General features: G+C 70.9%; 46 protein-coding genes, 1 tRNA gene, 2 pseudogenes and 1 riboswitch. Of the genes and pseudogenes, 21 read left to right on the plus strand and 28 right to left on the minus strand.

The genetic code is table 11. From position 1 onward, the window contains the following. From VF612_RS12750 to VF612_RS12760, 3 genes and pseudogenes are all read left to right on the plus strand, one after another. The coding region (locus tag VF612_RS12750; protein WP_408660229.1) for an FAD-binding dehydrogenase at positions 1 to 1,136 on the plus strand (1,136 nt) is incomplete at its 5' end. Beyond that, positions 1,136 to 1,909, plus strand: coding sequence for a DUF433 domain-containing protein (locus VF612_RS12755; protein WP_408660230.1), 774 nt, complete (start codon positions 1,136 to 1,138; stop codon positions 1,907 to 1,909). The genes VF612_RS12750 and VF612_RS12755, both read left to right, overlap by 1 nt. A gap of 1 nt (position 1,910) precedes the next feature. Continuing rightward, a pseudogene (locus tag VF612_RS12760) lies at positions 1,911 to 2,141 on the plus strand (hypothetical protein); the annotation flags it as partial. Here the strand turns inward: VF612_RS12760 and VF612_RS12765 are convergent. Both VF612_RS12765 and VF612_RS12770 read right to left on the minus strand, forming a co-directional pair. Continuing rightward, complete coding sequence (locus VF612_RS12765; RefSeq protein ID WP_408660274.1) at positions 2,045 to 2,350, minus strand: hypothetical protein; 306 nt, start codon at positions 2,348 to 2,350, stop codon at positions 2,045 to 2,047. The pseudogene VF612_RS12760 and the gene VF612_RS12765 overlap by 97 nt on opposite strands. Then, complete coding sequence (locus VF612_RS12770) at positions 2,347 to 3,801, minus strand: MFS transporter (protein WP_408660231.1); 1,455 nt, start codon at positions 3,799 to 3,801, stop codon at positions 2,347 to 2,349. The genes VF612_RS12765 and VF612_RS12770 overlap by 4 nt, the downstream gene beginning before the upstream one ends. Before the next feature lie 279 nt (positions 3,802 to 4,080). Between VF612_RS12770 and VF612_RS12775 the strand changes: the two genes are divergently transcribed. After that, the gene (locus VF612_RS12775) at positions 4,081 to 4,299 is read left to right on the plus strand and encodes a hypothetical protein (protein WP_408660232.1); all 219 of its coding nucleotides are present in this window, start codon (positions 4,081 to 4,083) and stop codon (positions 4,297 to 4,299) included. A gap of 207 nt (positions 4,300 to 4,506) precedes the next feature. Continuing rightward, on the plus strand, positions 4,507 to 4,875 hold the full coding sequence (locus VF612_RS12780) for a hypothetical protein (RefSeq protein ID WP_408660233.1): 369 nt from the start codon (positions 4,507 to 4,509) through the stop codon (positions 4,873 to 4,875). Between the two features lie 12 nt (positions 4,876 to 4,887). Here the strand turns inward: VF612_RS12780 and VF612_RS12785 are convergent, their stop codons facing one another. Further along, entirely contained in the window at positions 4,888 to 5,589 is a 702-nt protein-coding gene (locus VF612_RS12785; protein ID WP_408660271.1) for an IS1595 family transposase, read from the minus strand. 284 nt (positions 5,590 to 5,873) lie between these two features. Between VF612_RS12785 and VF612_RS12790 the strand changes: the two genes are divergently transcribed. Together VF612_RS12790 and VF612_RS12795 are read left to right on the plus strand one after the other, a co-directional pair. Then, positions 5,874 to 6,641: an RNase A-like domain-containing protein gene (locus VF612_RS12790; RefSeq protein ID WP_408660234.1), complete on the plus strand. Its 768-nt coding sequence runs from the start codon at positions 5,874 to 5,876 to the stop codon at positions 6,639 to 6,641. Further along, positions 6,638 to 6,949, plus strand: coding sequence for a contact-dependent growth inhibition system immunity protein (locus tag VF612_RS12795; protein WP_408660235.1), 312 nt, complete (start codon positions 6,638 to 6,640; stop codon positions 6,947 to 6,949). The genes VF612_RS12790 and VF612_RS12795 overlap by 4 nt, the downstream gene beginning before the upstream one ends. Before the next feature lie 61 nt (positions 6,950 to 7,010). Here VF612_RS12795 and VF612_RS12800 read toward each other — a convergent pair whose 3' ends face one another. From VF612_RS12800 to VF612_RS12830, 7 genes are read right to left on the minus strand one after another with little or no spacing between them, the layout of a single operon-like run. Then, entirely contained in the window at positions 7,011 to 7,376 is a 366-nt protein-coding gene (locus VF612_RS12800) for a VOC family protein (RefSeq protein WP_408660236.1), read from the minus strand. A gap of 56 nt (positions 7,377 to 7,432) precedes the next feature. Then, positions 7,433 to 8,092: a TrmH family RNA methyltransferase gene (locus VF612_RS12805; RefSeq protein ID WP_408660237.1), complete on the minus strand. Its 660-nt coding sequence runs from the start codon at positions 8,090 to 8,092 to the stop codon at positions 7,433 to 7,435. Positions 8,093 to 8,095: 3 nt separating this feature from the next. After that, positions 8,096 to 8,623 carry an orotate phosphoribosyltransferase gene (locus VF612_RS12810; RefSeq protein ID WP_408660272.1) on the minus strand — a complete coding sequence of 176 codons (528 nt, stop codon included), beginning with the start codon at positions 8,621 to 8,623 and terminating at the stop codon, positions 8,096 to 8,098. A 58-nt stretch (positions 8,624 to 8,681) separates the two neighbouring features. Continuing rightward, the gene (locus tag VF612_RS12815; protein ID WP_408660238.1) at positions 8,682 to 9,467 is read right to left on the minus strand and encodes an SDR family NAD(P)-dependent oxidoreductase; all 786 of its coding nucleotides are present in this window, start codon (positions 9,465 to 9,467) and stop codon (positions 8,682 to 8,684) included. After that, positions 9,464 to 10,162, minus strand: a complete 699-nt coding sequence (locus tag VF612_RS12820; RefSeq protein ID WP_408660239.1) for a hypothetical protein — start codon at positions 10,160 to 10,162, stop codon at positions 9,464 to 9,466. The genes VF612_RS12815 and VF612_RS12820 overlap by 4 nt, the downstream gene beginning before the upstream one ends. Before the next feature lie 21 nt (positions 10,163 to 10,183). Continuing rightward, positions 10,184 to 10,663, minus strand: coding sequence for a DUF2752 domain-containing protein (locus VF612_RS12825; RefSeq protein ID WP_408660240.1), 480 nt, complete (start codon positions 10,661 to 10,663; stop codon positions 10,184 to 10,186). A gap of 12 nt (positions 10,664 to 10,675) precedes the next feature. Continuing rightward, positions 10,676 to 11,467 (minus strand): RDD family protein, encoded by a 792-nt coding sequence (locus VF612_RS12830; RefSeq protein WP_408660241.1) that lies wholly within the window; start codon positions 11,465 to 11,467, stop codon positions 10,676 to 10,678. 136 nt (positions 11,468 to 11,603) lie between these two features. Between VF612_RS12830 and VF612_RS12835 the strand changes: the two genes are divergently transcribed. After that, positions 11,604 to 12,263, plus strand: coding sequence for a hypothetical protein (locus tag VF612_RS12835; protein ID WP_408660242.1), 660 nt, complete (start codon positions 11,604 to 11,606; stop codon positions 12,261 to 12,263). Positions 12,264 to 12,377: 114 nt separating this feature from the next. On the opposite strand, the gene clpB is transcribed toward VF612_RS12835, so the two are convergent. The 5 genes from clpB to dnaK all read right to left on the minus strand — a co-directional run bounded on the left by clpB (position 12,378) and on the right by dnaK (position 19,256). Further along, a complete protein-coding gene (gene clpB, locus VF612_RS12840; protein ID WP_408660243.1) occupies positions 12,378 to 14,978 on the minus strand; it encodes an ATP-dependent chaperone ClpB in 2,601 nt (866 codons plus the stop codon). A 175-nt stretch (positions 14,979 to 15,153) separates the two neighbouring features. Then, positions 15,154 to 15,600 (minus strand): heat shock protein transcriptional repressor HspR, encoded by a 447-nt coding sequence (locus VF612_RS12845; protein ID WP_408660244.1) that lies wholly within the window; start codon positions 15,598 to 15,600, stop codon positions 15,154 to 15,156. Beyond that, positions 15,597 to 16,580: a DnaJ C-terminal domain-containing protein gene (locus VF612_RS12850; RefSeq protein ID WP_408660245.1), complete on the minus strand. Its 984-nt coding sequence runs from the start codon at positions 16,578 to 16,580 to the stop codon at positions 15,597 to 15,599. Before VF612_RS12850 ends, VF612_RS12845 begins: the two co-directional genes overlap by 4 nt. Before the next feature lie 97 nt (positions 16,581 to 16,677). Then, positions 16,678 to 17,349, minus strand: a complete 672-nt coding sequence (gene grpE / locus VF612_RS12855) for a nucleotide exchange factor GrpE (protein ID WP_408660246.1) — start codon at positions 17,347 to 17,349, stop codon at positions 16,678 to 16,680. Between the two features lie 47 nt (positions 17,350 to 17,396). Next, complete coding sequence (gene dnaK, locus VF612_RS12860) at positions 17,397 to 19,256, minus strand: molecular chaperone DnaK (RefSeq protein ID WP_408660247.1); 1,860 nt, start codon at positions 19,254 to 19,256, stop codon at positions 17,397 to 17,399. Between the two features lie 379 nt (positions 19,257 to 19,635). On the opposite strand from dnaK, the gene VF612_RS12865 reads away from it, so the two are divergent. Then, complete coding sequence (locus tag VF612_RS12865) at positions 19,636 to 22,047, plus strand: SCO7613 C-terminal domain-containing membrane protein (RefSeq protein ID WP_408660248.1); 2,412 nt, start codon at positions 19,636 to 19,638, stop codon at positions 22,045 to 22,047. A gap of 117 nt (positions 22,048 to 22,164) precedes the next feature. Further along, entirely contained in the window at positions 22,165 to 24,399 is a 2,235-nt protein-coding gene (locus tag VF612_RS12870; protein ID WP_408660273.1) for a heterodisulfide reductase-related iron-sulfur binding cluster, read from the plus strand. 56 nt (positions 24,400 to 24,455) lie between these two features. Here the strand turns inward: VF612_RS12870 and VF612_RS12875 are convergent, their stop codons facing one another. Continuing rightward, positions 24,456 to 25,223 carry a sulfite exporter TauE/SafE family protein gene (locus tag VF612_RS12875; RefSeq protein ID WP_408660249.1) on the minus strand — a complete coding sequence of 256 codons (768 nt, stop codon included), beginning with the start codon at positions 25,221 to 25,223 and terminating at the stop codon, positions 24,456 to 24,458. A gap of 142 nt (positions 25,224 to 25,365) precedes the next feature. Here VF612_RS12875 and VF612_RS12880 point away from each other — a divergent pair, with 142 nt between their 5' ends. From VF612_RS12880 to VF612_RS12895, 4 genes are all read left to right on the plus strand, one after another. Then, positions 25,366 to 27,276 (plus strand): penicillin-binding transpeptidase domain-containing protein, encoded by a 1,911-nt coding sequence (locus tag VF612_RS12880; protein WP_408660250.1) that lies wholly within the window; start codon positions 25,366 to 25,368, stop codon positions 27,274 to 27,276. 17 nt (positions 27,277 to 27,293) lie between these two features. After that, positions 27,294 to 27,734: a nitroreductase family deazaflavin-dependent oxidoreductase gene (locus tag VF612_RS12885; RefSeq protein WP_408660251.1), complete on the plus strand. Its 441-nt coding sequence runs from the start codon at positions 27,294 to 27,296 to the stop codon at positions 27,732 to 27,734. 90 nt (positions 27,735 to 27,824) lie between these two features. Next, on the plus strand, positions 27,825 to 28,532 hold the full coding sequence (locus VF612_RS12890; protein ID WP_408660252.1) for a response regulator: 708 nt from the start codon (positions 27,825 to 27,827) through the stop codon (positions 28,530 to 28,532). Next, a complete protein-coding gene (locus VF612_RS12895) occupies positions 28,532 to 29,923 on the plus strand; it encodes a sensor histidine kinase (RefSeq protein ID WP_408660253.1) in 1,392 nt (463 codons plus the stop codon). The genes VF612_RS12890 and VF612_RS12895 overlap by 1 nt, the downstream gene beginning before the upstream one ends. A gap of 36 nt (positions 29,924 to 29,959) precedes the next feature. Here the strand turns inward: VF612_RS12895 and VF612_RS12900 are convergent, their stop codons facing one another. Continuing rightward, positions 29,960 to 30,535, minus strand: a complete 576-nt coding sequence (locus VF612_RS12900) for a hypothetical protein (RefSeq protein WP_408660254.1) — start codon at positions 30,533 to 30,535, stop codon at positions 29,960 to 29,962. A gap of 144 nt (positions 30,536 to 30,679) precedes the next feature. Between VF612_RS12900 and VF612_RS12905 the strand changes: the two genes are divergently transcribed. Then, positions 30,680 to 31,162: a GNAT family N-acetyltransferase gene (locus tag VF612_RS12905; protein WP_408660255.1), complete on the plus strand. Its 483-nt coding sequence runs from the start codon at positions 30,680 to 30,682 to the stop codon at positions 31,160 to 31,162. On the opposite strand, the pseudogene VF612_RS12910 reads toward VF612_RS12905, so the two are convergent. Both VF612_RS12910 and VF612_RS12915 read right to left on the minus strand, forming a co-directional pair. Next, a pseudogene (locus tag VF612_RS12910) lies at positions 31,159 to 32,051 on the minus strand (SDR family NAD(P)-dependent oxidoreductase). The gene VF612_RS12905 and the pseudogene VF612_RS12910 sit on opposite strands and share 4 nt — an antisense overlap. Beyond that, a complete protein-coding gene (locus VF612_RS12915) occupies positions 32,048 to 33,556 on the minus strand; it encodes a flavin-containing monooxygenase (protein ID WP_408660256.1) in 1,509 nt (502 codons plus the stop codon). Before VF612_RS12915 ends, VF612_RS12910 begins: the two are co-directional and overlap by 4 nt. A gap of 137 nt (positions 33,557 to 33,693) precedes the next feature. On the opposite strand from VF612_RS12915, the gene VF612_RS12920 reads away from it, so the two are divergent. The 3 genes from VF612_RS12920 to VF612_RS12930 all read left to right on the plus strand — a co-directional run bounded on the left by VF612_RS12920 (position 33,694) and on the right by VF612_RS12930 (position 36,185). Continuing rightward, positions 33,694 to 34,281, plus strand: a complete 588-nt coding sequence (locus VF612_RS12920) for a TetR/AcrR family transcriptional regulator (RefSeq protein WP_408660257.1) — start codon at positions 33,694 to 33,696, stop codon at positions 34,279 to 34,281. 73 nt (positions 34,282 to 34,354) lie between these two features. Further along, positions 34,355 to 35,443, plus strand: coding sequence for a branched-chain amino acid aminotransferase (locus VF612_RS12925; RefSeq protein ID WP_408660258.1), 1,089 nt, complete (start codon positions 34,355 to 34,357; stop codon positions 35,441 to 35,443). Between the two features lies 1 nt (position 35,444). After that, positions 35,445 to 36,185, plus strand: coding sequence for a maleylpyruvate isomerase family mycothiol-dependent enzyme (locus VF612_RS12930; RefSeq protein ID WP_408660259.1), 741 nt, complete (start codon positions 35,445 to 35,447; stop codon positions 36,183 to 36,185). Between the two features lie 11 nt (positions 36,186 to 36,196). Here VF612_RS12930 and VF612_RS12935 read toward each other — a convergent pair whose 3' ends face one another. Next, the gene (locus VF612_RS12935) at positions 36,197 to 36,742 is read right to left on the minus strand and encodes a hypothetical protein (RefSeq protein ID WP_408660260.1); all 546 of its coding nucleotides are present in this window, start codon (positions 36,740 to 36,742) and stop codon (positions 36,197 to 36,199) included. A 328-nt stretch (positions 36,743 to 37,070) separates the two neighbouring features. Here VF612_RS12935 and VF612_RS12940 point away from each other — a divergent pair, with 328 nt between their 5' ends. Both VF612_RS12940 and VF612_RS12945 read left to right on the plus strand, forming a co-directional pair. Then, on the plus strand, positions 37,071 to 37,313 hold the full coding sequence (locus tag VF612_RS12940; protein WP_408660261.1) for a helix-turn-helix transcriptional regulator: 243 nt from the start codon (positions 37,071 to 37,073) through the stop codon (positions 37,311 to 37,313). Positions 37,314 to 37,372: 59 nt separating this feature from the next. Further along, positions 37,373 to 37,446, plus strand: a tRNA-Gly gene (locus tag VF612_RS12945). A gap of 5 nt (positions 37,447 to 37,451) precedes the next feature. On the opposite strand, the gene VF612_RS12950 is transcribed toward VF612_RS12945, so the two are convergent. The 8 genes from VF612_RS12950 to VF612_RS12985 form a co-directional block, all read right to left on the minus strand. Beyond that, positions 37,452 to 38,411: a pentapeptide repeat-containing protein gene (locus VF612_RS12950; RefSeq protein WP_408660262.1), complete on the minus strand. Its 960-nt coding sequence runs from the start codon at positions 38,409 to 38,411 to the stop codon at positions 37,452 to 37,454. 10 nt (positions 38,412 to 38,421) lie between these two features. After that, on the minus strand, positions 38,422 to 39,261 hold the full coding sequence (locus VF612_RS12955; protein WP_408660263.1) for a CbtA family protein: 840 nt from the start codon (positions 39,259 to 39,261) through the stop codon (positions 38,422 to 38,424). Positions 39,262 to 39,296: 35 nt separating this feature from the next. Continuing rightward, entirely contained in the window at positions 39,297 to 39,515 is a 219-nt protein-coding gene (locus VF612_RS12960; protein WP_408660264.1) for a CbtB domain-containing protein, read from the minus strand. A gap of 46 nt (positions 39,516 to 39,561) precedes the next feature. Beyond that, positions 39,562 to 39,658: riboswitch (adenosylcobalamin (AdoCbl) riboswitch) on the minus strand. A gap of 57 nt (positions 39,659 to 39,715) precedes the next feature. Next, positions 39,716 to 40,492: an LLM class F420-dependent oxidoreductase gene (locus VF612_RS12965; RefSeq protein ID WP_408660265.1), complete on the minus strand. Its 777-nt coding sequence runs from the start codon at positions 40,490 to 40,492 to the stop codon at positions 39,716 to 39,718. A gap of 18 nt (positions 40,493 to 40,510) precedes the next feature. Beyond that, complete coding sequence (locus tag VF612_RS12970; RefSeq protein ID WP_408660266.1) at positions 40,511 to 41,482, minus strand: hypothetical protein; 972 nt, start codon at positions 41,480 to 41,482, stop codon at positions 40,511 to 40,513. 102 nt (positions 41,483 to 41,584) lie between these two features. Further along, positions 41,585 to 41,758 (minus strand): hypothetical protein, encoded by a 174-nt coding sequence (locus VF612_RS12975; RefSeq protein WP_408660267.1) that lies wholly within the window; start codon positions 41,756 to 41,758, stop codon positions 41,585 to 41,587. A gap of 279 nt (positions 41,759 to 42,037) precedes the next feature. Then, the gene (locus VF612_RS12980; RefSeq protein ID WP_408660268.1) at positions 42,038 to 43,240 is read right to left on the minus strand and encodes an ATP-binding protein; all 1,203 of its coding nucleotides are present in this window, start codon (positions 43,238 to 43,240) and stop codon (positions 42,038 to 42,040) included. 164 nt (positions 43,241 to 43,404) lie between these two features. Further along, complete coding sequence (locus VF612_RS12985) at positions 43,405 to 43,884, minus strand: MarR family winged helix-turn-helix transcriptional regulator (RefSeq protein WP_408660269.1); 480 nt, start codon at positions 43,882 to 43,884, stop codon at positions 43,405 to 43,407. A gap of 328 nt (positions 43,885 to 44,212) precedes the next feature. Between VF612_RS12985 and serA the strand changes: the two genes are divergently transcribed. Continuing rightward, on the plus strand, positions 44,213 to 45,424 hold the full coding sequence (gene serA, locus VF612_RS12990; RefSeq protein WP_408660270.1) for a phosphoglycerate dehydrogenase: 1,212 nt from the start codon (positions 44,213 to 44,215) through the stop codon (positions 45,422 to 45,424). Positions 45,425 to 45,513: the final 89 nt, after the last annotated feature.

Raw genomic sequence — 45,513 nt, forward strand, 5'->3', positions numbered from 1 at the left:
TCGACGAGCTCGTCGTCCACGACGGCGCCGTGACCGGCGTACGCGGTGCGGTGCTGGAGCCCAGCGATGTCGACCGTGGCCGGCCGAGCTCGCGTACCAGGATCGACGACTTCGAGCTGCGTGCCCAGGCGGTGATCGTGACCTCCGGCGGCATCGGTGGCGACCATGACCTGGTGCGCCGCAACTGGCCGTCCCGGCTGGGACCGGCGCCGGACCGGATGGTGGCCGGAGTGCCCGCCCACGTCGACGGCCGGCTGCTCGGCATCACCCAGGCCGCCGGCGGCAGCGTCATCAACCCCGACCGGATGTGGCACTACACCGAGGGCCTGCAGAACTGGGACCCGATCTGGCCCAACCACGGGATCCGGATCCTGCCCGGGCCGTCCTCGCTCTGGCTGGATGCCCTCGGCCGGCGACTGCCCGTCCCGCTGTTCCCCGGCTTCGACACCCTCGGCACGCTGACCCACCTGATGCATACCGGTCACGACTACAGCTGGTTCGTGCTCAACCAGCGGATCCTCTCCAAGGAGTTCACCCTGTCCGGCTCGGAGCAGAACCCGGACCTGACCGGCAAGTCGATCCGCGGGGTGCTGAACCGCGGACGGGGCGGCGCGCCGGCGCCGGTGGCGGCCTTCCAGGAGCGCGGCGCGGATTTCGTCACCGCCGTGACCCTGCGGGAACTGGTCGCCGGCATGAACACGCTGACCGGCGAGGACCTGCTCGAGCTGGCCGACGTGCAGCGGGAGATCGAGGCCCGGGACCGCGAGGTCGGCAACCGGTACACCAAGGACCTGCAGGTGACCGCCATCCGGGGCGCGCGCGGCTACGTCGGGGACCGGCTGATCCGGGTGGTCAAACCGCACCGGCTGCTCGATCCGGACGCGGGGCCGCTGGTCGCCATCCGGTTGAACGTGCTCACCCGCAAGACCCTCGGCGGGCTGGAGACCGATCTGGACGGCCGGGTGCTCCAGCCCGGGGGGCAGCCGATGGCCGGTGTCTACGCAGCCGGCGAGGCGAGCGGCTTCGGCGGGGGTGGCATGCACGGCTACCGGTCGCTGGAGGGCACCTTCCTCGGCGGCTGCCTGTTCTCCGGGCGGGTCGCGGGACGGGCCGCCGCCGCGGCGGTGGCGGGCTGATGACGGCCCTGCTCGAGGACGGCGGCGCGCTCGACCGGTTCCGGGCTCCGCTGTACACGATCGCCGAGGCGGCGCGGTACCTCGGTGTTCCGGAGTCCACCTTCGGCGGCTGGGCAACGGGCTACCGCAGCCGGTCGGCGGGCTTGGCGCTCGGCCGGTCAGCGGGCTTGGCGCTCGGCCGGTCAGCGGGCTCGGCGCTCGGCCGGCCGCTCCTGACCACGGTCGCCCGGCGCGACAGCCGGCGGGACGCCGTCGTCCCGTTCATCGGGCTGGCGGAGGGGTTGGTGCTCACCGCGATGCGGCGCGGCGGCGTCCCCCTCCAGCGGGTGCGGCCGGCGCTGGCTCGGCTGGAGGATCGGCTCGGGGTCCGGCATCCGCTGGCCAGCAGGTGGCTGCACACCGATGGCGTCGAGGTGCTCTTCGACTACGCCGAAGTCGAGGACGCTGCCGCCGGCGAGGCGCCTGACGTGGTCGTGGTGCGCAGCGACCAGCGGGTGCTCGACATGACCGTCGAGTCCTGGCGCCGTATCGAGTTCGCCGAGGACGGCTACGCCCGCCTTCTCCGGCTGCCTGCCTACCGGACGGCCGAGGTCGTCGTCGATCCGGCTCGTGGCTTCGGGCAGCCGGTCTTCGTCCGCGGCGGCGCCCGCGTGGAGGATGCCCTGTCGATGGTGCGCGCGGGGGTGGAGCTGGAAACCGTCGCGGCCGAATACCGGGTGCCCGCCGAGCACCTCTTGGACGCCGTCGGTGTGGCGACGCCCGTGGCCGCCTGAGATGACGACCGGGCAGCACTCCGGCGCGCTGCCCGACCTGCTGCCTGACCTGCTGCTGGACCGCAGCCTGGGCAGCATCGCGGTGCCGGCGCTGTTGCGCGCGGCTGGCCTGCGGGTCCACACGCTCGTCGACGTCTACGGGCCCGCCGCCGAGGCCGTCGAGGATGCCGAGTGGCTCGGGTACGCCGGGCAGCGGGGCTGGCCGGTTCTGCTGAGGGACCCCCACATCCGGCGCCGGACGGTCGAGCGGGCGGTGATCACCCCGCAGGGCGTCCACGCGTTCTGCCTGGGTGGCGCGCAGCTGGAACCGGCCGTCCTGGCCGACCGCTTCCTGTCGGTGCTCGACGCGGTCGCGCTGGCCTGCGCCCGGCCCGGGCCGGCGCTGTACCTGATCACGGCCTCCGGGATGCGCAGCGTGTCCGGAGCGCTAGCTGCCCTCATGGCGCGCCGATCACCGCGGGTCCGGTGGTGGGTGTCTCGGCGGAGAACAACCGCGCCGTCCGGTCTGCGCTGCGCTGGGCACGCCGGCTGGTGCTGGCCGCGCCGAGCAGCAGGACGCACACCCCCGCGGCGACGATCATCCACCAGCCCGGCCGGCTCGCCGACACCAGATCGCTGGCCATCGCGCCGGATGATCCGGTGTTGATCACCGAGCCGATGATGGCCACGCCCAGCGCCGCGCCGACCTGCCGGCTGGTGGAGGCCACCGCCGCCGCCACGCCGGCCTGGGACCGCGGCATGCCGGAGACGGCGGTGTTGGTGACCGGGGCATTGACCATGCCGAAGCCGATCGCGAACATCGCGTAGCTGGCCATCAGCCAGCCGTAGCTGGTCGTGCGGTCCAGCCCGGTGAGCGCCAGGCCCCCGGCGCACATGGCGACCCCGGCGAGGACCAGCGGCAGCCTCGGCCCGCGCGAGCCGACGATCCGTCCTGACACCGGCGCGAACAGCGCGGTGACCAGCGCCATCGGCAGCAGGAACAGTCCCGCGTGCAGCGCCGACAGCTGGCGGACGTCCTGCAGGTACAGGGTGTTCAGGAACAGGAAGCCGCTGAAGGCGCCGAACGCGCAGACGGCGATGACGGTGGCGGCCGAGAACGGCACGCTGCGGAAGAAGCGGAGCTCGAGAAGCGGATCGGCGCGGCGCGGTTCGTAGGCCAGCAGCGCCAGCGCAGCCAGGACGGCGACCCCGAACAGCGCCCAGGTCTCCAGCGAGCCCCACCCGGCCTGCGGGGCGTTGATGATGGCGTAGGTGACCGAGGCCAGCACCACCAGCACCAGCAGCTGGCCTATCGGGTCTACCCGTCGCGCCCGTGGGGCACGCGATTCCGGCACGTAGAGCGCCGCCAGCACCACGGCGGCAAGCCCGATCGGCACGTTGATCCAGAAGATCGAGCGCCAGCCGACGGTTTCGGTGAGCAGGCCGCCGACGACCGGCCCGACACCCAGGCTGATGCCGATCACGCCGCCCCAGATCCCGATGGCGCGGGCCCGCTCCTGCGGCTCGGTGAAGACGTTGGTGATGATCGACATCGCCACCGGGTTGAGCATCGAGCCGCCGACGGCTTGCACCATCCGGAAGACGATCAGCCAGCCGAGGCCAGGGGCGATGCTGCACAGCAGCGAGCCGAGGGTGAACAGCACCAGACCGCTCTGGAACGTCCGCCGACGACCGAACCGGTCAGCCGACGAACCGGCCAGGATCAGCAGGCTGGCGAGCACCAGCGTGTAGCTGTCGATCGTCCACTGCAGCCCCTCGACCGAGGCGTTCAGGTCGGTCCGGATGGAGGGCAGCGCGACGTTGACGATGGTGTTGTCCATGCCGACGATCAGCAGGCTCATGCAGCAGATCGCCAGCACCAGCATCCGGCGCTGCTTCGTCAGTTCGGCCACAGCCGCTCCAGTCCGTGTGTGCCTGACCTACTCTAGGGACACACCTAGGGCCGTTTTCAGCGCTTTCAGAGCTTGTGGAGGACCGGGCGCTATGCGGGCTGACGGACCCAAGGTCCCCAGAAAGTCGGCGAAAGGTCCCGATTTGAGGGGCAGGAGCGGCCAGGACCCGGTAACGTCTATCACAGGGTGGGCAGGACTGTCAGACCCTGCACGTAGCTTCGAGGTACAGGCGCACTAGGCCGGAACGGCCGAAAGCCCGATCGAAGGGAGGGTCCAGCGATGGCAGTCACGTTGGAGGAGCTAGCTGAACGCAACACTGGGGTTGTAGCTGTGGAAGCTGACCGTGATGAGGTTCTAGCGATCCTTGACTCCCGGGCTCGTGCCGAGGTTGGCATGACCGGAGCGGAGTTTTTGGGGCAGTTACGCGCGGGTGTGTTCGATGGATGCGATGACGTCGCCATTCAGCGGCTCATCGGCATTACTGTATTGCTCGGCTAAGTGGCCGGACGTACGCCGGCTGAGGCGGTTACTCGATTTCTGGGGCCGCTTCAGCAGGCGGCGTCATGTTTGGGCACCTGCAAACTGACAACAAGTGCTGGCGCTAAGCACCCTCGCCTAGGGGAGAGGCACAGCTGGGCGCTCAATTCTGGGGCGGGGTTAGAACTCAAAACTGCCAACGGCCCCGAACTGCTTTTCGATCCGTCGATGGAATGGGAACTGATCGAGGATGAGCGTCCAGACTACGGCCCTTACCGTGTCAAGACACGGGCCTACAGATACTCCGTCAGCGGTCCCGGCCACGTTGAGTACGTTTCTTTTCACTGGCATCCGGATGGCAGTTCGCCGATCCGCGATCCGCATATCCACCTCGGCGCAGCATTGTTGAACGATTCCAGCCCAGTGACGCCCAAGGCTCACCTACCAACCCCTCGCCACACATTCGAGATGGTCGTTCGGTGGGTGTTCGAGTTTGGAGTCAAGCCAGCTTGCGATGATTGGCGAGACAAATTAGACCTTGCAGAAACGCCACACCTCCTCTACCGCAGCTGGGCCGAACGAATGCCCGATGCGTGAGGAAGGGGCTAGTCAGAAGTCCACTTCGGCAATGAGTGGCTTATAGGTCAAGCGTCGTCCGCCGACGTTGCCGATCACCAGCCGCATTCGCTCGGAATCGGTGCGCTTGCAATGCGTGTATAGAAAGTCAAACTGATTCAGATACCGCTGCAGATGCTCCACCGAAACATGATGGTGCGTACCGTCGAGGGACCGCTTCAACTGCGAAAAGTAGCCCTCATTGAGGTTGGTCAACACGTTGCCGCGCGCGTACTCACCGGCCGAGTGGTTGACGAATTCGTGGGCGGCGAACTCGGCCGCTATCTGCCGGTAAGCCCGCGCTGAGTCAGTGTGCAGGTGCGTCCGCTCCGGGTCCATGACCTCCCGGATGGCAGGCAGCAGGCTCTTAGCGGTCACGTCGGCCACCACACGGGTATGCGCCGAACGGGTCTCGTAATGGACCAGGGAAACCACCGGCTGCTTGTCCGTGGTGCCGTAGGCCCGTGGCTGCTCGCGCGGGTCGTTGCGGTGCCGGTTCTTGGGGTCCCCGCCGATCCAGCTCTCATCCACCTGGACCGCGCCGCCGAACAACGCGGCCAGTGGCTCGAACTGCATGGCCTCACGGATTCGGTGCAGCATATGCCAGGCGGTTTCGTTGGTGACCTCGTACTTGCGGCTGATCTCCCACGCGCTGATCGAGTTCTTCGAGGCGTTCGCCGCCGAGCTGCGCCACATCACCGGCGTGCTGCTGTCCCGGGTCGAGTCCGGCCTCTGGCGCGGGCCGGCGCACCAGGCCCTGGTCCTGCAGCTTCGGTCGCACGCGCCGCAGCTGTCAGCCACCGCCGACCGGTACGACGGCTACGCCACGGCGCTGAACGGGTACGCCGGCGTCGGCAGCGCAGTCCACCGTGCCCGCACCCGACGCGAGCACCGAGCTGGTGCCCCTGGCACGCGCTTTCAAGGCCGGCTACGACCGGTGGGCCGACGGGCTGGACCGCTGCGTCCGGGCGTTGCAATGGGTGGACGAGCACGACCCGACCCGGGACCTGCATGACTTCCGTGCCTTCACCCACCAGCTGGGCCACGTCGCGGTGGATGCGGTGCGGCCGTTCGAGCAGGCGGTGCTGCATCCGTCCCTGCGCACCGTCTCTGCCTGCCTCGGCGAGCTGAACGTCGGGCTGTCGGTGCTGGGGCTGGGCCTGCTGTTCATCTGCCCGCCGGTCGGCGCGGCCTGCCTGGCCGCCGCCACCGTCCTTGCCGTCGCGCAGTTCGCGGTGGACAGCACCCGTCGCGCTCACGGTGAATCGGTCAGCACCGCCAGCCTGGGTTGGGAGCTGGCTGCCGCGGTCCCGCTCGGCGGCAACGCCTTGCGTGCGGCACGGGCGGCTGACAACGTGGTCCACCTCGTCCCCGGTGGCGGCCTGATGGCTCACGAAGCGGCGGGAGGGCACACCCTCGCCAAGCACGTCGGAAAGTCGGAGCAGTTCCTGCGGAACCGGCTCGCCACCGAACCGCAGATCAGGGGCGCCTCCACCTTCTACGACCGGCAGACGGCAGAGAACGCGATCGCAGCCGTGCTCAAGCAGAATCAGCGGCAGGTGGACCCTTGGCTAGCCGGTCGATTGAAGAGGCTTGTGCTTACAGGCAGATCTTCGACCCATGTCGGTGTCCTGATTCCCCGCGGATCGACGGAGTCTGCGGCTTCTGATGGGATTAAGATCTTTCTTGAGCGCAGCGCGAAGATGGAGAACGGCTACCTACTAGTTACTGCGATGGTGATCGAATGAAGTCTTGGGAATCATTGGAGACCCTGCTGGGGGGTTACCTCCACGAGGACTTCGCCGACCTTCATGGCAGTGCTTGGGGTGCTGTGGACACATTCGCTCGAGATGAGCCAGAGTACGCGCCGCATCTTCATCGCGAGATCACTGACCTAATTGATGCTTACCGATCAGAATCAGATCTGGAAGGCGCGCTTGTCGATCTAGGCCTCAACTACTTACCAACAGCGGACGGATGGGACAACCACCGAACCTGGCTGCTGGCCGTGGCAGACCGCGTCGACGAGATTCTGCACAGCTCACCGGCCGCCTGAACCGCTGCCTTTACGGTCGCCGCCCAGCCGCCCAGCCGCCCAGCGGTCAGCCGGGCAGCGGTCAGCCGGGCAGCGCGAAGTGCGGGTTGCGGATGAAGCCCACCACGTTGCCGGTCGCGGTCAGCACCGAGCCGGTCACGATGCCGTCGCCGACCGCGCTGGCGGCCGTGTGCTCGACCGCGCCGAGGGCGATGGCGGCGTCCATGGCGTCCTGCACCGACTCCACACCCCAGTAGGTCAGCGCGCCGTCGCCCGGGCTGGCCTCGGGCAGCAGCCCGAGCTCGTATCCGGCGACGTTGAAACCGACGTAGAACGGCTGGTCGAAGTACGGCTCGCGGCCGAGCAGGGTGCTCCACCACAGCGTGGCGGCGGCCAGGTCGGCCACGGGATAGATCACGGTGCGCAGGCCTTGCAACTCGATAGCCATGGTGACAACCCTCCCATGAAGCCGGATCGGTACGTCAGAGAGTCCCGGCTGCCCTGTCAACCGCTGTCGAGGACGGCGTGCTGACGGATCCAGCAGTGCATCGCTATCCCGGCCGCCACCCCGGCATTGATCGAGCGGGTGGAGCCGAACTGGGCGATCGAGAGCGTCATGGCCGCGCTGGCCTGAGCCTCGGCGGTGAGCCCGGGTCCCTCCTGGCCGAACAGGAACAGGGCGTTGCGCGGCAGCTCGGCCGTCTCGATCGGACGGGCGCCTGGGGTGTTGTCGATCGCCACGATCGGACGGCCGGCGCCGGCCGCCCAGTCCGTCAGGTCAGCGATGCTGCGCAGGTGGCGCAGGTGCTGGTAGCGGTCGGTGACCATCGCGCCGCGCCGGTTCCAGCGCTTGCGTCCGATGATCAGCACCTCGCGGGCTCCGAAGGCGTTGGCCGTCCTCACCACGGTGCCGATGTTCGCGTCGTGCTGCCAGTTCTCGATGGCCACCACGAACTCGTGCCGGCGGGTGTCGAGGTCGGCGACGATCGCGTCGACGCTCCAGTACCGGTAGCAGTCACGGACGTTGCGCTGGTCACCGTGCGCCAGCAACTGCGGGTCGTACTGCGCGCCGTCCGGCCACGGACGCGGATGCGGCCCGACGCCGACAGCCAGATCCGGGGTCGCGTCGGACGGCCCCGCCGGCGGGGCACCCTCACCCAGCACGTCCTAGGCCAGTCCCAGGTCGGCCAGCGAGTACGCCGCACGGCACGGCAAGCCGGCCGCCTCGATCGTGCGGCGAGCGCCCCGGTCCACGATCAACGCCACCCCGACCACATCGGCGCCGGCCTCGCGCAACGCCTCGACGGCGGTCAGCGGGCTGGATCCGGTGGTGGACACGTCCTCCACCGCCAGCACCCGGCGCCCGGCCACCGACGGCCCTTCGATCCGTTGCTGCATGCCATGCCGCTTCTCCGCCTTGCGCACCACGAAGGCGTCCACGGCGCCCCCGCTGGCGTGCAGGATCGCGGTTCCGACGGGGTCGGCGCCCAGCGTCAGCCCCCCGGCCGCCTCATAGGACCAGTCCGCGGTCAGGTCCCGCAGCACCCGCCCGACCAGCGGCGCGGCCCGCCGGTGCAGGGTGATCCGGCGCAGGTCGATGTAGTAGTCGGCCTGCTGCCCCGATGACAGCGTCACCTGGCCGTGCACTACGGCCAGCTCCTTGATCAAGCTCAGCAGCTCGTCGCGATCACTCATGCCGGTTCCCTCTTCGCTTGAGAACTCATCGCTCCGCTGCTCGCTCATGCCGCACACCCTATCGACGGCTCACCACCCAACGAACGACCGAGCGCGGCAGCACCTTGACCAGGATCAGCAGCGCCTTGTACCGCCTGCTCGGCACGCTGATCACCACGCCGGCCCGCGCGTCGGCCAGCCCCTCGGCGACCACCCGGTCGGCGTCGAGCCACATCCAGGACGGCGTGCCGCTCATGTCCGCCTTGGCCCGGTCGTGGAACTCGGTGTGGGTGAAGCCGGGGCAGACCGCGGTGATCCGGACGCCGGTGCCCGCCAGCAGCAGCGAGAGCCCCTCGCTGAACGAGGTGACCCAGGCCTTGCCGGCGGCATAGGTGGTCGACGGCCCGCGCGGGACGAAGCCGGCGACCGAGGAGATGTTGATGATCTCGCCGCGTCCACGGGTGGTCATCGCGCCGACCGCCGCATGGGTCAGCGTCAGGACGGAGCCGACATTGAGGTCCAGCAACCGCTGCTCATCGGCCAGCGGAGCGTCGCCGAACCGGCGGTAGAGCCCGATGCCGGCATTGTTGATCAGGGTGTCGACCGGGCGTTCGGACTGGCCGATCCGGGCGGCCACCGCGGCGCAGCCGTCCGGAGTGCTCAGGTCCGCGGGCAGCACCTCGACCTGCACCGCGAACCGGTCCCGGACCTCGGCGGCCATGCTCTCGAGCCGATCCAGCGTCCGTGCGACCAGTACCAGGTCGCGGCCCTCGGCCGCCAGCCGGCGGGTGAAGGACGCGCCCAACCCGGCGGTGGCGCCGGTGACCAGGGCGTAACCCGGCAACGGCGGCGCCGCTTGGGTCACTGCGGCGCCTGCTTGCGGGACTTCGCCCGCGGCGCCCGCTTGGTCCCGGCAGGGGGCGCGGCGGCGGCGGCTCGCTCGCTCGCCGGCTTGGTCAGCGACACCGGCGCGGCTGTCGGCTCAGCGGCTGGTTCGGCAGCGCTGCCAGCCCTGCGGTTGGCGGCATCCCGGGCCGCCGTCGCTGCCCGGCCACCGAACAGCGCGCCGAGCGGCGAGCCGGACTCTCCGGCGGGCCGGAAGTACGCGGTGCTGGGCGGCAGCACCAGCAGCACGATCGCCGCCAGCGAAGCCAGCCCGGTGAAACCGGACAGCAGCCGGAACAGGAGGTTGTCGCTGCTGAAGAATCCGGTCAGCCGGAACACGTCCCCGGCCACCAGGAACGCGACGAAGATGTAGAGCCAGCGGGCCCAGTTGCGGCCGTCCCGGATGTACTTGGCGATCAGCAGCACCAGCCCGACGTAGGCAAGGGTCAGCACCACGTTGGAGCGCAGTTGGCTGTCGACCTTCTCCGCCAAGGTGGCCGCGGACCATTCCGGATGCAGCGTCGCGCCGGTGCGGCGAAGCTCGTCCTTGGAGCCGTACAGGGCGAACGCGGCGGCCAGCGCCAGCAGGCACCGCAGCAGGATCGCACCCAGCGCCAACTCGACGGTGCGCGGCCGGACGGGTCGTCGTACACCGGGTGCGGTAGGGGTTCCCATCTGAGCGAGCGTACCGGCGGCTCAGACCGGGGGCGCCAGCCAGCTACCCGACGGCAGGTTGCGCACGACGCCGAACGCCAGGACCAGGACGATCCCGGCCCAGATCACCGGCCGGGGCAGCGGCCGGACAGCAGCGCGCGGCCGGACCGCGGCGCGCGACCCGGCAGAGAAGCGCGGCCGGACAGCGGCGCGCGGCCGGGCAGCGGGGGGCGGCGCCCCGGCGGAGAAGAGCCATCGCCCCCAGAGCAGCGCCAGCACCGGCAGCGCCAGCACGAACAGCGCGTTGTCGTGCAGGGCGGTGGCCGGCTGGGCGTGCAGCAGCGCGTACGCGGCCCGGGTGGAGCCGCAGAACGGGCACCAGAGCCCGGTGAGCTCATGCAGCGGGCACAGCGGCAGCCGGTGGGTGTTCGGGTCGACGAACCACAGCACGGCGGCAGCAGCGAGGGCTGCCCCCGTCCCGAGGACGGGGGCAGCCCTGAGCCTGGACTGCGCGGCGGTCACGACCGGAAGGAGCTACTTGGCGTTGACGACGAAGTCGCCGGCCGCCTTGTCGTGCCAGCCCTGGTACCGCTTGGTGCCGTCGAAGAACGGCGAGAAGTACCCGATCAGGCACAGCAGGCCGGTGAGGCTCTGGACCAGGTAGCGCAACAGCCCCCGGCCGACGCCGATCGGCCCGCCGTTGGTGGCATCGACGACCCGGATGTTGAGCACTCGCATGCCCAGCGTCTGCTGCTTGACCCCGATCAGGTAGCCGAAGTAGGCGAAGCCGATGATGAGGTTCAGCAGGCCGCTGAGGTTCGCGCCGAACAGGACCCGCATGATGAAGCCGACCACGGCCAGGATGATGATGTCGATCAGGAACGCGCCGAAGCGGGCGCCCATGCCTGCGATCGAGCCAGCTCCGCCGGGCATCACGCCGCCGGTGTAGCCCGGGGCCGGCGGGTAGTAGCCCGGCTGCTGGCCGTACCCCTGGGGCTGCCCGTACGCCTGCTGCGGCTGGCCGTACGCCTGCTGCTGCTGGTCATAGCCGGGTGGCTGGCCGTAGCCGGGCGGCTGGCCGTAGCCCGGCTGCTGACCGGGCTGCTGGCCCTGCTGTTGGCCCTGCTGTTGAGCCCACGGGTCAGGCTGGCCGGGCTGCTGGCCATAGCCGGGCTGCTGGCCCTGCTGCTGATCGGGCTGCTGCTGCTGCGCCCACGGATCGGGCTGGCCCTGCTGCTGGCCTGCCTGCGGCTTGGCCCACGGATCCGGCTGAGCCGGTTGCCCGTCGCCTGGTTCACCACTTGGGCTGTTGCCCCACTGTGTCATCGCTATCCCCTTGCTTGAAGTTGGCACGCGAGAAACCGGCTGGGTCGCCCCGGTGTCCTGCTGCCGCAGAACCTATCGCCAAAAGGGCCTGCCGGGCAGCTGCATCGCCTAGGAACGGCGACTACCGTTGGCGGCCATGGGGACGGCCGAGGGGAAGAAGGCGCGTAGCGCCGCCCGCGAGCTTGCCCTGACCCAGCCGGCGGACCCGTACCGCGCCGCGCTGACCGACCCGTACTCCGGGCGGCCGGCAGCGGCCCCGCCGCCAGCTGGTCCGGGGTCTGCCGGCCGGCCCGACGGTGGCCTTGACGGGCCGGCCAACGGGCCAGGGCCGATCCCGGTGGCTGGATACGGCCAGCTGCCGGCCGGCAACCGCACTCCCGGGCCGGCGGTGATGGCCGGCATCCTCGCGCTCGGCCTGGCTGCCCTGCTGGGGCTGTTCGGGCTGCTGCTGCTGGCGATCATCAGCCTGCAGGACGAGTACGGCGCCCCGGATCGCTCGTTCTACCGGGGCAGCGACTCCAGCTACCTGCTGCTGGCGCTGCTGGACTTCGCACTCGGCGCCTGCCTGGCGATCGGGGGCATCTCGTTCCTGACCGGGCGGGTGATCGGCCGGCTGGTGATCACCATCTCGGGGTGGACGGTGCTCACCGTGTGCGGGTTCTGGTGGTTGCAGGCCGCGGTGAACGGCATGGTGCCGCTGCTGATGGCGGCGGCCAGCCTCGGCATGCTGGCCCTGAGCTACCAGGCCAGCGTCACCCGTTGGCTGGGCGTGCTGCCCGCCGCCCAGCCCGAGTGAGCCCGGGCCGGTCGCAGCACCTGCGGTCGCGGGCGGTTCCAGCACCGCGGTTCCAGCGCTAGCGGTTCCAGCACTGATCCAGCACCGCGGTTCCCGCACCGCATGCCGCGCAGCTCAGCGAACGGCCGTCACCGGCAACGCCGACCGATCAGGCATCACCGTCAGCGCTGACCGGTCCTCGGTGACGTCGATGACCACCTGGTCGCCGTCGGTGATCTCGCCGGCGATGAGCGCCTTGGCCAGCCGGTCGCCGATCGCGGTCTGGATCAGCCGGCGCAGCGGCCGGGCGCCGTACAGCGGGTCGAAGCCGTTGATCGCCAGCCACTCCCGGGCCGCGTCGGAGACCTGCAGCACCAGCCGCCGCCCGGCCAGCCGGTTCTGCAGCAGGCCCAGCTGGACGTCGACGATGCCGGCCAGCTCCACGGTGGTCAACGGGTCGAACACCACGATGTCGTCGAGACGGTTCAGGAACTCCGGCTTGAAGTGGGTCCGGACCGCATCCATCACGGCCTCCTTCTTCAAGGTGTCGTCCAGCTCCGAGACCAGGATGTGCGAGCCGAGGTTCGAGGTCAGCACCAGGATCACGTTGCGGAAGTCCACCGTCCGGCCCTGGCCGTCGGTCAGCCGGCCGTCGTCGAGCACCTGCAGCAGGATGTCGAAGACGTCCGAATGCGCCTTCTCGACCTCGTCGAACAGCACCACCGAGTACGGCCGGCGACGCACCGCCTCGGTCAACTGGCCGCCCTCGTCGTAGCCGACATAGCCGGGCGGGGCGCCGACCAGGCGGGCCACCGAGTGCTTCTCGGAGTACTCGCTCATGTCGATGCGGACCATCGCCCGCTCGTCATCGAACAGGAACGCGGCCAGCGCCTTGGCCAGCTCGGTCTTGCCGACACCGGTCGGGCCGAGGAACAGGAACGAGCCGGTCGGGCGGTTGGGGTCGCTGATGCCGGCCCGGGCCCGGCGCACCGCGTCGGAGACGGCCTGGACGGCCTGCTTCTGGCCCTTCACCCGCAGGCCGAGCGCATCTTCCATCCGCAGCAGCTTCGCGGTCTCGCCCTCCATCAACCGGCCCGCCGGAATGCCGGTCCAGGCCGCGACCACCTCGGCGATGTCGTCGGCGGTGACCTCTTCCTTGACCATCACGTCGGCCGGCTGCTCGGCGGCAGCCGCTTCGGTCAGCTCCTTCTCCGTCTGCGGGATCTCGCCGTACATCAGCCGGGACGCGGTCTCGAAGTCGCCCTCCCGCTGCGCCCGGTCGGCCTGGGTGCGCAGCTCGTCCAGCTTCTCCTTCAGCTCACCGAGCCGGTTCAGGCCGGACTTCTCCCGCTCCCAGCGGGCGTTCAGCGCCTCCAGCGCCTCGGTCCGGTCGGCGAGCTCGGCGCGCAGCACCTCGAGCCTGGCGACCGAGGCCGGGTCGGATTCCTTCGACAGCGCGAGCTCCTCCATCTTCAGCCGGTCGACCGAGCGCTGCAGCTCGTCGATCTCGACGGGACGGGAGTCGATCTCCATCCGCAGCCGCGACGCCGCCTCGTCGATCAGGTCGATGGCCTTGTCGGGCAGGAACCGCGAGGTGATGTACCGGTCGGACAGGGTGGCGGCGGCCACCAGCGCGCCGTCGGAGATCTGCACCTTGTGGTGCGCCTCGTACCGGCCGGCCAGGCCGCGCAGGATGCCGATGGTGTCTTCCACGGACGGCTCGCCGACCAGCACCTGCTGGAACCGGCGCTCCAGGGCCGGGTCCTTCTCGATGTGCTCGCGGAACTCGTCCAGCGTGGTGGCGCCGACCATGTGCAGCTCGCCACGGGCCAGCATCGGCTTGAGCATGTTGCCGGCGTCCATCGCGCCCTCGCCGGTCGCGCCGGCGCCGACCACGGTGTGCAGCTCGTCGATGAAGGTGAGGATCTGGCCGGCGGAGTCCTTGATCTCGGTCAGGACGGCCTTCAACCGCTCCTCGAACTCGCCGCGATACTTGGCGCCGGCCACCATCGCGCCCAGGTCCAGCGACACCAGCCGCTTGCCCTGCAGGGACTCCGGGACGTCGCCGGCCACGATGCGCTGGGCGAGCCCCTCGACGACGGCGGTCTTGCCGACGCCGGGCTCGCCGATCAGCACCGGGTTGTTCTTGGTGCGCCGGGACAGCACCTGGATGACCCGGCGGATCTCGGCGTCCCGTCCGATCACCGGGTCGAGCTTGCCCTCGCGGGCGGCGGCGGTCAGGTCGACGCCGTACTTCTCCAGCGCCTGGTAGGTGCCTTCGGGATCGGGGCTGGTGACCCGGGTCGAGCCGCGCACCTGGGTCAGGGCGGCGCGCAGCGCGGTCGGGTTCGCGCCCAGCCGGGTGAGCGTGCTCGCCACCTCGGAGGGCACCTCGGCCAGCGCGAGCAGCAGGTGCTCGCCCGAGACGTACTCGTCTCCCGCGTCCTTGGCGATCCGCTCGGCGGCGGCCAGGACATTGAGCAGGTTCCGGGACGTGTGCGGAGCGGACACCGTGGAGCCGGCCGCGGCCGGGAGGGCGCTCACCAGGGCGCCGATCTCGCGGCTGAGCTTGGCCGGGTCCACGCCGACTGCCTGCACCATCGGACGCGCCAGGCCCTGCTCGTCGCTGAGCAGGGCGGCTGCGAGATGGGCAGGCTCCACGGCGGGGTTGCCCTTGTCGGCAGCTGTCCGGACGGCCGTGGATACGGCCTGCTGGCTACGGGTGGTCAGGTCCATGGCCTCTGTCTACCCCTTTATTCGGTGTGGTCGATCGGTCAGTGCGTTCAGTCGATGGCCGGTGTTCTCGACCGGCCTCCTGTTCAACGATCCAGAAGTTGAGTCTGTTCCGCTCAACTTTGATGACCGTTTGCTGGCCGAGCGCGAGAGCTTGACGGCCACCGGCTCGCCGGGGCTAGCTGCGGACCTGGGTGGGTCGCCAGACCACCAGCTCGCTGGACGGGTTGCTGAACGGGCGGCCCATCGGGACCGAGACGATGTCCCCGGCCGGGCCGGCCGCAAACAGCCGGCGGCGCATGGTGGCCTCGGCGCGGCTGGAGCGGCGGCGGTCCTCCTCCACCTCGGCCAGCCGGGCCCGGAGCTCGTGCACCTCGTTCTCCAGCTCGAGGATGCGCTTGATGCCGGCGAGGTTCACCCCCTCCTCCTGGGAGAGCCGCTGGACCTCGCGCAGCTGCTCGATGTCGCGGGCCGAGTACCGGCGGCCCCGGCCAGGGGTCCGGTGCGGTGACACCAGGCCCAGCCGGTCGTACTGCCGCAGCGTCTGGGGATGCATGCCGGCCAGCTCCGCCGCCACCGAGATGACGAAGACCGCGGCCGATTCTGCGAAGCGGGGGACGCTCATGCCGACCTCGCCTGCGCCAGCAGCCCGGCTCGCGGGTCATCGCCTGCGGTGGCCGCGGCATAGGCCTCGACGGCCTCGCGGGCGGCTCCGTCGAGCTTCTGCGGCACCGCGACGGAGACCGTGACCAGCAGATCGCCGGACGAGCCGTCCTTGCGGGACACGCCCTTGCCCTTGACCCGCAGCACCCGGCCGGACGGGGTGCCGGGAGCGAGCTTGAGGGTGACGGTCGAGCCGTCGAAGGTGGGCACCGCGATCTGGGCGCCCAGGGCAGCCTCGGCGAAGGTCACCGGAACCGTCACGGTGAGGTCGTCACCGGAGCGGCCGAACAGCGGGTGCGGCTGCACCGCCACGGTCAGGATCAGGTCACCGTTGCCTGCTGGGCCCGGATTGCCCTTGCCGCGCAGCCGGATCTTCTGGCCGTCCTTCACCCCGGCGGGCACCCGGGTGGTCACGGACGAGCCGTCCTCGCGGCGCAGGGTGACGGTGTCACCCTCCACGGCCTGCCGGAAGCTCAGCGTGGCGGTGGCCTCGACGTCGCTTCCGGTACGCGGGGGCGCCTGGCCGAAACCGCTGGCGCCGCCGCCGGAGAACATCCCCGAGAGCAGGTCCTCGACGCTGATGTTCGCGCCCGAACCGCCGAAGCCACCCGTCTGGCGACCGGACTGCCTGCTGAAGAAGCCGGAGAACACGTCGTCGGAGAAGCCCCCGCTGGGTCCGCTGCCTGCGGTGAACCGGGCGCGGCCGTGGCTCATCGCGCGCACCGCGTCGTACTCCCGGCGCTGGTCGGCGTCGGAGAGCACCGAGTAGGCCTCGCTGACCTCCTTGAACCGCTGCTCGGCCTTGGCGTCGCCGGGGTTCTTGTCCGGGTGCAGGTCCTTGGCCAGCTTGCGGTAGGCCTTCTTGATCTCGGAGTCCCCCGCGTCAGAGGCGACGCCCAGGGACTTGTAGAAGTCCTTGTCGAACCAGTCCTGGTTGGCCATGACGTCATGCCTCCTTCACTGCGGTGCCTGTGATCTGTCCATCGGTTCTGAGCTGGTGGTGCTGAGTGCTGGCCGGGCCGTGCGCCCGGCCAGCTCCTCAGGTGGGGTCCGCGACCGACACCCGGGCGGGCCGTACCACCCGGTCGCCGATCCGGTATCCGGGCTGCAGCACGCCGACCACGGTGGTCACCTCGGTGCCCTCGGCCAGCTCCTCGTCGACGTGCATCAGCGCGTCGTGCACCGCCGGGTCGAAGGCGGCGCCGGGCTCGCCGTAGCGCTCGACCCCGTACTTGGCCAGGGTGGTCTCGAGCTTGTCGGCGATGCTTGCCAGCGGACCGGCCTCGAGATCTCCGTGCTGGCGGGCCAGGTGGATGTCGTCGAGCACCGGGAGCAGGGACTCGATGACCGCGGCCACCGCCAGATCCCGGATCATCGCCCGGTCCCGGTCGACCCGCTTGCGGTAGTTGGCGTACTCGGCCTGCAGGCGTTGCAGGTCTGCCAGCCGCTCGGCTGCCAGCAGCTCGTTCGGGTCCGGCCGGGCGGGCGCCTCTTCGGTGCTCCCGGCGGGGTCGGCCTGCTCCGGAGCCGCCGGGTCGGCGGGCTGCGGCGAGGCCGTCCCGTCGGCCGGCGGCACGGGTGAGCCGTCCGGGCTGATCTTGCGCTTGTCCGCGAAGGTGAAGCCGGGCGCCGGTTGCTCGGGGCCGGCGCCGGGCGCCGGTTGCTCAGGGCCGGCGCCGGACTCCTGCGGGGCCGGATTCGGCGGCGTCATGTCGGACTCCTCCTCTGCGGCAGCTGCGTCGAACTGGTTCATCGCGGTTACCGCTGCTCGTCGATGACCTCGGCGTCGACCACGTCATCGGCGTCGTCGGCAGCCGGGCCGGAGCCGTTGGGGCTGGCGCCGTCGGCCGAGGAGGCCGACTGCGATGACTGCTCAGCGGCGTAGACCGCGGTCGCCGCCTTGCCGCTGACCTCGTTGAGGGCCGTGGTCTTGGCCTGGATCGTCTCGTTGCTGGCGTTGGCGTCGGCCAGGGTGGTCTTCAGCTCAGCCAGCGCGGCTTCGAGCTCGGTCTTGGACTCGGCCGGGATCTTCTCGCCGGAGTCGGCGATGAACTTCTCGGTCTGGTAGACCAGCTGCTCGCCGGTGTTGCGGATCTCGGCCGCCTCCCGGCGCGCCTTGTCCTCGGCGGCGTGCACCTCGGCGTCCTTCATCATCCGGTCGATCTCTTCCTTGGACAGGCCCGAGCCACCGGTGATGGTCATGCCCTGCTGGTTGCCCGAAGCCAGGTCCTTGGCAGAGACGTGCACGATGCCGTTGGCGTCGATGTCGAAGGTGACCTCGACCTGCGGAACGCCCCGGGGCGCCGGCGGGATGCCGGTCAGCTCGAAGACGCCCAGCTTCTTGTTGTAGGCCGCGATCTCCCGCTCACCCTGGTAGACCTGGATCTGCACGCTGGACTGGTTGTCGTCGGCGGTGGTGAAGATCTCCGAACGCTTGGTCGGGATGGTGGTGTTGCGCTCGATCAGCTTGGTCATGATGCCGCCCTTGACCTCGATGCCCAGCGACAGCGGGGTGACGTCGAGCAGCAGGACGTCCTTGACCTCGCCCTTGAGGACACCGGCCTGCAGCGCGGCGCCGACGGCGACGACCTCGTCCGGGTTCACGCCCTTGTTGGGCTCCTTGCCACCGGTCAGCTCCTTGACCAGGTCCACCACGGCGGGCATCCGGGTCGAGCCGCCGACCAGGACCACGTGGTCGATCTGGTTCAGCGGGATGCCGGCGTCGCGCAGGACGTTCTGGAACGGCACCTTGGTGCGCTCGAGCAGGTCGGCGGTGATCCGCTGGAACTCCGCCCGGCTCAGCTGCTCGTCCAGGAACAGCGGGTTCTTCTCCGCGTCCACGGTGATGTAGGGCAGGTTGATCGAGGTCTGCTGGCTGGAGGAGAGCTCGATCTTGGCCTTCTCAGCCGCCTCGCGCAGCCGCTGCAGCGCCATCTTGTCCTTGGTCAGGTCGATGCCGTGCGCGGCCTTGAACTTGTCGACCAGCCAGTTGATGACCTTCTGGTCCCAGTCGTCGCCACCGAGGTGGTTGTCGCCGTTGGTGGCCTTGACTTCGATGACCCCGTCGCCGATCTCCAGCAGCGAGACGTCGAAGGTGCCGCCACCGAGGTCGAACACCAGGATGGTCTGCTCCTTCTCGCCCTTGTCCAGGCCGTAGGCCAGCGCGGCGGCGGTCGGCTCGTTGACGATCCGCAGCACGTTCATGCCGGCGATCTGACCGGCCTCCTTGGTGGCCTGCCGCTCGGCGTCGTTGAAGTACGCCGGGACGGTGATGACCGCGTCGGTGATGGTCTCGCCCAGGTAGGCCTCGGCGTCGCGCTTGAGCTTCTGCAGGACGCGGGCGCTGATCTCCTGCGCGGTGTACTTCTTGGCGTCGATGTCCACCGACCAGTCGGTGCCCATGTGGCGCTTGACCGACCGGATCGTCCGGTCGACGTTGGTGACGGCCTGGCGCTTGGCGACCTCGCCGACCAGGACCTCGCCGTTCTTGGCGAAGGCGACGACGGACGGGGTGGTCCGGGAGCCTTCCGCGTTTGCGATGACCTCCGGCTCGCCACCGGTCAGGACGGCGACAACGGAGTTGGTGGTGCCGAGATCGATTCCGACCGCGCGTGCCATGGTGAACTCCTCAGTGCTTCGTGGATCTGCTTCTGGTTGTCTAGCGGGTGGGTCTGTCAGTTGTGCTCTGTCGGTCTCTGGCCTGTGGATAGACCAGCCGTTAGCCCTGATGGTGCTATCTGGACTGGCCGCCTGTCAAAAGAACTGAGTGGGATACGCTCAAGTTCCCCCCAGGGCAGTGGTCTACGCCACACCCGGTGGCGAGGCACCCTTGGGCTCTCCCTGGAAAGTGCACCGCGATGACGGGATTGGGCTAGCTTCGCCCGTACAGGATCTGTCCTGCGGCATCTTCGGCAATGAGCCGAAGGCAGGTTCTCGGTGTGGCTGGTGCTGGTCCCCGCGGCCGGACCGGGTCCGGACTTTCAGCGATCGGAGAGCCGTGACCTATCCCGCCGCCGACCGCCGCCGGTTCTTCACGCCCCACCGCTGCCCGAATTGCGACGCGCCGATCACCGCCGCCGCACCGAGGTGCGCCGGATGCGGGCTGCTGCTGACCAGCCCAACCGCCAGCCGACTCGCGGAGCAACTGGTCGCCGCTGACCAGACGATGGCGCAACTGCGATTGGAGTCGCAGGCCGCCACCCAGCAGGCCGCTGTCCAGCAGGCCGCCAGCCAGCAGGAGGGTGGGCAGGAGCCGGTTGCAACCGCCGGGCCGGGGCAGGTCGGCGGTGCCAGCGCGTTGCCCCGCCACCCGGCGCCGACCGCCGTCGCCGGCAGGAGGTGGCCGGCGGCAAGCGGGGCGGCCATCGTGCTCGGCCTCGGGGGGCTGTGCCTGCTGGTCGCGGCGATCATCTTCCTGTCGGTGTCCTGGGGAACGCTGTCGCTCGGCGCGAAGGCCGCGGCGCTGGCCGCGGTGACCGCGCTCTTCGCCATCGCGGCCGCGGCGGTGACCCGCAGAAGTCTGCGGGGCTCCGCCGAAACACTGTGGGCCAGCACCCTGCTGAATCTCACGCTGGACGTCTGGGCGATCCGCCGAGTCGACCTGGCCGGGTGGGGGTCGGTGGACGCGCGCATCTTCGCCGCCGCGGGCGCCGTGGCGGTGGGGGCGGTGGCGCTGGGCAGCACGGTGGCCACCCGACGCTCGGCGCTAGGACGCCCGCTGGTCAGCACCCAGCTCATTCTCGGTGGCGCGGCCTACGTCGGGCTGCTGTGCGCGATTGCCAGAACCGGGGCGCCCGCATGGCTGCAGTTCGGCGTCGCGGTGATCGGCATGACAGCGCTGGCGATCTCAGCCCGGACGGCAGGACTGCGTGTCACCACCTGGGTGTGCGGCCTGGCCGCCCTCCTATCCTGGCTCGCCCTGGTGGGGCTGGGCGTCCTCGACGAGGTCACCTCGGGGCCCTTCGTGCCACGGCTGTGGGACGGCCAGGCCAACGAGTTGCCAGCCGCGATCGTCCTGGCACTCTGCGCCGCGGGCGTCCCGGCGGTGCTGCGAGTGCGCCTGATGCGGCTGGCCGCCGCGGTGGCCGGCCTCGGGTTGGCTGCCTGGGCGGCGTGGCTCATCGGCGCGCACTACATCTCGGCAGTCTCGGCACTGGCCGGTGTGCTACTCGGTCTGGCCCTGCTCGGCCTGGTACGGCGCCCGCTCTGGAGCCAGACCGTTCTGCTGGTGCTGGGCGGCGCTGGCGGGGTGAGCGTGCTGGTGTTGCTGCGGGCGGCACTGGCCGGCATCTCGGCCTCGACCGACTCGGGTGGCCCGATCTGGCAGCGACGCCCCCTGGACGCGCTGCCGGACGCGGGCCAACCGGTGATCGCGGTGCTGCCGTCGCTGGCCCTGTTGGCGGCGGCTACGGCGGCAGGGCTGCTGATCAGGCCGCTACTGAAGGACTGGACGCAGCGTTGGAGCGCCTCGGACGGGCGGTGGATCGCCGCGGTGGCTGGTCCTGCCGCGTTCGCGACCTGGCTGAACGTCCACCCGCCGCTGCTGGTGGCCACGCTTGGATGGCTGCTGCTGGCGGTCGGGGGCGTCCTGCTGGCCCGGCGTGACGTCTGGCTGCTGGCGATACCAGGGCTGCTGCTGGCGCTCGCGCTGATCACAGCACTGGCCTCGGAGCCGACCACGATCCTCGCCTTCGCGGCCGGGGCCGGCGCGGCGCTGGCCGCCGGCCGGTCGATCGCTCGCGACGTCCCGGCTCTGAGGCAGGCCTGCGAGCTGGCCGCCGTCGCCCAGCTCTTCGTTCTCATCGCCGCTGGGTTCTCCCTGAGCACGCCGGGCCGGTGGACGCCGACCGTAGCCGGCCTGCTCGGTTGCGCCGCGGTGCTGGGCGTGGTCGCGGCGAGGTCCCCGGCCCGCCGCTGGTGGTTCTGGCCAGCGGTGTCGGCCGTGGTCGTCGCGGGTTGGATCGAGGCAGGCGTGCATTCGGTGCACACGCCCGAGCTCTACTACGGACCGGTCGGAGTGCTGGTGCTGGTCTTCGGCGCGCAGCTCATCCGGCGCGAGCCGACACCGCCGTCCTGGCTTGCCCTCGGTCCGGGATTGCTCATCCTCACCGTCCCCTTGGTGGCGCCGGCGCTGCGCGAACCGCTGTCGTGGCGGGCCCTCGCGCTCGGCGTGATCGCGCTGCTGAGCCTGCTGGTCGGCTCGTGGCTGAAGCTGCAGGCGCCGCTGGTGATCGGCGCTGTGGAGCTGGCTCTGCTGGTGGTCAGTGAGCTCTCGCCGTTCGCGCTCGCGCTGCCCCGTTGGGTGATGATCGGCACGGTGGGGGTGCTGCTGCTGACGCTCGGCGTCACCTGGGAGAGCCGGCTGGCAGACCTGCGCAGCGCGCGCCGGGTGATCGGCGACATGCTCTGAGCCGTTGTGACCCATTCGGCTTCCGGCTGACGTGGTTACCCGCCGGTAACCCTGGGTATCCTTGCCCAGTCACGCCTGATGAGACGAAGCCGACCGACGCTGGAGGCCGCAGTGGCACTGCGCATCATCCTGACCCTGCTCATGACCGCCGCCACCGCGGCGATCGCGGGGTGGCGGATCCTGTGGCTGGTACGGCTGATCCGTTCCGGCACGGCCGCTCCGGGGCGTGGCAAGAACGCCGTCGGCCGCGCCGCCAACGACGCCGGGGAGGTGCTCGGCCAGACCCGGCTGCTCAAGTGGTCGGTCCCGGGCCTGGCGCACTTCCTCACGTTCTGGGGCTTCGTGATCCTCAACCTGACCATCCTCGAGGCCTACGGCGCGCTGCTGATCAGCCGCGACTTCCACATCCCGCTGATCGGCAAGTGGCAGGCGCTGGGCTTCCTGGAGGACCTGATGGGGGTCGCCGTCCTCGTCGGGCTGGCCACCTTCGCGGTGCTGCGGATCCGCAACGCGCCCCAGCGCAAGCAGCGCGACTCCCGCTTCTACGGCTCGCACACCGGTCCGGCCTGGGTGATCCTGGGCATGATCACGCTGGTCATCCTGACCCTGTTCCTGCTCCGCGGCGCCCAGATGAACGCCGGGGAGTTCCCCTTCGGGGAGTCCAAGTGGACCTTCGCCTCGTACCTGACCGCGAAGCTGCTGGGCCAGGGCGCCTACAACACCGGCCTGGCCACCTTCTTCCTGCTGGCGCAGGTGGCGGTCGTCCTGGTGTTCCTGATCATCGTCACCTACTCCAAGCACCTGCATATCGCCACCGCTCCGATCAACGTCTACTTCAAGCGGCTGCCCAAGGCGCTCGGAGCGCTGCCGCCGGCCACCGACGCCCAGGGCAAGACCATCGACTTCATGGACGTGGAGAACCTGTCCGAGGACACCGTCTTCGGCAAGGGCAAGGTCGAGGACTTCAGCTGGAAGGCCTACCTGGACTTCGCCACCTGCACCGAATGCGGCCGGTGCCAGTCCCAGTGCCCGGCCTGGAACACCGGCAAGCCCCTGTCACCCAAGCTGGTGATCATGGACCTGCGCGACCACCTGTTCGCCAAGGCCCCGTACCTGATCGGCGGCAAGACGGTCCCCGACGACGCGGTGCCGAACTTCAGCACCCCTGCGGCCGAGGGCGGCTCGCACGGCACCCACGTGCCCGAGGCCGGCTACCCCCGGGTGGAAGGCTCCGGCATCGAGCAGGTCACCCGGCCGCTGGTCGGAGACCTCGCCTCGCACGGCGTCATCGATCCGGACGTGTTGTGGTCCTGCACCACCTGCGGCGCGTGCGTCGAGCAGTGCCCGGTCGACATCGAGCACATCGACCACATCGTCGACATGCGCCGCTACCAGGTGCTGATCGAGTCCTCGTTCCCGTCCGAGGCCGGCTCCATGCTGCGCAACCTGGAGAACAAGGGCAACCCCTGGGGGTTGCCTGCCAAGAACCGCGAGGAATGGACCGAGGGCCTGGGCTTCGAGGTCCGCCGGGTCTCGCCCGGCCAGCCGCTGCCCGCCGAGGTCGAGTACCTGTTCTGGGTGGGATGCGCCGGCGCCCTGGAGGACCGGTCCAAGAAGGTCACCAAGGCCTTCGCCGAACTGCTCGACGTGGCCGGGGTCCAGTTCGCCATCCTCGGCTCGAACGAGACCTGCACCGGTGACTCGGCGCGCCGGCTCGGCAACGAGTTCGTGTTCCAGATGCTGGGCGCGGAGAACGTCGAGAAGCTCAACTCGATCAAGCCCGAGGGCCGGCCGTTGAAGATCGTGGCCACCTGTCCGCACTGCTTCAACACCATCGCCAACGAGTACCCGCAGATCGGTGGCGAGTACGAGGTGGTGCACCACACCCAACTGCTCGGCAAGCTGGTCGCCGACGGCCGGCTCACCCCGGTCGAGCCGGTCGACAAGCTGGTCACCTACCACGATCCGTGCTACCTGGGCCGGCACAACAAGGTCTACACCCCGCCCCGTGAGGTGCTGGGCGCCATTCCACAGCTGCGCTCGCAGGAGATGCACCGCTGCAAGGACCGCGGCTTCTGCTGCGGCGCCGGCGGGGCCAGGTTCTGGATGGAGGAGAAGATCGGCAAGCGGATCAACGTCGAGCGCACCGACGAGGCGCTGGGCCTGAACCCGGACCTGATCTCGACCGCCTGCCCGTTCTGCATGGTGATGCTTTCCGACGCCGTCACCGGCAAGAAGGCAGACGGCACCGCCGCCGACCACGTCCAGGTGCTCGACGTCGCCCAGATCCTGCAGCAGTCGATGGGCCGCCCGGCGCTGGCCTCGGCGCCGGAGACCTCGCCGGCGGACTGAGCCAAGGCCCAGCGGCTCGGCGGCTCAGCGGCTCAGCGGCTCAGCGGCTCAGCGGCTCAGGAGAAGAACAGGAACTTGGTGAGCGCGGCCAGGCCCACCACCACGATCACCGCGCGCAGCACGGCCGGTGACAGCCGCCGGCCCACCACCGCCCCGAGCTGCCCGCCGACCGTCGAGCCGACCGCGATCAGGGCGACGTAGAGCCAGTTCGGGTGTGCCAGCAGGATGAACAGCAGCCCGGCGACCGCGTTGACCACGCCGGACAGGACGTTCTTCAGGCCATTGACCCGCTGCAGGTTCGAATCGAGCAGAGCGCCCATCGTCGCGACCAGCAACACCCCCTGGGCGGCTCCGAAGTACCCGCCGTACACCCCGGCCAGCAGCACCAGCACCCACAGCAGCACCGGATGCCGCCCCTGCGAGCCGTGCTGCTGCGCGTGCCCCACGAACCGCCGGGACAGCCGGGGCTGGGCGATCACCAGCGCGATCGCCAGCACGATCAGGATGGGCACGACCGCCCGGAACACCCCGGCCGGCAGCACCAGCAGCAGCAGCGCCCCGGCGATCCCGCCGATCAGGGACGCCGAGCCCAGCCGCAGCAGCCGGTCCCGCTGGCCGGTCAGCTCCCGGCGATACCCGTACGCGCCGCTGAACGTGCCCGGCACCAGCCCGATGGTGTTGCTGACGTTGGCGGTCACCGGCGGCACCCCGAGGGAGAGCAGCACCGGAAAGGTGATCAGCGTGCCGGACCCAACGACGGTGTTGATCGTCCCGGCGCCCACCCCGGCGAGCGCTACGGCCGCGGCTGCCCCGATCCCTGTCACCTGGCTACGGTAACCGCCACCCTCCGCACCCTGGCCAGCACCGGCTCCCAGCTGCCTTTGGTTGAATCGAGCCATGGTCACCACCGCTCCCCCTCGGCGACGACCCCACGGACGGCGATCCCGGCCGCGATGGCTGGCAGCGGTGATCGCGCTGATTCTCGCCGCGCTGACGGTCACCGGCTGCGACCGGGCCAAGAAGATCCCGCCGGAGCAGCAGGCGGCGCAGGCGTACCTGACCGCGCTGGGCGCTGCCGACGCCGCGACCGCCGCCCAGCACACCACCGACGCCGGCGTCGCCACCGCTGCGATCAGCAAGAGCCTGGCCGGGCTCGGCAACAGCAACAGCAACAGCGACAGCAAGAGCGACAGCAGTGGCCTCAGCGGCGAGCTGCGGGTCACCGGCCTGGCCGACCGGCAGCCGAACTCCGCGACCGCGAACTACGAGGCCAGCTGGCGCCTGCCCGGGCTGAGCACCCCGTGGAAGTACACCGGCTCGCTGCCGATGGTGAAGCAGGCGGAGAGCTGGCGGGTCAGCTGGGCTGCCAGCGCCATCCACCCGGACCTGAAGAACGGCTCCCACCTGACGCTCAAGCGCAGCCAGCCGGCCCGGGCCGCGCTGCAGGACGCCGCCGGCGCCCCGCTGTTCGCACCGACCCCGGTGGTGACCGTAGGCATCAACCCCGCCAACGTCCGGGACCTGTCCGGCCTGGCCGTCCGGCTGGCCGCGGTGCCGGCCCTGCAGACCACCGCCGGCGAGATCACCAGCGCGGTCAACGCGGCGGCCAAGGGCCAGTTCGTTCCCATCATCACGTTGCGCCGGCCGGCCTACGAGCAGATCAAGGCCAGGATCTTCAACCTGCCCGGCACCCAGTTCCAGTCCGAGACCCGGCTGCTGCCACCCAGCTCGAACTTCGCCAAGCCGCTGCTGGGCAGCGTCGGCCCCGCCACCGCCGAGATCGTCGAGGCCTCCCAGGGACAGATCAAGGCCGGCGACGTCGTCGGGGTGTCCGGCCTGCAGCGGGCGCTGGACGCGCAACTGCGCGGCACGCCCGGCGTCGAGGTCTACGCGGCCGACGACACCGACGCGACCCTGGGCGCCAAGCTCGGCACGGTCACCCCGCCGACACCCGGCAAGCCGGTCCGACTGACCCTGGATCGCGCCATCCAGGCGGCCGCCGACGCCACCCTCGCGCGGGAGTCCCAACCCGCCGCGATCGTGGCGCTGCAACCGTCCACCGGCAAGATCCTGGCGGTGGCCAACAGCGCCAGCGCACCGGGCGACATCGCTCTGACCGGCCAGTACCCGGCCGGCTCGACGTTCAAGATCGCCACCTACACCGCCGCGTTCCAGGCCGACCCGGCGCTGACCGCCCGGACCACCGCGGACTGCCCGCCCACCATCACGGTCAACGGGCGGACCTTCGAGAACGAGGACAGGTTCTCCCACGGCCGGATCCCGCTGACCGCGGCATTCGGCTACTCCTGCAACACCACGGCGATCGACTTCGGCATGAAGCTGCCGGCCGGCGCCCTGGCCAAGGCGGCCCGCGACCTGGGGCTGGGCGGCGACTGGCAGCTGCCGACCCCGGCGTTCTCCGGGTCCATCCCGGCCACCGCCACCGGCACCGAGCAGGCCGCCGAGGCGATCGGGCAGGGCAAGGTGCTGGTCAGCCCGCTGCTGATGGCGTCGATGGCCGGCGCCGCCGCCTCGGGCGTCCCGATCGCCCCGTCCCTGGTCGCCGGCCAGCAGGCCAAGCCCGGCCCGGCGCTGGACAGCAGGCTGACCGCGAACATGAACGCGCTGATGCGGGCCACCGTGGCCATGCCCGGCGCCACCGGCTACCCCCTGCTGCACGACCTGCCCGGCGAGATCCGGGGCAAGACCGGCACCGCGGAGTTCGGAACCGACACCCCGCCCAAGAGCCACTCCTGGTTCGCCGGCGTCCGCGGCGACAGTTCCGATATGGCCATCGCGGTGTTCGTCTACGGCGGCGAGGACTCGACCACCGGCGCGGTTCCGTTGGCCAGGCAGTTCTTCACCAGGGCGGGGTGAGTTTGTACGGTGGATTCATGACCACCAACGATGCGCACGTCTACGACAGTCCCGAGGGATGGGTCGCCGACCACATCCAGCGGTACGTGGAGACCAACGGCGAGGAGGGCCACAACTGGAACGGGGTGCCGACCCTGCTGCTCACCACCAAGGGCCGCAAGAGCGGCAAGCTGCGCCGCACCGCCCTGATCTACGGCACCTCGGGCTCGTCCTACGTCGTGGTCGCCTCCAAGGGCGGCGACGACAGCCACCCCGCCTGGTACCTGAACCTGACCGAGAACCCGGAGGTCGCGGTCCAGGTCGGCGCGGAGGACTTCGTCGCCATGGCCCGGACGGCTGAGGACTCGGAGAAGCCGGAGCTCTGGCAGCTGATGTGCCAGATCTGGCCGGCGTACGAGGAGTACCAGACCAAGACCGACCGGCCGATCCCGGTGGTCGTGCTCGATCCGGTCCGCTGACCCCGGCTGGCCCGCGGGGGGCCGGGAATTCGTACCTGATCCTGATCTTCAGGTGACCTGCGGGTAGCTCCCGGCTCGTACAGTTCCGCTGTGCCGACCGACATGCCCAGCCGCGGGCTGATCCTGGTGATCGAGGACGAGCCGGCCATCGCCGAGCTGATCCGGCTGAACCTGGCCGGAGCGGGTTTCGGGGTCCGGCTGGAACGTGACGGCGAGGCCGGCCTGGCGGCGGTCGGCCGGCTGCGTCCGGCCGCGGTGATCCTGGACGTCGGGCTGCCGGGCATCGACGGGATCGAGGTGTGCCGGCGGCTGCGGGCGGCCCAGGACTGGACGCCGGTGCTGTTCGTGACCGCCCGCGACGACGAGGTGGACCGGATCGTCGGCCTGGAGCTCGGCGCCGACGACTACGTGACCAAGCCGTTCTCGCCGCGCGAGCTGGTGGCCCGGGTGGCCTCGGTGCTGCGCCGCAGCCAGGGGCTGGCCGACGGCGGGGCGCCGCTGCGGGTCGGGTCGATCCGGCTGGATCCGGCTGAGCGGCGGGTGCACGCCGGTGACCGGGAGATCACCCTGACGGCCACCGAGTTCGACCTGCTGGCCTACCTGATGCGCCGGCCCGGGCGGGTGTTCGGCCGGGAGCAGCTGCTGAGCGCGGTCTGGGGCTACTCGGCCATCGCGGGAGCCCGCACCGTGGACGTGCACATCGCCCAGGTCCGCGCCAAGCTGCGGGACGACAGCCCGATCCGGACCGTCCGCGGGGTCGGGTACGCCGTCGAGCCGCGATCACCGGATCAGGCCTGATGAGGCTGCCGCCCACGACGCTCGCGCAGCGCATCTCCGCCCTGGCCATCGGGGTCGCGGCGATCACCGCGCTGCTGGCCGGCGTGCTGGCGATCAACCTGGTGCACCGCTCGGACACCGCCGCCGCCCGGAGCATCCTGGGCAACCTCGCCGACGTCGCCCGGGTGACCGCCGACCAGGGCCCGAACGCCCGGGGCAGCCAGGCCAGGGCGCGGGCCAGCCTGCGCAACCTGGGCATCCAGTCGGCATCGATCGACAGCTCCGGCGCCGTGGCCACCAACAGCCCGCTGCTGCGGGTGGCGCTGACCGCCGAGGACGTCCGCACCGTGTTGGCCAGCGGCTCGCTGTCAGTACAGCGGCGGATCCAGGGCCAGCAGGTGCTGATCGAGGCGCGGGGCACCCGGGCCGGTGGCATCGCGCTGGCGCAGCGGCGGTCGGAGGCCACCGCCGCCGCCGACCGGACCGTCCGCCAGATCGTCCGGGCGCTGCTGATCGCGGTGGGCATCGCCGCCGTGCTGGGCCTGCTGGTGGCGCTGCGGATCTCCCGGCCGCTGCGCCGGACCGCCGAGGCGGCCCATGCGCTGGCCGGCGGACGCCGCGATGTGGCGGTGCAGGCCGAAGGACCCGCCGAGGTGGCCGAGGTCGCCGAGGCGGTGAACACCCTGGCCGCCGCGCTGTCGCACTCCGAAGCCCGGCAGCGGGAGTTCCTGCTGTCGGTGTCGCACGAGCTGCGCACCCCGCTCACCGCGATCACCGGGTACGCCGAATCGCTGGCCGACGGGGTGGTGGCGCCGGAACAGGCCGCCGAGGTCGGCTCGATCCTGCTCACCGAGTCGCGCCGGCTGGACCGGCTGGTAGCCGACCTGCTGGACCTGGCGCGCCTGGACGCCCAGCAGTTCCGCATCGACCTCGCCGACGTCGATGTCGCCGAGCTGTGCCGGGCCGCCGGGCAGGTCTGGTCGCGACGGTGCGCGGCCGTGGGGGTCCGGTTCGAGCTGCAGCTGGACGAGGCCGGCCTACCCGGACGGTTCGCCGTCCGGACCGACCCGGCGCGGCTGCGGCAGGTGCTCGACGGGTTGCTGGAGAACGCGCTGCGGGTCACCCCGGCCGGCGCGCCGGTCGTGCTGGCGGTCCGCGCGGAGCAGGCCGGTGGCCGCCGGCTGGTGGTGGCGGAGGTGCGCGACGGCGGTCCCGGCCTGACCGAGGACGACCTGACGGTGGCCTTCGAGCGCTCGGCGCTGTACGAGCGCTACCGGGGACTGCGGCAGGTCGGCACGGGGCTGGGCCTGGCCATCGTGGCCGGGCTGGTCAGCCGGCTCGGCGCTGCCATCGAAGCGGGCCGCGCCCCGGAGGGCGGGGCCCGCTTCACGGTGCGGCTGCCGGCGGGGTGAGCCGGTTGGGTCCGGTGGGGTGAGCCGTGCTGTCGGCTACTCGGTCACGGCGACGATGTGCTGCGCGGTCAGGCTGGTGGCGCCGGTTCCGATCACGGCGACCTTGTCGCCGGTGTGCACATCGCTGATCGTCCCGGGCGCGCCACCCTTGCCGTTGCCGTTGCCGTTGCCGTTGCCGTTGCTGTTGCCATTGCCCGGCTGGCCCTTGCGCAGCCGCACCTTGGTGGCGTCGGTGACGGCGTAGGTCTGGCTGAAGCCGTCCTGGGCCTTGACCGTGATCGAGCCGGCCGACACCGCGGTGACCTCGCCCCGGATCGCGTTGTGGGTGACGAAGGCACTGGCGTTGTCGCGATCACGCGTCACCCACTGGGCGTGCAGCGCGCGTCCCAGCGCCCGCAATTGCGGCCGGTGGCCCTTGCCCTTGCCCTTCGCACCCGGCTCGCCCTGCAGACCCGGCGCGGTGGAAGTGCCCGGCGCGCTCGGCGCAGTCGAGGCGGCGGCCGGCTTAGCGGAGGGCCCGGGCGAGCTGTGCCCGACGGTGGCCAGCGCGGCGGTACCGGCTCCGAGCACCACGGCCGCAGCCGAGGCCGCGAGCACGATCTTCTTCAACATGATGGTCTCCCTGTCGCAAGCTGCCAGAAGTGGACCCTGTTGACGGTGCCGCGTCAAGGTTGGCCTTCAGGCAGGGAATTGTCAGGGTTGTGTTCGGGTTCGCCGGCGGGGGCGGCGACGGGCCCGGCAACTAGGCTGGCGGGCGTGAGCCTCGAGCTGCGACTGGCCGCGCCGGCCGATCTCGACGCCGGCACCCTCTACCGAATCCTCCAGCTCCGGGTGGACGTCTTCGTGGTGGAGCAGCAGTGCCCGTACCGCGAGCTGGACGGCCGGGATCTGGACCCAGGGACCCGCTGGCTGTGGGCCATCGACGCCGGCTCGGTGCTGGCCACCCTGCGCATCCTGCGCGAGGATCACGGCACTGCCCGGATCGGCCGGGTCGCCACCGCTCCGGCCGCCCGGGCCGGCGGGATCGGCTCCGCCCTGATGCGCCAGGCCCTGGCCGCCGTGGACTCCGACGCCGAGTCCCCGGCAGCCGGCATCGAGGTGGTGCTCGACGCGCAGACGCCGCTGGTGGGCTGGTATCAGCGATTCGGCTTCGAGCCCGACGGCGCGGAGTTCGTCGAGGACGGCATCAGCCACCTGCCGATGCGCCGCCCCGGCCAGCTGTCCCGCCAGCCCAGCTAGTCCCGCTTGCCCCGCCAGCCCAGCCAGCCCAGCCAGCCCAGCCAGCGCCGCCGGTCCTGACGGCGGCCGGTGCCGGGCGCCGCACCCGCGGCCACCGCGGCGGCCAGCCGCTGGTAGCGGGCCCCCAGCACCGTGATCAGCACGTGCAGCGCCTTGGCGTCCGCGCCGACCAGGATCCGCGGCTTGCCGGCCAGCATGCCGGCCAGGATGACCTCCGCCGCCCGGTCGGCGCTGGTCCTGGCCAGCCGGCGGTCGAAGAAGTCGACGAGCGCGGCATGGTCCTCCCCTGGCGCCACCCGGGAGTTCCGGACGATCGAGGTCTTCACCCCGCCGGGATGCACGCAGCTGACCCGCACCGGGTGCCGGGCGGCCAGCATCTCCTGGCGCACCGATTCGGTGAAGCCGCGGACGGCGAACTTCGCGGCGTTGTAGGCGCTCTGCCGGGGCACGCCCATCAGGCCGAACAGGCTCGACATGTTCACCAGGTGGCCGTCGCCGCTGGCGATCAGGTACGGCAGGAACTCCTTGGTCCCGTTCACCACGCCCCAGAAGTTCACGTCCAGACCCACTCGATGTCCGGGTAGCCGACCTCGAGCAGGTTTCCGGTCACGCTCACGCCGGCGTTGTTGATCACGACGTCGACACCCCCGAGCTCCGCAGCCACCGATGCCGCGTAGGCCGCCATCGCCACCCGGTCCCGGACGTCGAGCTGGTCCGTGCGCACCAGAGCAGCCGGGCCCAGCAGCCGGACGGTCTCAGCCAGCCCGGCCGCATCGATGTCGGACAGGGCAAGCCGGGCGCCGTGGTTGGCGGCTGCCCGCGCCAGCGCGCGTCCGATGCCCGACCCGGCGCCGGTGATGACCACGACCTTGCCGGCCAGGACGGTCATGCCGCGCCGTCCGACGGGGTGCTGGCGTAGGCGTCCAGGTCGAAGGACGCGGTGAGCCGGCGGAACGTGTAGGTGGGCCGGGGCCACAGCGCCACGTTGCGGCCGTGCGCGTCGAGGTACCAGCTCCGGCAGCCGCCGGTGCTCCACACCGTCCGCCGCATCCGTCGCTGCACGTCGGCGTTCCAGGCCGCCTCGGCGGCTGCCGTCGGTTCCACGCTGGCCAGGCGAAAGCGGCGCAGCTGGCGCCAGGCATCGACCAGATAGGCCACCTGCGACTCGATCATGTAGACCATGGACGAGTGGCCGAGGCCGGTGTTGGGCCCGATCACCAGGAACAGGTTGGGAAAGCCGTGCACGGTGGCGCCCTTGTAGCCCTGGACGCCGCGTTCTGACCATGCCTGGGCCAGCGTCTGCCCGGTCCGGCCCTTGATCCGCTCGGCGATCGGCTGCTCGGTGGCCTGGAACCCGGTGGCCACGATCAGCACGTCGATCTGGCGCGCCGTCCCGTCCGCGGTCACGATCGCGTCCGGGGTGAGGTGGGAGATCGGCTCGGTGATCAGCTCGACGTTGTCGCGGGCCAGCGCGGGATACCAGTCGCTGGAGACCAGCACCCGCTTGCAGCCCAGCGCGAAATGCGGCTGCGCCTTCGCCCGCAGCACCGGGTCGCAGATCGCGCGGTCGATGTTGCGGGTGGCCGAGCGGCTGACCAGCGAGCCGATCCACGGCGTGGCGATGAACATCGGCACGGTCGCCTCCCGGGCCAGGTAGACCAGGCTGCGCAGCACCCGCTGGTACCCCGGGATGCGACGCATCGCCAGCTTCTCCAGCCGCCGGTAGGCCCGGTCGTGCCGCGGCAGCACCCAGGGCGCGGTGCGCTGGTAGACGTCCAACCGGGCCACCCGGCCGGCGATCGCCGGGACGATCTGGATCGCCGAGGCGCCGGTGCCGATCACCGCCACCCGCTTTCCGGTCAGGTCCTGGCCGTGATCCCACTGCGCCGAATGGAACACCGCGCCCTCGAAGGCCGCCAGGCCGGCGACGTCGGGCAGCTTCGGCTCGGACAGCGCTCCGGCGGCCGACACCAGCAGCCGGGCCGTGACCGGGCCCGCGGAGGTCTCGACCCGCCACAGCTCGGCGTCGGCGTCCCAGCTGGCGCCTTCGAACTCGACGCCGAACCGGAACCGGTCCAGCACGCCGGAGTCGCGGGCGACCCTGCGCAGGTAGCCCTGGATCTCCGGCTGCGTCGAGAACGACCGGGACCAGTCCGGGTTGAGCGCGAAGGAGAAGGAGTACAGCTGGGACGGCACGTCGCAGGCCGCGCCCGGATAGGTGTTGTCCCGCCAGGTGCCACCGACCTCGGCGCCCCGGTCGATGCACAGGAAGTCCTGCTCACCGCTGCCGGCCAGCTTGATGGCGGCGGCCAGGCCGCCGAAGCCGGCCCCGACGATGAGCACCGCCACCCGCTCCGGAAGCGCCGCGCCGGCCGGAGGCTGCTGGGCGATCATGCCCACAGCCTAGAACCTGGGCAACCGCTATCGACAGCAGCATTGAACAGCGACCAGTAGCGCGGCTGCGCCCGCCCGTCGGGGATGGACAGCCGCCCTAGGATGAGACGCATGGGGATCGTGGGGCTGGGGAGCCGGTGACGGCCACCCCCAAGCGGGTCCGGCTGACCCCGGACGCCCGACGGGAGCAATTGCTCGACCTCGGGGTGCGCATGCTGGCGACCCGCACCCTGGACGAGCTGTCCGTCGACGCCCTCGCCGAGGAGGCGGGCATCTCCCGCGGCCTGCTCTTCCACTACTTCAAGAACAAGCAGGACTTCCACCGAGCGGTGGTGCAACGGGCGGCCGAGGACCTGCTGGCCCGGACCAAACCCGATATGTCGCAGGATCCCACGTCCCGGCTGCAGCTGTCGCTGGCCAGCTACGTCGACTACGTGGAGGCCAACCATCAGGCCTACATCTCCCTCGTCCGGGGCGCGGCCGGCAGCGACGAGGCGTTGCTGGAGATCTTCGACCGCACCCGGGCCGCGATGACCGCCCGGATCACCGACAACCTCGAGGTCTTCGGCGCCCAGGACACCCCCACCGTCCGGCTGATGGCCCGCGGCTGGTCCGCGCTGGCCGAGGAGGCGGTGCTCGGCTGGGCGGCGGACCCGCAGCTGTCGAAGAAGGAACTGCTGCGAGTGCTCACCGCCACGCTGCCGGCGGTGCTGACCGCCGGCTAGCTCGGCGTCGATGCTGCCCGGTCGGCGACTTTCGGCCCGTCCGAGCCGCCGTTAGTTACTAGGATGTCCAACTATGGCCTTCATCGTGCAGCGCAACCCCAACCCGCACTCGGATGCCGACCGTGCTGCCGCGCTCGCGAACCCCGGGTTCGGACGGTTCTTCACCGACCACATGGTCCGCATCGACTGGACGCAGAGCGACGGCTGGGGACCCGGCGCGGTGCTGCCCTACGGGCCGCTGACCCTCGATCCGGCCGTCAGCGCGCTGCACTACGGCCAGCTGATCTTCGAGGGCCTGAAGGCCTACCGCCAGCCGGACGGCTCGATCGCCACCTTCCGGCCGGATGCCAACGCCGCCCGGATGGCCCGGTCGGCGTACCGGCTCGCCATGCCGGCGCTGCCCACCGAGCTGTTCCTGGAGTCCGTCCAGGCGCTGGTGGAGCTCGACCAGGCCTGGGTCGACGACGGCCCGGAGGCCTCGCTCTATCTGCGGCCGCTGATGATCGCCACCGAGGTCGGGTTGGGTGTCCGGCCCTCCAACGCCTACTCCTACCTGCTGATCGCGTCCCCGGTCGGGCCGTACTTCGCCAGCGGTGTGAAGCCGGTGACCGTGTGGCTGTCCACCGAGTTCAGCCGGGCGGCGCCCGGCGGCACCGGCGATGCCAAGTGCGCCGGCAACTACGCCGCCTCCATGGTCGCCCAGGCGCAGGCCCAGCAGCAGGGCTGCGACCAGGTCGTCTGGCTCGACGCCGTCGAGCACCGCTACGTCGAAGAGATGGGCGGGATGAACCTGTACTTCGTCTTCGGCAGCGGCTCCACCGCCCGGATCGTGACCCCGAAGCTGACCGGCACCCTGCTGCCGGGCATCACCCGGGAGTCGTTGCTGATCCTCGCCGAGGACCTCGGCTACAGCTCCGACGAGGCCGAGATCTCCACCGAGGACTGGCAGGCCGGCTGCGCCAGCGGCGAGCTGACGGAGGTCTTCGCCTGCGGCACCGGCGCGGTGATCACCCCGGTCGGTCAGGTCAAGAGCGCCGAGACCGAGTGGACGATCGGCGACGGCGGTCCCGGCCCGGTGAGCATGCGGCTGCGCAAGGCGCTGCTGGACCTGCAGACCGGAAGGGCTCCGGACCCGCACCGCTGGCTGCACCGGTTGACCTGAGGTGTTGACGTTCCAGCACTACCTCGACGAGCTGGGGCGCCAGGGCCGGCTGCTCCGGGAGTCGGCGCGCCAGGCGGCGCTGCAGGCGCCGGTTCCGTCCTGCCCCGGCTGGACCGTGTCGCGGCTGGTGGGGCACACCGCCAAGGTGCACCACTGGGCGGCCTGGATCCTGCGCGGGCGCGACCGTGACGAGTTCGAGTTCCCGACGCCCGCCGACGACCGGCTGTTCGAGGTCTACGACGCCGGGCTCCAGGACGTGCTCAACCGGCTGCGGACCGCGCCGGACACCCTGGCGGTATGGACCATGACGCCGGCCTCGTCGGCCAAGCTGTTCTGGGCTCGCCGGCTGGCCCACGAGACCGCCATCCACCGGGTGGACGCCGACCTCGCCAGCGGCTACGGCGTCGCCGGCTTCGAGCCGGAGTTCGCCGCCGACGGGGTCGACGAGCTGCTCACCGGCTCGGCCGCCCGGTTCGACCGCAGCGGCCTGACCAGCGACCGGACGATCTCACTGACCCCGCTGGACTCCAACGCGTCCTGGACGCTGTGCATCGGCCCGGACCAGCTCAGCTGCCGTCCGGTGGCCCTGGACCATGCCGACCTGGCCGTCTTCGGCCTGGCCGATGATCTCTACCGTTGGGTGTGGAACCGGGCCGGCGACGACGACGTGGCGCTGCGCGGCGACCTGAGCCTGGCTGACCGGTGGCGGCGGGACTTCACGGTGCGGGCTCGGGGCCGCTAGGCTCGCGGCCTTCAGGACGGCGCCTGCTTGGTGGCCGCCTTGACGGCCGGGCGGTTATCCAGGGAGGCCGCCAGCCGGTCGGCCAGGTCCTTGCGGCCCGAGGCGTACAGCCGGCGGATGTAGCTCTCGACCTCTCCCCGTTCCTGTTCGGTCAGCGCCGGGGCGGCGGGCTGGGCCAGGTCAGGGTGCTCGTCGAGGTCCGGTGGCTCGGGCGCCGGCTCTTCGACGTCGTCCACCGGGCCTACCGTCGCCTTGATGAACGATTCCAGCGCTCGCCGCTGCGCGTAGTTGAGCCGGTTCGCCTCGACCGGCGGCACCCACGGCTCCTCGACGCCGGCCGACAGGTTGGCCGCTGCTCGCAGCTCCACGACCGTCACGCCGGGAAGGACCCTGGCGAACGCCTCCAACACCGATTCGGCCGGGCTTCTCGGGTGGGTTCCGGCCAGGTAGCGGTAGACCGTCGCGCGATCGAGCGTGCCGCTGAGCGCCTCTACCAGCTGCGGCTTCTGCCAGCCAGCGGGTAGGTGCGCGTTCAGGTAATCGGACAGCGAGCTCACTAGCGGCGGTTCCTTCGGTGGTAGCCGAACAGCAAGCGACAGCGTAGAGCGCGCGCTTAACAAAGAACAGCTCTTGCTTGTACTGAGTTGTCCTGATTACGATCACGTCGCTGGTCGCTAGCGACTATAGACAGTATAGACGACACTAGACGAACTGCCTAGTCCCGTTCGTTGACCTGTCAGACCGGCGCGTCTACTCACGAACGGTTTCGAAACCACCTGGGCAGCCCGCGTGGCGGGCCTTATCGCTCTGAGCTACTACACGAGGGGGAACACATGAGGACCGGCCTGGTATCAGCGCTCTGGATCTTGCCCGAGGGGACGAACGATGCAACTTCGTAGCCGCCAGACGCTGATCGACTTCCTGGACGCCGCGGGGCTGTCCGAGCGCCAGCTGGCCCGCGCCGCCGGCCTGGGGCACGCCACCGTGAACCACCTGTTCACCGGCCGCCGCACCACCTGCTCGCTGAGCACGGCCCGCGCGATCGAGCGGGTCTTCGACTGTGGCCCCGGGGTGCTGTTCGCTCCCGACACCGAGGCCGACTTCCTGCAGCTGAGCCGCACGGGCTGACGCGCGGGCGGCTGCGCCCGGTTCGCTAGGATGATTGAGCGGTCGCACCGGTAGCGCACGCGGGTGTAGCTCAATGGCAGAGTTTCTGCTTCCCAAGCAGACGGCGCGGGTTCGATTCCCGTCACCCGCTCCATCCCATCACCGGCTCAGCGCCCTGCCTTCGCCGCCATTACGGCCCCGGCGGGCAGGCGCTGGCGCCCGGTCCAGCACGCAGTCACCGCAGACCGGCGCGGCTGAGTCGGTCAACCGGTACACCAGGCAGCAACTGCGCCGGCGAAAGCCGCGCTGCTTGCCGTCCTGATCGCTGCCGTCCGGATCGCTGCCGTCCGGATCGCTGCCTTCCGGATCGCTGCCGTGGTGCCGGTCCCGCAGCGGTGGTTGGCTCAGCAGCCCGGCCACGATCGCCTTAGCGCGGCCGGCCAAGTCGGCTCTGGCCGAGTCGGCGCCGGCCAAGTCAGCTCTGGCCAAGTCAGCTCTGGCCAAGTCGGCGCCGGCCAGATCCGCGCCGGCCAGATCCGCGGCGCCGAACAGGGCCACCGACCCGTGCACGACCGAGGCGACATTGCCCCAGAGCACCTGCTCGGACACCCCGAACGCCCGGGTGGCCTCCACCAGCGCGCGTACCGGCCCGGCCAGCAGGTGGGCCGCCAGCAGGTCAGCGAGGGTTGCCGGGTCCCGCACGCACCCGGTGGCCGCCGCGAGGGCGTCGTCCCGGATCGACAGCGCGACGGCGCCACTCGCGCCCGGCTGCCAGCGCATCCCGGCCGCGTCCACGTCCAGCAGGCCGCCGGTGAGCGCGGCCACGCCGAGCGCCGGGCAGATCAGCCGGGCAGCCAGGCCAAGCTGGGCCATCGAGGCGGCCACCCGCAGCTCCACGGCCTCCGCCGGCCGCCCGCTGGCCCGGGCCAGGGCCTCCCGCACCACCGCGACCTGCGCCTCGAGCGCGCCGGGTACGTCGAACAGCCCCGCGAGCGGACGCCACGGCGGGACCGGCGAGGAGTGCGCCGGATGCGCGTCGAGGACGAAGAACGGCCCCAGCCCGGCCAGGCCGGCCAGCACGCCCGCCTGATCCGCCCGCGAGGAACCGGTCAGCGACACCAGCGGCCGGTCATGCCTGGGCCGGCGTCCGATCGGCCCGGTAGCCGGCCGCCCGGCCCAGCAGCCGGTCGGCCATCGGCGCGAACAGCAGCCCGATCGCCGTCCACAGCACCAGCTGGCCGGCGAGGGAGTAGAGCCGGAAGTAGAAGAGCACGTCGGCGGGGAAGCCGGGGTACCTGATCACGCCCTGGTCGTCCACCAGCGGCAGCGGGGTCTCGGTGGCCGTGGCGCCGGCCTGGCCGTTGCCCGGCAGCCCGAAGGACGGCAGCGCTGCCATCACGATGCCGATCGCGACGACGAACGCCGCCGCGGCCAGCAGGCTGGCGTTCCAGTTGCCGAACCGGGCGCTCAGCCGCTGTCCGAGCCAGACCGCCAACGCCAGGAAGACCACCGAGCACAGCACCATCAGCAGGTACATGCTGGTGCGCTCGGAGATGGTCTCGGCCTCGCCGACCGCGGGCGGGTTGGCGGGGTAGCGCAGGAACGGCGCCAGATACAGCCCGACGAAGCCGGCCGCGGCGACCAGCAGCGCCAGCGAGCGCGGACCCAGCCGGCCGACCCGGCCGAGGCACACCGTGTAGACGAGGGCGAACAGCACGCCCATCCCGAGGCCGAAGGCGATCATGCCGACCCCCATGCCGATATTGGCCTGGACGGTGCGGCTGAACAGCTCCGCGTGCTCGTGCTCGCCGGCGGCGTGGTGGAGCAGCTCCTGGGCGGCGTGCCGGCCGGTCTCGTAGTCGATGGCCTTCTGGATGTACGGCTCGGCGAAGATCCGGCCGAACAGGAACGTCAGCAGCCCGGCGATGGCGCCGCACAGGGCGCCACGTCCGATGAGATCCTTTTCCATCTTCGCCTCAGGCGGGGCCGCAGCGGCCACGGCGCCTAGTGGCAGGGGAAGCCGAGCAGGTGGCGGGCGTCGTGCACGAACTCGTGGATGTTGCTGTTCTGGCCGAACACCGAGACCGCGCCCTGGTCGAGCCCGATCAGGAAGTACATCGCCAGCCCGAGGAACAGGGCGCTGACCAGCCACAGCGCGGCCGTGCTGATCGGCACGACGACCGGGGTCGCGGTAGCGGCGGGCGACGGGGAGTTGCTGCTCATGTGGTGCCTCCTTCAGGGATTCTGCGTCCCTTGTCAGTTGGGGCGTCATGATGGCGAACAGACCTGACTCGCCGGCTACCAGGTGGCCGACTCACAGTGGCGCGACCGTGCCGGGTTCTCACCGGCTTCCGCACGCCATCACGCACCGCGGACGCTAACGGCCGGGCCGGTCCCGCGTCAACCGGACACCCCCGCAGCGGCTACAGGCTGTCGCGCCAGGCCACCCAGTCGCGCACGACGCTCAGGTCATAGGACGGACCGCTGAGGCCGATCGTGAACAGCCGCGCGCCGGCCTCCACATAGGCCGGGCCGGTCTCGGCCGGCGGCTCGGGCCGCACGCCCACCGAGCGCTCGATCTCGTCGGGGCTCCGGTCGAACTCCGCACACCAGCCGGCCAGCACCTCGGACTTGCGCTTGAAGGTGTCGAGGTCGGAGAAGGAGTGCCAGATGTCGGCATGCCGGGCCACCATCCGCAGCGTCTTGCGCTCCCCGCCGCCGCCGATCAGCACCGGGATCTTCCGGGTCGGCGCCGGGTTCAGCCGCTCCCAGCGGCGCTCGATCCGGGGCAGCGCCTCGGCGAGGTCGTCCAGCCGGGAGCCGGCCGTCCCGAAGTCGTAGCCGTAGGACTGGTAATCCTTCTCGAACCAGCCCGAGCCGATGCCCAGGATCAGCCGTCCGGCGCTGATGTGATCCACGGTGCGGGCCATGTCGGCCAGCAGCTCGGGGTTGCGATAGCTGTTGCAGGTGACCAGCGCGCCGATCTCGATGCGCGAGGTCTGCTCGGCCCAGGCGCCCAGCATGGTCCAGCACTCGAAGTGCTTGCCCTCGTCGTCGCCGTTGAGCGGGTAGAAGTGGTCCCAGTTGAACGCGATGTCGACGCCGAGGTCTTCGGCCTCGGTCAGCGCCCGCCTGATCTCGGGGTAGTCGGCATGCTGGGGCTGGAGCTGGACACCGATGCGTATTCCGGATGCGGTCACCGTCCAGACGCTACCGGGCTAGCGCAGGTATTGCGGCGGCTGCGGCGGTGGCGGCTGCCGGACGCCGGCCGCGGCCTGCTGCAGGTCGACGGCCAGGTTCTCCTTGCGCATCCGCAGATCGACGTAGAGCAGCGAGTCGACGCTGGCCAGGAACGGCGCGGTGAAGGTCACCACCACCATGCCCCCGACCGCGGAGATCAGCAGGTAGGCCCACGACAGCGAAGCACCGCCGCCGGTGCCCAGGAAGCCGGCCGGTTCGTCTCCGGTCAGGGCGGCGGCGATGGCGCCCACCACCGCGCTGACCGCGCTGGCGAGGATCAGCGTGATGAGGTAGCCCAAAGCCCGGATCCCCCAGACCCGCCAGAACGTGCCCAGCACCAGACGGTAGGACCGCCCCAGCGCCCGTCCGATGCCGTGGTTCTCGATGATGAGCGCAGGCACCGCGACGGCCCAGATGCCCCACAGCCAGATTCCGGGCGCGAGGCACAGCACCAGGCCGAACGCCGCCAGCAGGCCGACCAGCAGCGACAGCAGGATCAGCCGCCAGACCCTGGAGCGCACCTTCGACCACACCAGCTCCAAGCTCGCCGTGCGGCCGACGACGTCCTCGGTCACCACCACCACGATCATCCCGGTGAGCACCGCGGCGATGATGCTGCCCAGCAGCGACAGACCTACCGTGCTGGCCAGGACCGTGCCGAGCTGGTCCCAGTGCACCCGCGGATCGGCCGGGTCGCTCTGGTCGATCACCTGGACGGCCTGCTGGGCGGCATAGCGCTGCACGATCAGCCCGATCAGCGCCTGGACCGCGCCGGCCCCCGCCGACAGCCAGAGCACGGTGCGGGCATTGCGCCTGATCGCCTCGATCGCGCCGCCCAGGATCTCGCTGAGCGACAGCGGGCGCAGCGGTATGCACCCGGGCTTGGGAGCCATCGTGCCGTAGTAGTACGGGTTGGCGGGCGGTATCCCACCGTAGGGCGGCTGAACCACGAAGCCTCACCTCGTTCGGCGGTAGCGGGCTACCGCGGCGCGTGCTGGTCGCCGCCATCCTCGCAGAACCCTCTCGGGTGGTGAGGCAACCAGCGGGGGCGGTCAGCTGCGCAGCGCGCTCTGCAGCACCAGCATGCCGACTCCTAGGGCCAGCACCAGGAAGACCACCACCGACAGCAGGACGACCACGTCCATGAACCGGTCCCGGGCCACGGCGGCGGTCCCCACGCGCTCGGCGCGGGCATACCGGCGCTGCTGCCGGGCCGAGGCGCCCACCGGCTCAGGCTGGGCAGATCGGGACTCCTCCGGGCGGGCGGCAGCGCCGGAGAGGCGACGGGCTCGCCACGAGGCAGCACTGAGAGTCACCATCTCAGATTCGGACCGGGAGCCCCTGGGGAGAAGCCCCGAGTTCGAACTGCAACCTAGGTGTGATCGAGCGGCGACACTCCAGCGACAACCTGGGCAACCGGGTGGGGCCTGCGCAGCCCGTTGCTAGGTCCGGCTAGTCATCGCTAGGATTATTGCTATAGAGGCTTAGAAAGCACAAGCGGCTGCTCAGTCGAGGTGCTGCGCCCGCAGGTAGCGGCCGAAATGCGGAACGGTGAAGGCGATCTGGCCGCGCGCTCCCGAGTAGATCAGCCCCTTCTTCAGCAGCGCGTCCCGGGCCGGCGACAGCGACTGGGGCTTGCGCCCGAGGAACTCGGCCACCGCCGCGGTCGGCACCGACTCCGGTTCGGCGCCGTTCTGCTCCGCCGAGGCGGTCGCGGCCATCCCGTACAGGTACTCCCGCTCCGCCGGGGTGGCCCGCTCGAACCGGGAGCCGAAGAAGCCCACCGCCAGCTCGGCCTCGGCCTCGGGCGCTGCCACCCGGACGTCGGCCGCGGTGATCGGGGAACCGGGCGCGATGTCCCACACCGCCTTTCCGTAGGCCTGGATGAAGTACGGGTAGCCGGCGGTGATCTCGTACATCGCGGCCAACCCGTCGGGGGTGAAGTCCGCGCCCTCGTCCCGGGCCGGTGACTGCAGCGCCCGGTCGGCGGCCGCCCGGTCCAGCCGGTCGATCCGGGCGTAGCGGAACAGCCGCTCGCTGTAGGACTTGCTCGCCGACAGCACCGCCGGCAGGTGTGGCAGGCCGGCGCCGACGACGACCAGCGGCAGGCCGTTCTGGCTCAGCTCGTGGCAGGCCGCGCACAGCGCCGAGACGTCCGCCGGCGCCAGGTCCTGCATCTCGTCGAGGAAGATGGCGATGCCCCGGCCGGCGTCGGCAGCCAGCCCGGCCACGTCGCCGAACAGCTCGACCAGGTCGATCTCGATATCGCCGGAGTCCGCGCGGCCGGGCACCGCGGCGACCTCGATGCCCGGTTGCCAACGCTCCCGGAGCTTGGCGCCCGGCGAGTCCTTCTGCGCGAAGGACCGCAACACCCCCAGCACATGCTCGGTCGCCCCCGGATGGCTGCCGCCGAGCTCGCGGATCGCCACGTGCAGGGCGGCGGCCAGCGGCCGGCGCAAGGACTGGTCCGGCCGCGCCTCGAGCTTGCCGGTGCCCCAGCCGGCCCGGACGGCGGCGGAGCGCAGCGCGTTGAGCAGCACCGTCTTGCCGACCCCGCGCAGGCCGGTCAGCACGATCGAGCGCTCCGACCGACCGCGGGCGACCCGTTCCAGCACCACGTCGAAGGCCAGCAGCTCAGCGTCCCGGCCGGCCAGCTCCGGCGGCCGCTGGCCTGCTCCGGGGGCGTACGGATTGCGGACCGGATCCATGCTTGGACCGTATCCCGCTGTCTAGGCCGTACCTGAGATTGACCGATAGTTCGCGATCGTGTCGCGGGGCAGGTGATCCGGACCGGGTCCGATCGGGCTGGGTCAGGTCTGATCGGGCTAGGTCACCGCTGGACGGGCTCGGACTGGGTCACCGCTGGGCAGGCTCAGGCCGGCCGCGGCGGCAGGTCGCTCTCGGCGGTGCTGGCCAGCAGCAGCTGCCCGATCTCCCCCATCGCCCTCAGCTGCTCGGGAGTGAGCCGGTCGATGAGGTACTTGCGCACGGTGTCGACATGGCCCGGCGCGGCGGCCTCGACGATCGCGAAACCCTCGTCGGTCAGCTGGGCCAGCTGCCCCCGCCGGTCGGTCGGGCAGGTCAGCCGGCGCACCCAGCCCCGCTCCTCCAGCCGGGCGACCGCGTGCGAGAGCCGGCTGCGGGAGGACCGGGCGGCCTCGGCCAGCTCACTCATCCGCAGCGTCCGGCCCTCGGCCTCCGACAGCGGGATCAGGATCTCGAAGTAGCTGTGCGGCAGGTTGCTGTCGGCCTGCAGTTGACGGTCCAGCACGTCGATCAGGGCGCGGACGCCATCCACGAACGAGCGCCAGGCGGCCTGCTCCTCGGCGTTGAGCCAGCGTGTCTCGGTCATGTCCTCACCCTGGGCCACTCGGCGCCCGCCGCGGGTTGCGGCGCTGGCCGAGCTGACGCCACCCTATCCATCCCGGACGCGATCCATCCCTGATCCATCCACTCCAAGACGCCCACTTCCCTCCGGCCTCCGGACGCGCTCGGGCCAGCCACTAGCACGCCCGGACGATTAGACTGACCCCTCGGCGGGCAACGGCGCTCGCCAACCCCGGGCGCTGCCCCCGCATGCCCGGTCATGTGCCCTCGCAAGTCCCGTCAATCGCCCCCGCAAGCCCGTCATTCGCCCCCGCAGTCCGTCAATCGCCCCCGCAAGCCCTCGAAGGTGAGTTGTGCACGCCAGCCCCCTACGCGTCCTGCTGCTCGAACAGATCCATCCCGAAGCGGTCGAACGGCTGCAGTCAGCCGGCTTCGAGGTCACCAGCATGGACCGGGCGCTGGACGAGGCGGAGCTGATCGACGCGATCGCCGACGTGCACCTGCTGGGCATCAGGTCCAAGACCCACGTCACCGACAAGGTGCTCAGCGCGGCCCCGAACCTGCTGGCCATCGGCGCCTTCTGCATCGGCACCAACCAGATCGACCTGCTGTCGGCCACCGAGCACGGCGTGACGGTGTTCAACGCCCCGTTCTCCAACACCCGCAGCGTGGTCGAGCTCGCGATCGCCGAGCTGATCGCGCTGACCCGGCGGCTGACCGAGAAGAACGAGCTGATGCACTCGGGCATCTGGGACAAGTCCGCCACCGGCGCGCACGAGGTCCGCGGCCGCACCCTGGGCATCGTCGGCTACGGCAACATCGGCACCCAGCTGTCCGTCCTGGCCGAGAGCCTCGGCATGCGGGTGCTGTTCTACGACACCGCCGACCGGCTCGCGCTGGGCAACGCCCACCGCAGCGACAGCCTCAAGCAACTGCTGCACGACTCCGACGTCGTCACCCTGCACGTCGACGGCCGGCCGGAGAACAAGAGCATCTTCGGCGCGGCGCAGTTCGCGGCCATGCGGCCGGGCAGCCTGTTCCTCAACCTGTCCCGGGGGTTCGTGGTCGACTACGCGGCGCTGCGCGATGCCATCCTGGACGGCCACATCGCCGGCGCGGCGGTGGACGTGTTCCCGGTCGAGCCCAAGGGCCGGGGCGATGAGTTCGTCTCCGAGCTGCGCGGGCTGCCGAACGTGATCCTGACCCCGCACATCGGCGGGTCCACCGAGGAGGCCCAGCAGGACATCGGGCAGTTCGTGGCGACCAAGTTCCTGGACTTCATCACCGACGGCTCCACCGCCCTGTCGGTGAACCTGCCCGGCCTCGGGCTGCCGCGCCGCAAGGACACCCTGCGGTTGGTGCACCTGCACCGCAACGTGCCGGGTGTGCTGGCCCGCGTCAACGGCATCCTGGCCGAGCACCAGGTGAACATCGAGGCGCAGCTGCTGGGCACCCGCGGCGACGTCGGCTACCTGGTCACCGACAGCGTCAGCGGCACCACCCAGGCCATCGTGGACCAGATCCGCGCGATGCCCGAGACGATCCGGCTCCGCGTCCTGATCTAACCCGAGCGACCCTGGCAGCCCAGGAGGCGTGGCTACTGCCAGCTGCCTTGGCCACCGTCAGCCTCGGGCCGGCCACCCGCACCATGCCT

The sequence above is a fragment of the Jatrophihabitans sp. genome, assembly GCF_036388195.1.
Classification (GTDB): domain Bacteria; phylum Actinomycetota; class Actinomycetes; order Mycobacteriales; family Jatrophihabitantaceae; genus Jatrophihabitans_A.

Excerpts from the sequence above, each read along its gene's own strand:
- VF612_RS12755 (WP_408660230.1), top strand. The coding sequence starts at position 1,136 with ATGACGGCCCTGCTCGAGGACGGCGGCGCGCTCGACCGGTTCCGGGCT.
- VF612_RS12765 (WP_408660274.1), bottom strand. The coding sequence starts at position 2,350 with ATGAGGGCAGCTAGCGCTCCGGACACGCTGCGCATCCCGGAGGCCGTG.
- VF612_RS12775 (WP_408660232.1), top strand. The coding sequence starts at position 4,081 with ATGGCAGTCACGTTGGAGGAGCTAGCTGAACGCAACACTGGGGTTGTA.
- VF612_RS12780 (WP_408660233.1), top strand. The coding sequence starts at position 4,507 with ATGGAATGGGAACTGATCGAGGATGAGCGTCCAGACTACGGCCCTTAC.
- VF612_RS12785 (WP_408660271.1), bottom strand. The coding sequence starts at position 5,589 with ATGTGGCGCAGCTCGGCGGCGAACGCCTCGAAGAACTCGATCAGCGCG.
- VF612_RS12795 (WP_408660235.1), top strand. The coding sequence starts at position 6,638 with ATGAAGTCTTGGGAATCATTGGAGACCCTGCTGGGGGGTTACCTCCAC.
- VF612_RS12800 (WP_408660236.1), bottom strand. The coding sequence starts at position 7,376 with ATGGCTATCGAGTTGCAAGGCCTGCGCACCGTGATCTATCCCGTGGCC.
- VF612_RS12810 (WP_408660272.1), bottom strand. The coding sequence starts at position 8,623 with ATGAGTGATCGCGACGAGCTGCTGAGCTTGATCAAGGAGCTGGCCGTA.
- VF612_RS12820 (WP_408660239.1), bottom strand. The coding sequence starts at position 10,162 with ATGGGAACCCCTACCGCACCCGGTGTACGACGACCCGTCCGGCCGCGC.
- VF612_RS12830 (WP_408660241.1), bottom strand. The coding sequence starts at position 11,467 with ATGACACAGTGGGGCAACAGCCCAAGTGGTGAACCAGGCGACGGGCAA.
- VF612_RS12835 (WP_408660242.1), top strand. The coding sequence starts at position 11,604 with ATGGGGACGGCCGAGGGGAAGAAGGCGCGTAGCGCCGCCCGCGAGCTT.
- clpB (WP_408660243.1), bottom strand. The coding sequence starts at position 14,978 with ATGGACCTGACCACCCGTAGCCAGCAGGCCGTATCCACGGCCGTCCGG.
- VF612_RS12845 (WP_408660244.1), bottom strand. The coding sequence starts at position 15,600 with ATGAGCGTCCCCCGCTTCGCAGAATCGGCCGCGGTCTTCGTCATCTCG.
- VF612_RS12850 (WP_408660245.1), bottom strand. The coding sequence starts at position 16,580 with ATGGCCAACCAGGACTGGTTCGACAAGGACTTCTACAAGTCCCTGGGC.
- grpE (WP_408660246.1), bottom strand. The coding sequence starts at position 17,349 with ATGACGCCGCCGAATCCGGCCCCGCAGGAGTCCGGCGCCGGCCCTGAG.
- dnaK (WP_408660247.1), bottom strand. The coding sequence starts at position 19,256 with ATGGCACGCGCGGTCGGAATCGATCTCGGCACCACCAACTCCGTTGTC.
- VF612_RS12885 (WP_408660251.1), top strand. The coding sequence starts at position 27,294 with ATGACCACCAACGATGCGCACGTCTACGACAGTCCCGAGGGATGGGTC.
- VF612_RS12895 (WP_408660253.1), top strand. The coding sequence starts at position 28,532 with ATGAGGCTGCCGCCCACGACGCTCGCGCAGCGCATCTCCGCCCTGGCC.
- VF612_RS12900 (WP_408660254.1), bottom strand. The coding sequence starts at position 30,535 with ATGTTGAAGAAGATCGTGCTCGCGGCCTCGGCTGCGGCCGTGGTGCTC.
- VF612_RS12915 (WP_408660256.1), bottom strand. The coding sequence starts at position 33,556 with ATGATCGCCCAGCAGCCTCCGGCCGGCGCGGCGCTTCCGGAGCGGGTG.
- VF612_RS12925 (WP_408660258.1), top strand. The coding sequence starts at position 34,355 with ATGGCCTTCATCGTGCAGCGCAACCCCAACCCGCACTCGGATGCCGAC.
- VF612_RS12940 (WP_408660261.1), top strand. The coding sequence starts at position 37,071 with ATGCAACTTCGTAGCCGCCAGACGCTGATCGACTTCCTGGACGCCGCG.
- VF612_RS12955 (WP_408660263.1), bottom strand. The coding sequence starts at position 39,261 with ATGGAAAAGGATCTCATCGGACGTGGCGCCCTGTGCGGCGCCATCGCC.
- VF612_RS12960 (WP_408660264.1), bottom strand. The coding sequence starts at position 39,515 with ATGAGCAGCAACTCCCCGTCGCCCGCCGCTACCGCGACCCCGGTCGTC.
- VF612_RS12980 (WP_408660268.1), bottom strand. The coding sequence starts at position 43,240 with ATGGATCCGGTCCGCAATCCGTACGCCCCCGGAGCAGGCCAGCGGCCG.
- VF612_RS12985 (WP_408660269.1), bottom strand. The coding sequence starts at position 43,884 with ATGACCGAGACACGCTGGCTCAACGCCGAGGAGCAGGCCGCCTGGCGC.